The sequence below is a fragment of the Erythrobacter sp. EC-HK427 genome, assembly GCF_902498745.1.
Taxonomy (GTDB): Bacteria; Pseudomonadota; Alphaproteobacteria; order Sphingomonadales; family Sphingomonadaceae; genus Alteraurantiacibacter.
This window is the reverse complement of record NZ_LR701479.1, coordinates 2,760,050-2,817,720: the sequence shown is the minus strand read 5'-3', so window position 1 is coordinate 2,817,720 and position 57,671 is coordinate 2,760,050. Positions and strand designations below refer to the sequence as shown.

Annotated in this window: 27 protein-coding genes, 1 tRNA gene and 1 other RNA gene (2 of these 29 running past the window's edge); 16 read left to right on the top strand and 13 right to left on the bottom strand. The window is 61.5% G+C overall.

Annotation, left to right across the window (positions count from 1 at the left end; all coding sequences use genetic code 11):
* The 5 genes from accB to GC121_RS13710 all read right to left on the bottom strand — a co-directional run.
* On the bottom strand, window positions 1-429 hold the 5' portion of the coding sequence (gene accB, locus GC121_RS13730; protein ID WP_234421272.1) for an acetyl-CoA carboxylase biotin carboxyl carrier protein. Its footprint begins 90 nt before the window's first position; the window shows 429 of its 519 coding nt (coding positions 1-429); it begins with the start codon at window positions 427-429; the stop codon falls past the left edge of the window.
* A gap of 89 nt (window positions 430-518) precedes the next feature.
* Window positions 519-953, bottom strand: coding sequence for a type II 3-dehydroquinate dehydratase (gene aroQ, locus GC121_RS13725; RefSeq protein WP_151975213.1), 435 nt, complete (start codon window positions 951-953; stop codon window positions 519-521).
* A gap of 51 nt (window positions 954-1,004) precedes the next feature.
* On the bottom strand, window positions 1,005-1,478 hold the full coding sequence (locus GC121_RS13720) for a hypothetical protein (RefSeq protein ID WP_151975211.1): 474 nt from the start codon (window positions 1,476-1,478) through the stop codon (window positions 1,005-1,007).
* A gap of 55 nt (window positions 1,479-1,533) precedes the next feature.
* Window positions 1,534-1,947 (bottom strand): holin family protein, encoded by a 414-nt coding sequence (locus GC121_RS13715; protein ID WP_151975209.1) that lies wholly within the window; start codon window positions 1,945-1,947, stop codon window positions 1,534-1,536.
* Window positions 1,948-2,027: 80 nt separating this feature from the next.
* A complete protein-coding gene (locus GC121_RS13710) occupies window positions 2,028-2,738 on the bottom strand; it encodes a DUF6445 family protein (RefSeq protein WP_151975207.1) in 711 nt (236 codons plus the stop codon).
* A gap of 60 nt (window positions 2,739-2,798) precedes the next feature.
* Between GC121_RS13710 and GC121_RS13705 the strand changes: the two genes are divergently transcribed.
* Window positions 2,799-4,340, top strand: coding sequence for a tryptophan halogenase family protein (locus GC121_RS13705; RefSeq protein ID WP_151975205.1), 1,542 nt, complete (start codon window positions 2,799-2,801; stop codon window positions 4,338-4,340).
* Here GC121_RS13705 and GC121_RS13700 read toward each other — a convergent pair.
* Window positions 4,337-4,990 (bottom strand): toxin-activating lysine-acyltransferase, encoded by a 654-nt coding sequence (locus GC121_RS13700; RefSeq protein WP_151975203.1) that lies wholly within the window; start codon window positions 4,988-4,990, stop codon window positions 4,337-4,339. The genes GC121_RS13705 and GC121_RS13700 overlap by 4 nt on opposite strands.
* Before the next feature lie 440 nt (window positions 4,991-5,430).
* Here GC121_RS13700 and GC121_RS15725 point away from each other — a divergent pair, with 440 nt between their 5' ends.
* Entirely contained in the window at window positions 5,431-39,198 is a 33,768-nt protein-coding gene (locus GC121_RS15725) for a tandem-95 repeat protein (protein ID WP_234421270.1), read from the top strand.
* Between the two features lie 90 nt (window positions 39,199-39,288).
* Here GC121_RS15725 and GC121_RS13545 read toward each other — a convergent pair.
* A tRNA-Pro gene (locus GC121_RS13545) sits at window positions 39,289-39,365 on the bottom strand.
* Between the two features lie 216 nt (window positions 39,366-39,581).
* Between GC121_RS13545 and yajC the strand changes: the two genes are divergently transcribed.
* The 3 genes from yajC to secF are packed head-to-tail and all read left to right on the top strand — an operon-like array spanning window position 39,582 to window position 42,528.
* Window positions 39,582-39,902 carry a preprotein translocase subunit YajC gene (gene yajC / locus GC121_RS13540; protein WP_151975201.1) on the top strand — a complete coding sequence of 107 codons (321 nt, stop codon included), beginning with the start codon at window positions 39,582-39,584 and terminating at the stop codon, window positions 39,900-39,902.
* Window positions 39,903-39,935: 33 nt separating this feature from the next.
* Entirely contained in the window at window positions 39,936-41,534 is a 1,599-nt protein-coding gene (gene secD / locus GC121_RS13535) for a protein translocase subunit SecD (RefSeq protein WP_151975199.1), read from the top strand.
* A 16-nt stretch (window positions 41,535-41,550) separates the two neighbouring features.
* A complete protein-coding gene (secF, locus tag GC121_RS13530) occupies window positions 41,551-42,528 on the top strand; it encodes a protein translocase subunit SecF (RefSeq protein WP_151975197.1) in 978 nt (325 codons plus the stop codon).
* Between the two features lie 88 nt (window positions 42,529-42,616).
* Here the strand turns inward: secF and GC121_RS13525 are convergent, their stop codons facing one another.
* Window positions 42,617-43,798 (bottom strand): glycosyltransferase, encoded by a 1,182-nt coding sequence (locus GC121_RS13525; protein WP_151975195.1) that lies wholly within the window; start codon window positions 43,796-43,798, stop codon window positions 42,617-42,619.
* Between the two features lie 17 nt (window positions 43,799-43,815).
* A complete protein-coding gene (locus GC121_RS13520; RefSeq protein ID WP_151975193.1) occupies window positions 43,816-44,388 on the bottom strand; it encodes a helix-turn-helix domain-containing protein in 573 nt (190 codons plus the stop codon).
* A 111-nt stretch (window positions 44,389-44,499) separates the two neighbouring features.
* Here GC121_RS13520 and GC121_RS13515 point away from each other — a divergent pair, with 111 nt between their 5' ends.
* Both GC121_RS13515 and GC121_RS13510 read left to right on the top strand, forming a co-directional pair.
* Window positions 44,500-44,973 (top strand): DUF6456 domain-containing protein, encoded by a 474-nt coding sequence (locus GC121_RS13515; protein ID WP_151975191.1) that lies wholly within the window; start codon window positions 44,500-44,502, stop codon window positions 44,971-44,973.
* 70 nt (window positions 44,974-45,043) lie between these two features.
* Window positions 45,044-45,343: a TM2 domain-containing protein gene (locus tag GC121_RS13510; protein ID WP_234421269.1), complete on the top strand. Its 300-nt coding sequence runs from the start codon at window positions 45,044-45,046 to the stop codon at window positions 45,341-45,343.
* 40 nt (window positions 45,344-45,383) lie between these two features.
* Here the strand turns inward: GC121_RS13510 and GC121_RS13505 are convergent, their stop codons facing one another.
* Together GC121_RS13505 and GC121_RS13500 are read right to left on the bottom strand one after the other, a co-directional pair.
* Entirely contained in the window at window positions 45,384-46,547 is a 1,164-nt protein-coding gene (locus GC121_RS13505) for a hypothetical protein (protein ID WP_151975189.1), read from the bottom strand.
* Between the two features lie 76 nt (window positions 46,548-46,623).
* Window positions 46,624-48,441, bottom strand: a complete 1,818-nt coding sequence (locus tag GC121_RS13500; protein ID WP_151975187.1) for an ABC-F family ATP-binding cassette domain-containing protein — start codon at window positions 48,439-48,441, stop codon at window positions 46,624-46,626.
* A 119-nt stretch (window positions 48,442-48,560) separates the two neighbouring features.
* Between GC121_RS13500 and GC121_RS13495 the strand changes: the two genes are divergently transcribed.
* From GC121_RS13495 to GC121_RS13480, 4 genes are all read left to right on the top strand, one after another.
* Window positions 48,561-48,881 (top strand): hypothetical protein, encoded by a 321-nt coding sequence (locus GC121_RS13495; protein WP_151975185.1) that lies wholly within the window; start codon window positions 48,561-48,563, stop codon window positions 48,879-48,881.
* Window positions 48,882-48,969: 88 nt separating this feature from the next.
* Window positions 48,970-49,647 (top strand): response regulator transcription factor, encoded by a 678-nt coding sequence (locus GC121_RS13490; RefSeq protein ID WP_151975183.1) that lies wholly within the window; start codon window positions 48,970-48,972, stop codon window positions 49,645-49,647.
* Window positions 49,580-51,091 (top strand): HAMP domain-containing sensor histidine kinase, encoded by a 1,512-nt coding sequence (locus GC121_RS13485; RefSeq protein ID WP_151975181.1) that lies wholly within the window; start codon window positions 49,580-49,582, stop codon window positions 51,089-51,091. The genes GC121_RS13490 and GC121_RS13485 overlap by 68 nt, the downstream gene beginning before the upstream one ends.
* A 117-nt stretch (window positions 51,092-51,208) precedes the next feature.
* Window positions 51,209-52,408, top strand: coding sequence for a hypothetical protein (locus GC121_RS13480; RefSeq protein ID WP_151975179.1), 1,200 nt, complete (start codon window positions 51,209-51,211; stop codon window positions 52,406-52,408).
* Between the two features lie 76 nt (window positions 52,409-52,484).
* Here GC121_RS13480 and GC121_RS13475 read toward each other — a convergent pair whose 3' ends face one another.
* Entirely contained in the window at window positions 52,485-52,775 is a 291-nt protein-coding gene (locus GC121_RS13475) for a chorismate mutase (protein WP_234421265.1), read from the bottom strand.
* Between the two features lie 97 nt (window positions 52,776-52,872).
* On the opposite strand from GC121_RS13475, the gene GC121_RS13470 reads away from it, so the two are divergent.
* The 3 genes from GC121_RS13470 to GC121_RS13460 all read left to right on the top strand — a co-directional run bounded on the left by GC121_RS13470 (window position 52,873) and on the right by GC121_RS13460 (window position 56,878).
* Window positions 52,873-53,895: a polyprenyl synthetase family protein gene (locus GC121_RS13470; protein WP_151975175.1), complete on the top strand. Its 1,023-nt coding sequence runs from the start codon at window positions 52,873-52,875 to the stop codon at window positions 53,893-53,895.
* A gap of 118 nt (window positions 53,896-54,013) precedes the next feature.
* Window positions 54,014-56,530 (top strand): ATP-dependent helicase HrpB, encoded by a 2,517-nt coding sequence (gene hrpB / locus GC121_RS13465; RefSeq protein ID WP_151975173.1) that lies wholly within the window; start codon window positions 54,014-54,016, stop codon window positions 56,528-56,530.
* 66 nt (window positions 56,531-56,596) lie between these two features.
* A complete protein-coding gene (locus tag GC121_RS13460; RefSeq protein ID WP_151975171.1) occupies window positions 56,597-56,878 on the top strand; it encodes an ETC complex I subunit in 282 nt (93 codons plus the stop codon).
* 52 nt (window positions 56,879-56,930) lie between these two features.
* Here the strand turns inward: GC121_RS13460 and GC121_RS15395 are convergent, their stop codons facing one another.
* Window positions 56,931-57,410, bottom strand: coding sequence for a hypothetical protein (locus tag GC121_RS15395; protein WP_199857875.1), 480 nt, complete (start codon window positions 57,408-57,410; stop codon window positions 56,931-56,933).
* 81 nt (window positions 57,411-57,491) lie between these two features.
* Here GC121_RS15395 and ffs point away from each other — a divergent pair.
* Both ffs and GC121_RS13445 read left to right on the top strand, forming a co-directional pair.
* Window positions 57,492-57,586: signal recognition particle sRNA small type (ffs, locus tag GC121_RS13450), an RNA gene on the top strand.
* 51 nt (window positions 57,587-57,637) lie between these two features.
* Window positions 57,638-57,671, top strand: partial view of a DNA polymerase III subunit gamma/tau gene (locus GC121_RS13445; protein WP_151975169.1) — the 5' end (the start) only. It continues 1,778 nt past the right edge of the window; 34 of the gene's 1,812 nt are visible here — the first part of the coding sequence; it begins with the start codon at window positions 57,638-57,640; the stop codon falls past the right edge of the window.

Sequence of the window (57,671 nt, the reverse complement as noted above, 5' to 3'; positions counted from 1 at the left end):
AATCGGGTTCATGACCTTCATCGCTTCGACGATCAGCAGGGTAGCGCCCTTCTTAACGCTGTCGCCGACGGATACGAAGTTGGCCGCACCGGGTTCGGGCGTGAGATAGGCGGTGCCCACCATCGGCGATTTGATCGCGCCTTCATGGGCGTCTGCCGCATCCGCCGGAGGTTCGGCAGGGTTAGCGGTTTGTGTGGCCGGAGCGGCGGGAGCAGCCATAGGAGCCGCGCCCATCGCGGCGAACTGCGCAGGCGAGAACGCCATGCCGGCCCCTGCCGGATTGCGCGCCACGCGAATGCGCTTGTCGCCTTCTTCCACTTCAATTTCGGTGAGGCCGGTTTCGCTCAGCATATCTGCCAGCTCGCGAACCAGTTTCGGATCGACCGTCATGCCGCCTGTGTTGGCGGCGGGTGCCTTCTTCTCGGGCATGGGTTCCCCATCAGGATGTCAAAAGAATGCGAGCGGGCTAGACCCGCCAGCGCCGCTTAGCAAGGGTGATGGCGTGCTTTACAGCCAGTTCAAAGCCGCGCGGCAGCTTCCAGCGCCATCTCGTAGCCATAGGTGCCAAAGCCCGCGATGGAGCCAAGCGCCGCCATGCCGACATAGCTTTTGTGGCGATAGGCCTCGCGCGCGGCGGGGTTGGAGATGTGCACTTCGATCACCGGGGTGCGGATTGACTTGATCGCATCATACAGCGCGAGGCTGGTATGCGTGAGCGCGCCTGCATTGAGGATCACCGCCTTGACGCCATCGGCCTGCGCTTCGTGCAGCCAGTCGGTCAAATGGCCTTCATGGTTCGATTGCCGCATATCGACGGTGAGGCCGAGCGCGCTGGCCTTCGCCTCCACCCGTTCTGCCAGATCGTCGAGCGTTTCGGAGCCGTATATCTCCGGCTCGCGCACGCCGAGCAGGTTGAGGTTGGGGCCGTTGAGGATCATTACTGTATCGGTCATGCGTGCGTCATAGAAGACCGGACGCATAGCGCGCAACCGCCGCGCGCTTGGTTAGACGTATTTGCCGATTTTCATCGGGGCACCCTGCTGGATCGCCCATTCGATATCGCTTTTGGCCATGATGAGATAGCAGCCAGGCAAACGCTCGTGGCTCACCGCCACTGTGTCGAACAGGAGATCGGGCCAGCGCGAGGGGGCGGCGGAAATCCTGTCATACGGGATCAGGAAGGGCGGGTTGCGGTAGAGATTCGGGCCGCGCCATTCGATCGAGAGGCCTTCGCGGTGCACGCCCAGCGTCATCGCGCGATAGGTCGTATAATCGGTCGCCATCAGTTCGCGATGGGCCGCGCTGCTGAACACGACGGGGCCGACTGGCCTTGTGGCGATTGCGGCGGGCAGGTTGGCCTTGCCGAAGCGGTCGGAAAACCAGCGCCAACGCTTCTGCTGCAAGGTGGCGATGAACCAGAAGCAGCCCACCAGCATCGCGATGCCGAACAGGCTACTGAAGGCGGAACTGATGGACATGATGGCCCCCTCTTGTGCGCGAGAGGGGGCCTAGCACGGCGTGGTTAATGTCGTCCTAGCGTTCCACGCCCTTCACCTTGCCCCACTGGCGGGCGGCGGTGTAACCGAGATAGCCGGTGCCAAACAGCGCGTAGAGCGGTTCGGGCAGACCGGCGAGATAGGCGTTCATGCCCGCGCCGATATCCTGCGCAATCCCCGGACTGAAGGCGGCAAGCACGCCCATCGGCACGGCGAACAGGATCATCGTATACATGACATAGAGGAAGCTGGGCCGCGCGCGGCTCGTCCAGGGGTCGTGACTGTTTGCCTCTGCCACAATAGCGGAAAGTCGTGCGGTAATCGCTTCCATTTCCTGCGAGCCTTCGAGCCGGATCAGTTCGATCTTGGCGCGTTCGCGGGCTTCGGGGTCAGGAATAATCTTGTCGATCAGCGCGGCGATGGGGCCGATCAGGGATTCGAGTATGGCCATGGGTGGTCTCCGGATAGGTTAATCGGGAGAAATCGTTTGAACCACATTAGCGCGTGTAGGAAAGGGTGCAGAAGGCTCCTCTACGCACGGACATAATCGAGGAAGAAGTTCGCCGTCAGCCGCCCCGTTTGCGGGTCGAAGTTCAGCAGCTCGGGCCGGTCGATTATTCCGCTGTGCAGCGTGTGGCTGCGATAGATCAGCAGGCGGTCAGGTCGGGCATCGAAGGCGGCAATCCGGTGATAGCCCGGCGTGTTTTCGTCGGGGTAGCCCGCGTCCGGTGGCAGCGCCGCCTTCTCCTCCTGCCGTGCGGCCAGCCAGCTTTCGCGCAGTTCCGGCCCGATCTGCTCGGCATCGAGGCTAAGATGGCGGTAGAAGGCGGTACCGCCGAAATGGTCGGCGCAGAGGTAATGCAGCACGGCGACGCGGTTCTCGGCCGCGAAATCGACATGGGGCAGCTTTTGCGCCGGATGCAGCGCAGCCGGCGCGTAGGTGACGAGCGACAAGTTACAGTCGAAGGAACCCAGCTTCACTGCCCGCTCAGCGAAAAATGTAGCGCGGATGATCGGATCGATCTTGCGCAGCAGAACCCGCACATACTCGGCGGGGAGAGGGGCGCGAAGGCCGGGAAAGCCGCCATTCTTGCCGACATCGCGATAATCCTGCGTCGCCGCGAAGCCGCGCATCTGCGTCCAGTCCGCCATCACCCCGTCGATTACGATCACCGGCTCTGCATTGCGCCCGATGGGCACGATTTGCGGCGTCACCGCAGCAGCGAGGGCGAAGCGTTCCATGCGCGTCAGCTTGGCGCAAGCGGGCTTGCCGGTCCAGCACCGTGTGTTAGGTTCGAAGGCATGAGCGGGGCACGACCGATACGCGAAGTGGTGATCGCCGGGGGCGGCACGGCGGGCTGGATGGCGGCTGCCGCGCTGGCATCCTATTTCGAGGACCAGCTCAGCATCACCCTCGTCGAAAGCGAGTCCATCGGCACGGTCGGCGTGGGCGAGGCGACAATCCCGCAGATCCACCTGTTCAACCGGCTGCTGGGGCTGGAGGAGAACGACTTCGTCCGCGCCACCGCTGCCACCTTCAAGCTAGGGATCGAATTCGTCGACTGGGATGTGCCGGGGGAAAGCTATTTCCACGGCTTTGGCGGAGTGGGGCAAAAGATCGGCAAGCTGCCGTTCCACCAATACTGGCTCCGCTATCGCGCCGAGGGGGGTAAGCGTCCGCTCGACGATTTCAGCGGCAATGCGATTGCCGCACGCGAAGGGCGCTTCGGCAAAGTTGCGCTGGGCGGCACGAAGCGCGGACAGCCCGCAATCCGCCGCAGCCTGCCGCACGCTTTCCATTTCGACGCCTCGCTCTATGCCGCGTTCCTGCGCCGCTTTTGCGAGGCGCGCGGCGTGCGGCGGATCGAGGGCAAGATCCTCGCGGTCAAGCAGGATAGCGCCAGCGGGCACATTCGCGAGCTGCATCTGGACGGCGCGCGCAAGCTGGCAGGCGAACTGTTTATCGACTGCACCGGCTTTCGCGGTCTGCTGATCGGGGAGGCGATGGAGAGCCGCTATGACGACTGGTCGCACCTTTTGCCCTGCAACCGCGCGTGGGCGGTGCCGACACGGCGCGACACCCCGCCAGAGCCGCTGACCCGCTCCACCGCGCGCGAAGCGGGATGGCAATGGCACATTCCCTTGCAGCACCGCAGCGGCAACGGGCTGGTGTTTTGCGCCGATTACTGGGCCGAGGAGGATGCGCGCACGGCGCTGCTCGCCAATCTGGGCGGGGAACCTTTGGCAGAGCCCAAGCTGCTGCGTTTCACCACCGGCAAGCGGGAACGCGGCTGGGTTGGCAATTGCGTGGCCATGGGACTGGCGGGCGGGTTTATGGAGCCGCTCGAATCCACGTCTATCCATATGGTGCAATCTGCGGTGTCGCGGTTGATCGACTGCTTCCCGCGCAGCAATTTTTCGCATGCGACAATCGCCGAATACAATGCGCAAACCGATTTCGAGTATGAGAGCATCCGCGATTTTCTGGTGCTGCATTACCGATTGAACCGGCGCGAGGGGCCATTCTGGGCTTATTTGCGCGAAATGGAATTGCCCGACAGCCTGCAACAGAAAATGGCGCTGTTTGTGGAGACCGGCGCGATCAACCGCTTCAACAACGAATTGTTCGATGTGCCAAGCTGGCTACAGGTGATGCTGGGGCAGGGGCTGTATCCCGCAGCGCATCATCCGATGGTGAATGCCGTGCCAGAAGACAGTCTTGCGCGCTATATCGCCACCAACGCCCGCGATGCGGCGGCGGAGGCGGAGGGCCTGCCGCTGCATCAGGACTATATTGCGCAGCATTGCGCGATTGCGGACGCTGCCGCGCCCGTCACCGCCTAATTGATCGTCTCGTTCCCCGCCGGTTTGGCATCGCCCAGCTTGGCCGCGCCCAGCTTCTCCAGCGTTTCGGCGGGCAGCAGGCGACCGATCAGCGGGTGCATCTTGAGCTGGCCTTCGCCCGCCACTTGCCGGAAATTTGTGAGCACGGCGACAGTCGATTCCTGCGTCGGGGCGACAATATCAAACAGCCATTTGACGTCGCCCGAGGTCCACTCGTCGGGCTTCAAGCGGATGGGGAAAGTGCCTGTCTTGATCTGCTCGGTAATTCGCGCATCGACATCTTCGGAGACATTGGCCCACAACGCGAAGCCGATCATCTCGCGCGGCAGTTTCTGCTCGTTATCGTCCTTGTTGCGCGGATAGGCCATCGCCAGCCGGTCACGCATCAGCGGTTCGAGCACCAGATGCTGGAGATCACCGATGGTCTGGTTGCGGTAGCGCGGAAGCATCATCATCGCCATCGCCGCCTTGCCGAAATTCTCGCGCACGCTGGCACGCAATTTCTCTACCTGTTCGACAAATTCCGGCGGGATTTTGAGATCACCTTCGGCCCCTGCTGCATTACCCTTCGCGGCCGGCTTGGCGGCTGCCTTTTCCCCCTTTGCGGCCGCTTTGCGAATCGGTTTCTTGTCGTTTTTCTTGTCGGCCATGAAAATCCCCCAATTTGTATAAAAGCGACACATTTCCGCGAATTAGCAGCCGTGCCTTGCGAGCCTTGTTAGCCGTTTCATACGCAACACAACAAGATTCGCAAAGAATCTGTCCGGATTCGGCGAGTCTTGCTCTTTTTTGCTGCCGGAGTCTTGAACTCGCCAAAAAACTGGTTTCTATTTTCCTACGTGATCCTGCGGGAGAGATCGACGGGGGAAGTGGTTTCAGGCCCCAAGTGCACTCGGCCTGATATCCGCGCTGACATCCTCCACCGTCCGGGCCTGCACCCGGACTGCCACGAAGGCTTCGATACCCGCGCGATCAGCATATGGGGGATCGGTCTTGTGAAGACTGCGAAAAATCCGGATCAGTTCAGCCTTTCGCGCCTGCGGGATTTAGTCTGCCATGGCGCCTTTTCCCGCGAAGGGAGGGCCGTCTGATGGATGACGAAGCCAACCTCGTCACCGAAGTCACCCTGCTGAGCGGCAACCCCGAGCCGTTCGTGGGCGAAATCGTCCGCTTCACGATCCGCATCACCAATGACGGGCCTGATACTGCCACCAATATCCGCCTGACCGGCCTGCTCCCCGAAGGCCTGTTTCTGGTGGCGTATGACGCGGCGACAGGCACCTATAACGTCATTTCCGGCCTGTGGCAGATCGCCGCACTGGCAAGCGGCGCGTCGACCGAGCTGGTGATCACGGCCTTCGTGGAGGCCGGGTATGCCGGACAGACGCTTACCCTCGAAACCAGCATTGCCACGTCCGACCTGACCGATCCCGACGCTACCGGTGACGATCTCACCGAATCGGTGGACGTACAAGTCGGCATCGGCGGAGGCTCCGACGGATCAGGCGGTACGGGCGGCACGGGTGGCACGGGTGGAACCGGCGGAACAGGTGGTACTGGCGGCACTGGCGGCACGGGTGGCACTGGCGGAACAGGCGGCACAGGCGGCACAGGCGGCACAGGCGGCACAGGCGGCACGGGTGGAACCGGTGTGCCGGGCGAAACGCCACCCAACTTGTTCAATCTCAATACCTATGTGACGCTTATCAGCGGGAATGACACGCCTGCCGAAGGCGACGAAGTCACGTTCCGCGTCACCGTGCTGAATACGGGCAATGTCGATGCGACCGGCGTCAGTCTCGATACCTTCCTGCCCGAGGGTCTGGAATTTGTGTCTGCCAGCATTTTTGGTGGCGCATATAATTCGGGGGCGGGCATCTGGTCGATCGGATCGCTCACCGCCGGGCGCGGCGTTACGCTGGAGATCACCGCCAAGGTCGGCGAGGGCACATCCGCCGATACACTGGTTTTCTCGACCTCCGCCGCCACGGCGAATCAGGCGGACGCGTTTGCGAACGATGACTTGTCGGATTCGGTGACCGTCCAGAACGAAACCGATCTTGTCACCACCCTGTCGCTTATCAGCGAACACGATCCGCAGCCCACCGAAGGCCAACAGGTCACATTCGAGATCCGCATCGAGAATGTCGGCCCCGCATTGGCGAGCGCGGTGTCGCTGTCGCAAGTGCTGCCTGAAGGCCTGATGTTTGTTTCGGCTAGTGCCAGCACTGGTGTGTATGACGAAGCGACGGGTGAATGGGTTGTCGAGGAGATTCCCTCGGAAGGCTTTGTCACGCTTGAGATCACAGCAGAGGTCGAGCCCGGCTATGCGGGGGAGACGATTTCCCTCACCATCGATCCGCCCACCGCAGATCAGGACGATCCGGATACCTCTGGCGATGATCTGGAAGAGGAATTCACCGTCAGCAATGATGCCAATCTGGTCACCAAGCTGACGCTGGTGAGTGACAACGCGTCGCCCAAAATCCTCGATACCGTCACATTCAAGATCGAAGTCACCAATCAGAATTTCAGCCCCACTTCGGACGGCAATGGAGGCGAGGTTCCCGGCAAGAAGACCGCGAGGGTCGAAAACTTCACGCTCAACACCACGCTGCCCTTTGGTCTGGAGCTCTTGTCGTTCAGCACCAGCGACGGCTCGTTCAACGAATTTGCCGAGCAATGGACGATCGACCAGATCGACCCGGGGCAGACAATCACGCTGGAAATCACCGCGCAGGTGCAGGAAGGTTATGACGGGCAAGAGATCACCTACGATCTGCCATTGCCGACCAGCGATCAGGACGATCCCGAACCTGCCGATGATGATCTGGAAGAGACGATCAATGTGGAGCCGCTGCCGGATCGTGATCCGCCAGCACCGGAGATCGAGAAGGGCTCTCTGGATGAGGTGCTTCTCGCGCTGCTGGCGCTGGATGCGTATAATCGCGGTTATGACGCGAAAATCCAGGTAGATGGCGAAGCGCTTGGCGATACCATCACGGTTGAAGACGATAGCCTGAGCCTTGGCAGCGCGCTCAACCAAGATATCGGCTTTTTCGCGCAAAGTTATCTGCTGGATGGGAAAAAGGTCATTTCCTATCGCGGCACCGACGGTGCGATCGATATCCTTACCGGCTGGTTTGTCGGCGCTGGAGGCTATGCCGAGAAGCTGGCGGGCCTGATTGCCGGAGCGAGCCAGGCCGAGGCTGCGGCTCTGTTTTTGCAGCAGATTTCCGGCAACGAGAACTTCTACGATCTTGGCGGCGACAAGGTTATCACCACCGGGCATAGCCTTGGCGGCGGATTGGCGGGCTTTGCGTCCTATCTCAGCGGCGGCACGGGCGTTGGTTTTGACCATATGCCGTTCGGTTCTGCGGCGCTGGCGGTATTCCTTGGCGCGGTGCGGCAGGAAATCCTTGAATACAATGCAAGGCCGGAAAACGCTGAGAACCAGATTCCCGAAGATGTCGAGATTACCGAGGATCTGCTCCTCCGGCTGGAAATCCACCAGCCGAGCTTCGAGGATTTCCGCGGCGTGTCGCTGGCGCTCGAAATCAATGCGGGCCTGCGCAATGGCGGCTATGCCATCGGGCTTGGGGCGCTGGCCAATGCTGTCATTGGCGGCCCGCTGGGTCTGCTGATCGGCACTGTCGGCGCGGTCATTGGTGGCGAGCAGATCGCGGCAGAGAACCAGATCGATCAGGAAGTGCTGACCGCCCAGGGCTGGACGAACGTCAACCCGGTCACGCGGCATTCGATGGCGATCCTCACCATGCTGCTGTGGGCGGAGCGCGAAGCGACCATCAACACCGATATTGCCACATGGAAAAGCGGCGGGATCGCCAATGCCGGGCTGTGGGCGCTGATCGATGACACCATTGCCGAGGCCGCGCGGATCGACGAAACTGTCATCAGCGAAACCGATGCCGCCAATAACGAACGCATGACCAATGCGATCGCCTATTCACTCCTTGAAGGCGGGACGCTGCCGTTTGGCGATTCCGCGATCCGCGCCATGTTTGATGACTGGGCCCAACTGGGCAAAGTCGTCAGCGCGTCCAACGCCAATCCGTTCTTTAACAATTTTGTTCAGTGGGACATTCTGTCGCCGCTGCAGGGCTTCCAGCAGGATGTGAAGACCACGCTGACCCGTATTGCCACGCAATATGCGGCGGCGCTGGCGGGGTATAAAATTACCAACCCGAACGCGCGCGATGGCGTGCTCGCGCTCAGCGGCGACGGCAAAACGCTGATTTTCGATGCCTCGGATGAGCTGTGGGTTGACCGGTTGGGCGGCAATGATGTCGATCCCATTGACCTGAAGAATTTCCGCAATGCCGTCTTCGGTGAAGGCGATGACGGGCTGCTGCAAAAGCTCGCGCGCTTCCTCGGGCTGACCGATGCCGATGACGTGGCCAATCTGGGTTGGGCGAACCCCGATCAGGAAATCTTCAACCGCTTCCACATGGCAACGACCACCGACGATGCCACATTCATCCTCGATACGCGCGATTATGGCACCACGGGCGATGAAGTGGACGTTTTCCTGGGCGGCGACGGGGACGAGGATATTACCGGCACCGATGGGGATGATCTGATCATCGGTGCGAGCGGAAAGGATACGATCCGCGGCGGCGATGGCGACGATCTGCTGTTCGGCGGCGACGATGATGATGAGCTGGACGGCGGTGGTGGCAAAAACCGCTTGGTCGGCGGCGAGGGTGACGACACCGTCAAATATTCAGACACCGAAGGCGACAACGGCGTCAAATTCCACCTGGTAATCGCTCCGGAAGACGAGCCCGGTATCGAAGGCGTCGACAAGCTGAAAGTGCAGCTCAAAATCACCGGCACCGACGGGGTTGGTGACGAGGTCGACGATATCCTGTTCGGCATCGAGGACGTGATCCTCACCGACAAGCGTGACGAAGTGACCGTGAGCGCGGATCAGGTGTTCGATTTCTTCCGCGACAGTCTGGTGATCGATCTGGGCGATCCGAGCGGGTCGGGCAGCGACGGAGACTTGCTCACCTTCGAAACGCGTGACGGGATTTTCACCGAAGCGGGGGTCTATTTCCGCAACGGCTATGCGCAGCAGGCGACCTTCCTGTCGGCACAGTATGACGCGACCAATTTCCTGTTCGCGGCGCAGCCCATCGCACTGTACAATTTGCTGTTGTTGGAAGACCTGACGTTTCCAAGCGATAACGTCCGCTTCAAAGGCATCGACAATGTCACGCTGACCGAGTTGGATGACCGCTTTGTTATCGACAGCTTCAACAACATCGGAGGCAGTGCCTTCTCCGGTAGCGGCGAAATCAAGGGCCTTGGCGGCGACGACGTTTTCTTTATTTCCATCTTCAACGGAGTGGAGGAGAACGACTTCACCATTGATGGCGGAGATGGTGATGACATCATCGTTGCAGGTGGCCTCAACCGGATCGACACGATCGGAGGATTGGGCCGCGACCTGATCATTAACCTGTCGGTTGGCGGAAGGCTTTACGGGGACTCCAATACCAATCAGGTTGAAGGTGGAGGCACAATTGATGACGTGCCCGACACCGGCGATAACGCCGACCATTTCTGGTTTTCACCGAACACCACCATCTGGGATCCGCAAAACAACGATATTTTGAGCTTCTACGGCGTCCCGCTGACCGGCGGTGACGCTGGGGCTACCTCTGTCGCGTGGGCGGTGGGGGCCAAAACCGGGAGTCTCGACGTATTGAGCGCGGTGGCCGACGGGTTCGCGATTGCCGCCTTCACGACCAATGAATTCCTCGGCTTCGGGCGCGTGTTCTACGACACCTTCCTGCCCTTCATGGTCTATATCGCGCCGAACGATCCGCAATTGTATGGTGCGGAAATCGGCTTTGCGTCGAATGCCAATGTCGTCATCGCCAATATGACGGACATCCTGTTCCAGATTGCCACCGGCGTCATCGTTAATGACGTTTTGCAGATCGGGGACGGTGACGCCGATTTCACCGGCTATCAGGGCGTCCGCAACATGGAGATCGGCTTTGCGACCAGTCCGTTCGGCAGCGGCTTTGTATCGACCTTTTTCGGTTTCAATGCTGGCGCCGACTCCTTGCGGGATTCGCTCCTGAATGAAACCGGCGATTTCGGAATGCTGTTTAGCTTCCCGAGCGCATTTTCGGTTATTATGGGTGCCATTGGAGCCGTTGCCGGGAAAACCATCGAAGCGACACCTGTAATTGGGCCCATCTTCAGAGCACTGAGTGCATATAGCCTCGCCGATCAGGCGCTTTGGATCGCCAGTGCGGCTGTCCGTCACGGCAAGAACCTCTCGTGGGCTTATGGCGGCGATCCGCTGGTTATCGATCTTGACGGCGATGGGCTGGAATCGATCTCCTCTTACGATGGTTTCCGCTTCTTCGACTGGGACGGAGACCAGTTTGCCGAGCGCACCGGCTGGATCGGCCGCGATGACGGTATTCTTGTCCGCGACCTCAACAATAACGGCCAGATCGACAATATCGGCGAAATGTTCGGCAGCGTGGATACGCGCGGCTTTGCCGACCTCGCCATGTGGGATCTCATCGCCAATGGCGGCAATGAAGATGGCAAGATCACCGCTGCCGATGCCATCTGGGCCGAGCTCGCCGTTTGGCGTGATCGCAACAGCGATATGGTGGTCGATGCAGGGGAAATGCTCTCGCTCGATGCGCTAGGCATCATCTCTATCGATGTCGTCGGCACGGATATCGATATCGAAACGCCGCAGGGAACCGATTTGCAGGCTTTTGGCAAAGTCGAGTTCGGCAACGGTGACACCCGCAACATCTTCGAAGCGATCTTCGAGTATTTCGACAGCCTGACGATTTATGCCGGCGAAGCAGGGCGGGCCGACTGGCAGGGCGACCCGCAAATCGAAAGCCAGGGCTATGGCTCGTTGACCTCGCTCGGCGTGGCGATGGCCAATGATATCAATCTGTTCCAGATCGTGCAGGACACAGCTGCCGGGATGACCAATCCCGATCTGCTCGACCTGCGGCTGCAGGTGGGCGATATCCTGTCCTATTGGGGGCAGACGCAGGTTCTCACATCCGAACTGATGCCTGTGTTGTTGCAGAGCGATGGCGCTGGCGGGTTCGAACTCGCCGATCGCGGCATTTACCGCGAGGATGCGACGGGCGGATATTGGGTGCTCGCCAGCGGAAATCCGGTGCTGGACGGCGATGGTCTGGTCATTGATCGTCCCACGCTGGAAGATGTCACCGCGATGGCGGTTGCCGCCGGGCAGCATTGGCAGATCGAGCAGGGCTGGACACCTGCCGACCGCGCAGAGCTGCCGCAGTTCCGCACCGAGGCACCGTATCTGGGTGAAGTGATCGAGGGCCGCTTCGTTATTTCCGATTACGGGATCGAAAACCCCGATGGCAGCTGGCGGCTGGCAAGCGGCAATCCGGTGCGCGATGCGCAGGGGCAAATTATCGCCGCGCCCACGCTGGACGATGTGCTCGCATCCACCAAAACGCCAACGCAGGAATGGCGCGTCGAGCAGATCGGCTTCAACGAGAACGCGGATATCGATGTCGAACATATCGGCGTGCGCTTCACCGACGGGATCGTGGTCGATTACACGGTGCGCGTCACCGATCAGGACGGCGATTTCTATGTCTGGGCGCGCAATCTCGACCGCGCGCTTGAGCTGCAATTCAAGACTGGGGATTCGCGCGAATTCAACCTGCGCAATTTCGAAGTCGATTTCGATACGCTGGACGAGGTCAATTCGCGTGAAGGCAGCACCTATCGCGTCGAGCTGCTAACTCCCGGCCAGTTCCAGTTTGCCACCGCTTTGTCCGGGTTCGATTTCCAGAAGGAAATGCTCACCGCGACGCTCGACGAAAATACCGGGCTGATTGACTACAAGGTTTCCGAAGGCGGCAGCTACACGCTGTCGGCCACCGAATACGTATCGGTGATTGACGAGATGATCCAGCTCGTCAGCGCCTCGGTCGCGCAATATGTCCTCACCGCCATGCGGATGGGCGTGCGCATTGCGATGCAGGGCGGGCTGAAGGACTTCTTCGCGGGCATCGAATACAATTTCGAGGATGACCGTTATCGCCCGACCACCGAGCGTGAACTGGCGCCGATGTTTGAGGCCATCTTCGCAGGCGCTCCGGCCTCGAACGCTGATGATGCGGTGTATGATTACCTGATCAATTGGCAGGATATCCTCGCCACCTTCTATCCCGATTACGAGACGGGCGAGCGGCAGTATTTCTTCGATCCGGGCGTTGCGGTGGACGAATCCTTCGTCTTCCAGATGATCCTCGCCGCGTTCGAGACGACACCCATCGATCTCGATATCTATGCCGTCGCCAATGCGCTGGGCGTGACCGAGGAGCGGATTGTCGAGCAGGACGCGCTTTCCACCGAAACGGTTGGGCCCGCCGGAGTCAATTTCTTCATCCTTGGCGAAGGCGACCAGCGGGTTGTCGGCGGGTTTACCAAGGATCAGACCGCGTTTGATCCGACCGCGGAAGACACCGACGTCTATTTTGTCAGCCTGACGCCGGGCAACGACACGATTTACGATTCCGATCTTGGCGGGGAAGACCAGTTGCGGTTCGCGCATCTGACGCCCGATGATATCAAGGCGGTGCGCGACGGGGAGGACATGATCCTCTTCTACAACAACGGGGCCAACTGGATCCGGCTGGAAGACCAATTCCTGGGCGAGCGTAATCAGATTCTCGGCAACGGGCAGCAATTGCAGTCGGGCGTGGATGCCATCGTCTTTGCCGATGGCACGGTGTGGGACCGCTACCGGATGTCCTTCGCCGTGGTCGATTTCGAGCGCGCGGCGCTCGACGAAGCTGATCCGCTGATTGGTTCGGGCTCTGACGACATCATGTTTGGCGGCCTGGGCAATGACTTCCTGAGCGGCGGCGCGGGCGGCGATACCTACATCTACCGCATCGGCGACGGCCATGATGTGATCGACGATCTCGGCAATTTCTCCTTCGGGCCAGTGAAGGCCGGGCTCGATTTCCTCATGTTCCGCGGGGACATTACCGAAGATCGCCTGAAGCTGATCCGCGATGGCGAGAGCGAAGATCTCATCATCAAGATCCTCGACGAAAACGGCAACGAAACCGAAGACAGCGTTACGCTGGTCGGCCAATTCGGCGGTGTCCGGCTCAATCTTGGCCTGTTCAGCGAATTGTTGGGTGCCGATGACGGACTCGATTTCATCGCGCCCAACCTGATCGAAAAGATCATTTTCGAAAAGGGCGCGACGCTCGATTTCGAAACGATCGCGCAGCGCGTGATCGATAATGCCAAGACCGAATTTGACGATGCAATCTACGGTTTGCTGAACGACAATTCGCTGGATGGTGGAGCGGGCGATGATTTCCTGACCGGCAAGGAAGGCTACGATACCTATATTTACGGCCGCAATTACGGCCAGGATGTCATCTGGGATAACGACTTTTCCGCCGCCATTTTCGCGCCGCCGAAGGACGATTACCTCGTCTTCCAGGACGATCTGCGCTGGACCGATTTCGACTTCCTGCGCGTAGGGCGCGAGGACACGTTGCGCCTGCAGGTGAAGGGCACGACCGATCAGGTGATCCTGACCGATTACCTCGAATACGTCTTCCTCATCGGCTACACCAACCTCATCGAATTCATTACCTATGGCGATGGAACCGAGTGGTCATGGCTTGATCTGCTCGAACATTATGTCGCGATTGCCAAGACCCATGGCGATGATCTGATCTACGGTTTCGAGCTGGTGTCCGACCGCATGGATGGCGGGCTGGGCAATGACCGGCTGGAAGGTCTTTCCGGCAATGACGTGTATGTGCTGGGCGCCAATTACGGCACCGACACGGCGTTCGACGAGGGCGGTGATGACCGCATCGAATTCCTCGCTTTCGCCTCCACCGATGTCGAATTCAGCCGCACGGCGCTCGATCTGATTATTACCGTCACCGCGACGGGCGAACAGATTATTCTGGAAAACCAGTATGTCCGCGCCGGGGTGCAGCAATACGCCATCGAAACCTTCGTCTTCAGCGATCGGACGCTCGACTTCCGCGATTTCAATCCAGAAGATATCGACCTGGTCGGCACCAATGGTGACGAGACGATAACCGGCTCCAACTTCGCCGAAACCTTCGATAGCCGCGCCGGTAACGACACGATGATCGGCGGCGATGGCGGCGATATTTATATGTTCGATGTCGGTTACGGCAACGACACCATCACCGATGTGCGCGAGCGGGCGCACTGGCTGGATCGCCGCGGTGTCATCGTTCCGAAGGACGATATCGTCAAATTCGGTGACGATATCACCATCGACAATGTCGTTTTCACGAAGGACGGCAATGATCTGGTGATCTCCGTGCAGGGCCATGCGGATACGCTGCGCATCCGCAACCAGTTCCTCAATATCGATAACGGAATCGAGCGGTTCGAATTTGTCGGCGGGGATTTCCTGACCATCGCCGATGTCGAGGAATTGTTGCAGATTGCCGGCGGCAACCGGGGCGATAACATCATTACCGGTGTGATCGATGCGGAAAACACGCTCGACGGGCGGCAGGGCAATGATCTGCTGATCGGCGGCAATCGCGCGGACGATTACGCCTTCACCGCCGATTACGATTTCGACACGGTGCAGGAACGCCCCGACCAGGCTGGCGTGATCGACCGGATTATATTCGGTGCCTCGGTGACCCGCGATACGCTGATAATCACCCGTAACGGGAATGATCTGCTGATCGATCTCGGCAATGGGAGCGATGTGCTGACCATTCTGGGCGCTTTCAGCGGCACCAGCGTGGAGGAGTTCAACTTCGCCGACGGCACAGTGCTGACCTTTGACGACATTATCGACTTGATGCTCGCGGGCACTGCTGGCGATGACAATCTCGTCGGGCTGGACATTCGCAACGACACCTTCCTGTCGTCCGCAGGCTCGGATGCGATGATCGGCGGGCTGGGCAATGACACGTACCATTTCGGCATCGGCGATGGTGACGATCTGATCGATGACCGGGGCGGGGTGGATACCATCGTCTTCGGAACGGCCGTCACCCCTGAGAATGTGACCTTCCTCAATGTTGCCGGTGATCTGCTTATCCGCATCGACGGAACGGGCGACCGGCTGGTCGTCAAAGGCGGATACCGCACCACGCCGGCGGAGAGTTTCCAGTTTGCCGACGGCACCGTGCTCGACATCGAACAGGTGCGCACGATTATCCGGTCGGAACTCTCCAATGCCGGGCAGGATCTGCTCGACACGCGCGATTTCGAAGAAGGCGTCGCGCTGGAACCGGGCACGGGTTACGACCGCGTCATCATGGGGCAGGATCGCATCATCCTGCTGCGCGCCGGAGACGGGCTCGACATCGTCGAAATGGGCAGCGGGGTATCGCAGGCGCAGGTGATCTTCGCCGATGTCTTCGCCTCGGGCGTGCGGGTGCGCCAGTCCGCCATCGACACCAATGATCTGATCATGTTCTTCGCCAATGGTGACCAGTTGCTCATTCGCGGAGCGGCGGGCACCGGCGCCTTGCCGACATTTCAGTTCGGCGATGGCACGGTGTGGAGCCAGGCCGATCTGGTGCAGGCTTCGATTGCCAGCCAGGTCAGTACCAGTGACGACAATGTGCGCGGCAGCGACCTTGCCGATAACATTGCCGGCGGGCGCGGTGATGACCTGTTGCGCGGCGCGGGCGGCAATGATTCGTATTTCTTCACCGCTGGTGACGGCAATGACGTGATCGAGGATACGAGCGGCACCGATCGCCTCGTCATTACCGGTTACCGTGCGCCCGATCTGCTGGTGGAATTGCTGGCCGAGGGCAGCACCGATCTGCGGATCACTTTCGTCGATGCCGATGACAGCATAATCATTCTGAACAATTCGGTCGAAACCATTGAATTTGGTGATGGCAGCGTCATCACCAAGGCCGAGCTGCTGGCCCGCGCAACGCGTGTCACTACAGATGGTGACGATCTGGTGATCGGCGATACGGGCGCTTCGGTGATCGATGGCGGGCCGGGCGACGATCTGATCCTCGATGGCGAGGGCGCGGACAGCTATCTCTTTGCACTTGGTGACGGGCATGACCGGATCGGGCTGCGCGCAAGCGCGGACGGCCTCGGCACGATCACTTTTGCTGCGGGCATTCTCCCCGGTGATGTGACAGCCCAGCGCGATATCGATGGCAATATCGTGCTGCTGGTGGGCAGCAATGGCGACCGGATCACGATTCTGCTCGATTCCGCAATCGATCCTGAATCTCCCGTCGGCACGCTGGCCTTCGCCGACGGCACGACACTGGCACTCGATGTGCTAGCGGCCGGGATTCTGCCCAGCGATGGTGACGACACGATCAAGGTGCCCACTCCGCAGGTCAATTCCAGCGGCGGTTCGGGCCAGAACCTGTTCGGCGCGGGTGGGGATGACCGGCTCGAAGGCGGGCGCGGCGATGACGTGTTCGATGGCGGCACGGGCAATGACACGCTGCTCGGCTTTGACGGTGCGGACACCTACTTCTTCGCACGCGGCGATGGTCAGGACACGATCATCGATATCGATACCGATAGCGGTGCGGATATCGATACGCTCCGCTTTGAAGCGGGGATTGCGCCTGCCGAGCTGGTCTTCCTCGAAACCGGCCCCGCCGATCTCGTGGTTGGGATCGCAGGCACGCAAGATCGTGTGCGGATCGTCGATTTCTTCGTCACCGGCTCGCTTGACCGCGGGGTAGAGCAATTCGTCTTCGCCGACGGCACGGTTTGGGACATGGCCGCCATTCTCGGCGCGATTGCTGCGGGCACTACAGGCGACGATGCCATCGACTTCGGCACCTCGGTTGATGTTGGCGCCACCTTTGCGTCAACCGCCGGTGACGATGTTCTGGCGGGCGGCCGTGGTGATACGGTCTACAATTTCGGCACCACCAGCGGGCGCGATACGATTATCGAAGGCAATTGGTCAGGCTCGGTTGACCGGCTGGAGATTGCAGCAGGGATCGCTCCCACCGATCTGGTGGTGACGCGCCAGGGCAACGACATGATCCTCCGCCTGATCGGCAGCGACGCGCAGTTGCGCATCGTCGACCAGCTGGCGAGCGGCAGCCCGCGCATGGATTCCGTGCTGTTCGACGGCGGCAGCAGCTGGAGCGCGGCCTTCCTCGCTACGCAGGTGGTGAGCGAGGAGGCGGCGCAGGCATTGCTCGATCCGTCGGGCAGCGAGGCCAATCCCTTTGCCGACCCGATCTTCACCGGCGGCGGTACCCCGACGCCAACCCCGACGCCCACGCCCTCCGGCCCGGCGGATTTGGGAGCGGAGAGAGTTACCGGCACCACGGGCACCAGCGACATTTACCGTCTCTTTGTGCCGGTAATCGATGATGCGGCGGGCATTCCGCTGATTACCGATTTCGAGGCGGGCGATCTGGGCGATGTGCTCGATATCCGCATCGGCACGGGCCTTTCCGGCCAGCTGATCGCGCTGGCCGATGGTGCTGACACGATTATCTATTTCGCGGCGAACGATCCGGTTGGCTTGCCCGGCGCGCGGGCGATTGTGAAGCTGCAAGGCGTTGCCCCGGCGGCGCTCACCGCGCTCAATCTTAACGGCGATCCGTTCACGGTTCCGGGCGCAGTCACCATCGCCGGCATGACCGGCGCGGACACGCTGACCGGCGACTGGGATAACGAGACGATCACCGGGAATAACGGCAACGATATTCTCAATGGCGGGCCGGGCAATGATTTGCTGAACGGCCAGAGCGATGCCGACACCTACATTTTCGGGCGCGGTTTCGGGCAGGATATTATCGAGGACAATGCCGGTTGGCGCGGCGAGGCTGTGGACATCGTGCAGATGGAGCCCGGCGTCTTGCCGGGCGATGTGCGGGTCACGCTCAGCGGTTCCTCCACGCTCATCCTCACCATTGTCGATACGGGTGACACGCTGACCCTGCGCAACACCTTGAACGGTTCCAGCGACCTGATCGAGGAAGTGCATTTCGCCGATGGCACCGTGTGGACCAGCGCGCAGATGCAGCAAATGGCGATTGCTAATCTGTTCACCAGCAATTTCGGCGACAATGATTTTGACGGCACGAGTGCTGGCGAAACCATCGATGGCGGGCCCGGCAATGACGATATCGACGCCAATAATGGCGATGACGTGGTTATCGGCGGTGTTGGTGATGATTCCCTGTCCGGCGGCAATGGCGGCGACCGCTACGAATTTAGCGCGGGCTTCGGCGTTGATCTGCTGGGCGATCAGGGTTGGAGCGGCACTGCCGATACGGTCTATTTCGATGCGACGCTGAACCGGGCAGACCTGCGGGTGCGGATCGAGGGATCGGACATCATCCTCTCCTTCGCCGGTTCGAGCGACCGGTTGACCATCGACGATACGATCACCGCCGATTACCAACGGATCGAATTCTACGAATTCGCTGACGGAACAATTCTCTCCCACGCCGATATCATGGCCTTGGGACAGCTGCCGACCGATGGCGACGATTCCCTCCAAGGGGGCTTCGATGCCGAAACGCTTGCGGGCGGGGGCGGGAACGACTTCCTCCAGGCCAATGGCGGCAATGACAGGCTGATCGGCGGCACCGGCAATGACGAGTTGCGCGGTGGCGACGGCGACGATGTCTATGTTTTCGAAGCGGGTTTTGGCCGAGATGTCATCTGGGATATCGGCACCGGCACCGATGCTATCGAATTTGGCGAGGGCATCACGTCGGGCGATCTGGTGTTTGAATTGTCAGGCACCGATGATCTGGTCATCCGCATTGCTGGCACCGAAGACGCAATCACCGTCCGCGACCAGCGCCTCGGCGCGAGCTACCAGATCGAAACGATCCGGCTGTTCGACGGGACGGTCATCGATCTGCCCGCGCTCGTCTCCACGCTCGGCTCCGCCACCGCTGGCGACGATCTGCTGTACGGGACGCTCACCACCGACACGCTGAGCGGGCTTGCCGGCAATGACCGGATTTTCGGACGCGAAGGGAATGATATCCTCATCGGCGGCGCGGATAATGATTTCCTGCGAGGCGATGCGGGTGACGACACCTATTTCTTCGCCCCCGGCTTCGGGCAAGACGAAATATCCGACGCTTCCAGCACCAACACGCTCGGCGATACAATAGAGTTTGGCGCGGGCATCACCCAGGCTGACCTGATTATCGAGCGACTGCCCGATGATACGCTGGTCATCCGCATCAACGGCACCGAAGACCGGATTCTGCTGCGCAACCAGGACAGCACGAGCTATCACATCGAGAATATCCTGTTCTCCGATGGCTCCACGCTCAACCGTTTGGGCTATCTCTCGCTGATCGACAATAGCGGGGACGATATTCTGATCGGTGGCTTCCAGGTCGACTTCCTCGATGGCGGGCCGGGCGATGATATCATCGATTCGGTCGGCACTGACGGCAACATCATTATTGGCGGGGCGGGGAATGATTTCCTCGAAGGCAATAATGAGATCGACATTTATCGGTTCGCTCCGGGTTTCGGACAGGATATCATCAGCGACAATGGCTGGTCGAATGCCGGCAATGCCGACCGCATCGAATTCGACGCCGCGTTCCGCTCGACCGATCTGGTCGTCTATCTTGCGGCCAATGGCACCGATCTGATCCTGAGCATTGCGGGCACGAATGACGAGATCCGCGTGCTCAACTGGCGCACCAGTGTCAGCTGGCAGATCGAACAGGTCGTCTTCAACGAATCCGGCCTTATCCTGACTCCCGCCAATTTGCTGGCCATGGCAATTCCCGAGCCGACCGGAGTGACGCTGTCGGGCGGGGCGGGGGCATCGAATGTCCTCTCCGGTTCGGACGGGGACGATACGATCACCGGCCTTGCCACCGCCTCCGAAATCGACGGCCTCGAAGGCAATGATACGCTGATCGGTCAGGACGGGGACGACATTCTGACGGGCGGCACCGGCAATGACGATCTGCAGGGCGGCGCGGGCAACGATATCTATCGTTTCGGTGCCGGTTTCGGGCAGGACGTGATCACCGATGATGTGGGCGCGATCACGGTCGAATTCGACGTAACTATTCTCGCCACGGATTTGCAGGTCGAAATCGACGGCACGGATTTCATTATTGAGTTCGCCGGGTCGGATGATCGCTTGCGGATCATCAACGGTGCGGAGACCGGCGCGGAGCTGGGCGTTCCGGTGGCGCTGCATTTCAGCGACGGGACAATTGTCGAGAAGGCGGCGCTGATCGCGCAGGCGACTCCCTTCAATGCCGATGGCCTCGAAATCACCGCACCAACCAATAGCGGCTTCGTGCTGACAGGCACGCTGGGGCCGAACGAGTTGTATGGCGATGACTTCGATAACGAGCTCTACGGGCTGCGCGGTGAAGACTATCTCTACGGCTACGAAGGGAACGATATCCTCAGTGGCGGTCCAGGCTTTGATTATCTGTATGGCTATGGCGGCCTCGATACGATCCTGTTCAACCTTGGTGACGGGCTCGATTATTTCGACGAAGCCTATGATTTCGGCGATGGCTCGGCCTCGGAATACATCATCCACATGGGCGCCGGCATCGCGCCGGGTGATATCGTGTTCGAGTGGAAGCAGGATGGCAGCTATCCGAACTACCTGTTCATCAAGGTGGCCGATAACGACGCTCTCCTGACCCGTTTCTTCGCCACTGTCGATCCGGTCACCGGAGAGATCACTCCGGATGCTGTGCCCTCGTTCACCCGCATCACGTTCGAGGACGGCCATGCGCCGATCGAGTGGGCCGATGCACTGGCGGCGATTACGCAGACATTCAGCACCGAAATCACCGGCGCAGAGGTCACTTCGGGCGAAACGCTCACCGGCACCGAAGGCGATGACCGGATCACCGCCATCACCGGCAACAACACGTTGATCGGCGGCGCGGGTATCGACTACCTGATTGGCGGCGACGGGTTCGATATCATCATCGGCGGTGCCGGTTCGGACGAGTTGGAGGATTACGATGGCGGCGCGGAATTCCATTTCTCCGCCGGCTTTGGCACCGATTGGCTCTATTCCTCGCGCGGCGGCACGGCGATCAATGCGATTGTTTTCGACGCCACCATTACGCCTGCCGATGTGCTCGTGGAGAAGGATGGCTACGATTATGTCACGCTGACCGTCACGACCACTGGCGACACGATCGTCATCTGGAACATGGCGGACGAATTCAGCAATACTGATGGCGTGGACGAAGTCCGCTTCAGTGACGGCACGGTGTGGACGGCAGCCGATATTCTGAACGCGGCAACCTTCTACGATTACAGCGACATCTATCCCGACTATACCTATGAAGGCGGCGCGGGCGACGATGTAATTACCGTTCCCGACGGCGGCAACAACACGCTGCTCGGCAATGCCGGGAACGACATCATCACCGGCGGCTGGGATGCCGATACGATCACCGGTGGAACGGGTGATGATCTGCTTGTCGGCAATGATAATGATGACACCTACCGCTTCAGCATCGGCTTCGGCCAGGATGTGATCGACGATTCCGGCTGGGCGATTGCGGGCAATATCATCGAATTTGACGCGACGATTCTGCCCGCCGATGTGCGGATCGAATATGATCCGGCGGTTTCCAGCGATATCGTTATCCGCGTTATCGGTACCGGAGACCGGATCACCTATCTGAACGGTGCGGATTTCGAAGCTTTGGGCTTCATCCGCTTCGCTGACGGCACCGAATGGACGCAGGCGGAGATCATTGCCCGCTCGGTGCTCCCTTATTCCGAAACTGTCTCCGGGCCCGCCAGCGACGATGTGCTGACCGGAACGGTCAATGACGACATCTTGCGCGGTGAACAGGGCAATGACGAGCTCATCGGCCTTGCAGGCGACGACACGCTAGACGGCGGCAGCGGGAACGACATCATCAATGCCGGCCCCGGCACCGATACGGTAATCGACCAGCGCGGTGACGAGACCTATCTGTTCGCTGCAGGCGATGGCCGCCTGACGATCACAGACAGCGACGGAACCGATGCCATCGTGTTTGCAGCAGGGATTGCGCCTGCCGATGTGACGGTCCGCCAGAGCGCGGACGGGCTCAGCATTGTCCTGCGCATTGGTAGCGATGGTGACCGGATCACCATTATCAACGCCTTCGCGCAGACGGCCTACGCCATCGAGGAAGTGCGCTTTGATGATGGCACCGTCTGGAGCGCGGGCGATCTGGTCATCGCGGCGCTGGCGGGCACGGCGAAGAGCGAGACGCTGATCGGTACCGGCAATGCCGACACGATCAATGCCGCTGGCGGTGATGACCTTGTCGATGGGGGCGCGGGTGATGACGATATCAGCGGCGGCAGCGGCAGTGACACGCTGCGCGGCGGCGCGGGCGCGGATACGCTGCGCGGCGGCACGGGTGCTGACCTGCTCCAAGGCGGCGACGGGATCGATATCTATGTGTTCAATCCCGGCGACGGGCAGGACATTATCGTCGACAGCACTTTCACCAACAATATCCTGCAATTCGGCGCGGGCATCGCCACGGGCGATATTGGCGTGCGGCGCAGCGGCACCGATCTGATCATCACAACCGGCGTTGCAGGCGACCGGATCACCATTCAGGGCGCTATCCGCAGCGATGCCTTCCTGCGCGATCAGGGCGTGATCGGCGAAGTACGCTTCGATGATGGCACAGCATGGACGATGGCCGACCTATTCGCGCTTGTCTCGCAAACACCCACCAGCGGCGATGATGTGATCTTCGGCACCGACGCGGCGGAAACGATTGACGGGCTCGCCGGGAATGACCGCATCGATGTGCGCGGCGGTGGCGATACCGTTTACGGCGGCGCGGGTAACGACATCATCGAGGATCGCACCTTCGGCTCCGATGGCAACACCATGTTCGGCGGCGACGGTGATGACGAGATATATGGTGGCAACGGCGCCGATATCATCAGCGGCGACAAGGGCGATGATGTCCTCAATGGCTATGGCGGCGACGATGTCTACCGTATCGCGCTGGGCGATGGCGATGACGAGATTGCCGACACCACGGGCGCGAATATCATCGAATTCGGCCCCGGCATCGATCCTGCCAATCTGACTGTCTACACCGATGCGAACAATGATCTGGTGATCCGGATCGGCGGAGGAACCGCGGAGCAGCGCGTCACGATCACATCATGGTTCAACGGATTGCCTGGCCCGATTGCCGAAATCCGCTTCGAAGATGGCACGGTCTGGACCGATGCCGACTTGCTCATGATGGCGACCACCGGAACGCCGGGCGATGACTACCTGTGGGGATCGACCGATTCCACTGTCAGCGACAATCTTGACGGCGGCGACGGCAATGACCGGATCGACGGCGACAATGGCGATGATATCCTCAGCGGCGGAGCCGGAGATGACTTTGTCGACGGTGAAGATGGCAATGACGATCTGTCGGGCGGCACCGGCAATGACCGGCTCGAAGGCTATCGCGGCGACGATACCTATCGCTTCAACCCGGGCGATGGCCGTGACACCATTTACGATACCGCAGGCATAGACCGCATCCTGATCGGCCCCGGACTGTCGGTAAGCGATATCAGTTCGGTCAGCTACGCCAATTTCGGCAATGACTTCGTGATCCTGTTCGGTGACGGGCAGGACGGTATCCGGATCGAGCGCGGTGCTGGCACGTCCTCCACCTATTGGATCGAAGAAATCGTCTTCGATGACGGGACGACTCTCACCCGCAACGACCTGATCGATATCAGCCGCTCGGGCACGCCGGGCGATGATGTTTTCACCGGCACTGCGGCGGACGAAGTCTTCGGCGGCAAGGCGGGCAAGGATTCGATTACGGCAGGCGGCGGCACCGACGAGCTGACCGGCGGCGTCGATGCGGACTATCTGAGCGGCGGCACGGGCGGCGATATCTATCACTACGCCAAGGGCGATGGCCGCGATCTGATCGATGACAAGGGCGATGCAGGCGCTGCGCCGCCCGATACGTTGCGCATCTCCGGCTATGCGGCAGGCGAAGTGCGCTTCAGCCGCACCGGCGTGGGCGGCGCGGATATTACCATCCGCTTCGCCAATAGCGACGACGTCATCGTCCTGCGTGGCGGATTTGATGCTGCGGGCACGGGCGCGATAGAGCAGATCGTAATCGTCGATGACGGCGTGACACTGACCCATGCCGATGTGCTGGCCGCTCTGGTGCAAGACGCGCCGCTGACGGGCGATTTCCTCGTCGGCGATGATGGCGACAACACGCTAACTGGCACCGACGAGGGAGATTTCCTCTTCGGCGGCAGCGGTGTCGATACGCTCGACGGCGGGCTGGGTGATGATATCTTCGGCGATGTGTCGAACGACGATGCGGTGGATACCTATACCGGCGGGGCGGGTCAGGACACCTTCCGCTATCTCCCTGCCGCGCCGACTGCGGCCGCAATTGCGACCGATATCATCACCGATTTCACCCCCGGCGATGGCGGCGATATCATCCGCCTCGCCAGCAACAACCCCAACCCCTTCGATGCGGCGGCGCTCAAGGTGGTGCAGGCGGGCGATGATGCCATCGTTCTGCTCTCCGACCCGAGCGGCTTTGACCGTGCGATCCTGCGCTTGCAGAATGTCGACGCCAGCCTGCTGACGCCGTTCAACTTCGGCGGCCAGCCCTTCGGTCTCGATAATGCAATCAACATTTCCGACACGGATGATGGCAATGCGCTGTCGGGCAGTTCGCTCGATGACAGCATCCTCGGCAATGGCGGTGCAGACACCATCAGCGGCCTTGGCGGGAATGACCGGCTGGCGGGTGGCAGCGGCGGCGATATCATCGACGGCGGTGCGGGTAGCGACCAGATTTCCGGCGGGCAGGGCAATGATGCGCTGATCGGCGGCCTCGGCGACGACGTGCTGGGCGGCGGCAGCGGCGATGACGATTTGCTGGGCGGCGGTGATGGCATCACCCTGTCGGGCAACGACGTGTTCAAGGGCGGCGCCGGTGATGATCGCCTGCGCGGCGGCATCCAGAATGACACCTATCATTTCGGCGCGAATGATGACCGCGATACGCTGATCGATCCCGACGGGCTCGATGCGATCATTTTCGATGCCAGCGTCGATCCGGCGGATATCGAAGTACTCCAAAGCGGGCGCGATCTGGAATTGCGCGTTATCGGCGGCACCACCCGCATTACTCTGGTGAACGCGCTGGAGGCCGATCCGCGCGGCGTGATCGAAGCGATCAGCTTTACTGACGGCACGACTTGGGATTTCTCGACGCTGCTGCTGGCCTCGCAAAGCGCGACCGATGGTGACGACGATCTTCGCGTGGTGATGGCGCAGACGCTGCTGGGCGACAATCTGATCATCAATGGCAGCTTTGAGGAATGGGATGCTGCAGGACAGCGCTTTGCCGATTCCTCGGTCTATGCGGACACGATTCCGGGCTGGATCGAAGCCTCCGGGCGGGAACTGCAGCTGGCCGATACCGGCGTCGAAGGCGTGGTTGCCGATGAGGGCGTCCGTTGGCTCGATATGGAAGGCACGGCGGGCAATGCGGATATTTCGCAGACCGTTTCCGGCCTGACTGCGGGCGACGCATTCAAGCTCAGCTTCGCGCTTGCCAACCGTGCCAATCAGGATGGCGACGGGCCGATCGAAGTCTATTGGAACGGCGCGCTGATCTTCACCTCGGACGAGCGCACGACGGTGATGCGCGACATCGAGCTTGTCGTCACCGCGCAGGATGGGGACAACACCATCCGCTTTGTTTCGACCGGAGTTGTCCGGACGGGCAGCGACGGCCCCTCGCTTGACGATGTGCGGTTGCAGGCGATCCTGCCGCAGCCGGCCGGAACTGATTTCACTCTCACGGGCGGGAACGGCAACGATACCCTCACCGGCGGCTTCACTGCTGACACGCTGATCGGCGGCGCGGGCGATGATCTGCTGCGCGGCGGCGCGGGTGACGATGTTTACGTGATAGCAGGCGCGGGCTCGGGCCAGGACCGGATCGAGGATAGCCAAGGCCTCAACGATATTCTTATCGGTGCAGGCCAAGCCCCGGCCAATGTTCGCATCATCCGTGGGGAGGAAACCCTCTCGCTGCGCTTCGATGACTTCGCAAGCCGCGTCGATCTGGTGGTCGGCGCGAGTGCGACCTCGGCGTTCCGTATCGTCTTTGATGACGGCACGATCTGGGACGGCGCGATGCTGGAAAGCATGGCGCGCACCGCCACCGCAGGCGACGATCTGATCTGGGGCACCGACGATCAGGCCGAGACGGTTGACGGCCTTGCCGGCGATGACCGGATTATCACGCGCGGCGGCGATGATGATCTGGCGGGCGGTGCGGGTGCCGACCTGCTTGAAGGCGGGCTGGGCGACGATACCTATCGCTTCAACCTTGGCGACGGGCATGACCGGATTTCGGACGAGGGCGGCACGGCTGACATGCTCGTTTTCGGCGCGGGCATTGCGCCTGCAAATGTTACGGTCGAACAATCGGGTGATGGCAGCGCGCTGATCCTGAAAGTGGGCGGCACGGACGACCGCGTGCGGATCGAGAACGCGCTCACCACTGGCCGGATCGAGACTGTGCGGTTCGACGACGGCACCGAATGGAGCGTCGCCGATATGCTGGCGATGCTGCCGACGGTGCTTGATGATCGCATCTTCGGCGATGCCAATGCCAATGTGATCGAAGCCGGGCTGGGCGATGACCGCGCCTTCGGCGGCGGTGGTGACGATACCTACATCTTCACCCGCGGCGACGGGCGTGATCTGATCAACGATCAGGCGCAATCGACCGGCGACCGGCTGGAGATCAATGGCTACTCCGCCGATGAACTGCGCTTTGTGCGGCTCGGCAGTGCCAGCGAGAATGTGGCGATCCGCTTCACCACAACGGATGACGAGATCATCATCGTCGACCTGCTCGATCCGGCCAATCGCGGCATCGAGACGATCGTGCTGGATGACGGGACGAGTTTCAATCTGGCTGCGATCACGCAGAAAATCCTCGAAATCCAGTCGTCCGACCGCAGCGAGACGATTGTCGGCACCAATGGCAGCGAGATCATCGAAGCCAGCAAGGGCGATGATCTGATCGACGGGCTCGGCGGCAATGACCGCTTCATCTATCGCGCGGGCGACGGGGATGACCGGATCGATGCCTTCGGGACGGGCAACAAGGTGCTCGAACTCGCGGATTACAATCCGGACGATATCGATTTCGCCATTCGCGGCGGGCCGGGCAATAATGATTTCGTCATCACCTTCCTTGCGACAGGTGACCGCATCGTGCTCACCGATGCGCTGGGGTCGCTCAACAGCGGCGGCAATACGGTGACGATCCGCTTTGCCGATGGCACAATCTGGACGCGCACCGATATGCGTGCTCGTGCGCTGCAGGATATCGACACCGCGCTCGACGAGAATATCGAAGGCTTTGACGGCAACGATTTGTTCGAATTGCAGGCAGGCGACGACTTCGTTTTCGGCAAGACCGGTTCGGATACCTACCGCTACGAAATCGGTGACGGGCACGATACGATCGAGGATTCGGGCACGTCCACCAGCGAAACCGACACGATCTATCTGCTCGGCATCAATTCGGGCGATGTCGCGCTCGCGCGGCTGTTCCGTGGTAGCGATAGCGTGCAAATGAGCTTTGTCGGGGATGCCGACAACAGTCTCACCTTCATCGATGCGCTGGCCGATGACGGGCGCGGGATCGAAAGCTACGTCTTTGCCGATGGCGTGGTGTGGGATCGCGAGATCATCCGCACGCTGCTTGCCAACAATACGCCAGTGGCGACCGAGGACGGGTATTACACGGTCATCACAGGCGATGTGCTGACAATCTCCATCGCCACGCTGCTGGGCAATGATTTCGACGCCGATGAAGACCCGCTAACGCTGGTGAGCGTGGATGGCGGCGCCAATGGCACGGCCAGCCTCGACGGGCTGGGCAATGTGCTTTTCACGCCCACCAATGGCTTCACCGGCCCGACCACGATCACTTACCGCATTGGCGACGGCAACAATGCCTTTGCCGAGGCGGAAGTGAACATCAATGTCCGGCCCATTGCGCAGGCATTGGACGATACCGGCTTCAGCGTGGTAGAAGACCAGTTCCTCACCATCGCGGCCAACCGCCTGCTGTCGAACGATATCGACGGCGACCGGATGATTATCGGCCAAGTGCTGGGCGCGGTGGGTGGCACGGTGTCGCTCGCCAGTGATGGCACGATCAGCTTCACGCCCACTGCCAATTACAACGGCCCGGCGCGCTTCAACTATGTCGCCAACACGCCTGAAGGCGGGCGCGCAGAGGCGACGGTGTTCATTACCGTCACCCCCGCCAATGATGCGCCGGTCGCCCGCACCGATAGCGGATACCGCACGCTGGAAGGCCAGTCGTTCGAGATCGCGCCAGCATCCCTGCTGGCGAACGATACCGATATCGACGGCGACAGCCTGACCCTCGTTTCCGTTGCATCCTCGGCCAATTTGCAGGTCAGCATCGGTGCCAATGGCAATGTACTGGTGCGCCCGGTTGACCCGTATTTCTGGGGCAATGCCTTCTTCGATTACACGATCCAGGATCCCAGCGGCGAACAATCGACCGCGCGCGCCAATGTCTATGTCGAACCGGTCAACCAGGCGCCGGACACGGTCGATGACCGTTTTGACGAGACGCAGGCAGGCGAGCCGATCCGCGAGGACAATCCGATTGTCATCAATGCCGATCAGCTGTTCGCCAATGACAGCGATATCGACGGCGATGCGCTGACGATTGCCGGTGTGCGCAATTCGGTAGGCGGCACGGCGCGCTTGCTCGACAACCAGACGGTGCTGTTCACGCCGCGAGCGAATTTCAACGGCGATGCCAGCTTCGAATATCTCGCCAGCGATGGGCAGGGCGGCTTCACCTGGGCCAAGGCCACCGTTGTCTATCAGGCGGTGAACGACAATCCGGTGGCGCGCAATGACTCCTACCGCGATGACGACTTCGCCTTCCTGCTGCGCGGGCCGGAAGACGTGCCGATCGAAATTCCGATCATCGAACTGCTCAAGAACGATTTCGATATCGAAGGCTTTGCCGTTACGTTCGAAAATGCCGGGCAAGCGGTGGAAGGCGATATCGTCGTCACGGCCACTTCGATCATCTTCACGCCCGATGAGAATTTCTGGGGCGAGGCGAGCTTCGCCTACACCATCACCGATCCCGAAGGCCTTGTCGCCGGCGGGGTGGTGACGCTCTATTTCGACAATGTCAGCGATGCTCCGCCCGAAGCGGTGGCGGATGAAGTGTATGTCTTTGAGGACATTCCCACCACGATTCCGATTTCCGCGCTGCTGGGCAATGATGTGGATGTGGACCGCGATCCGCTGGTCTTCCTCGGCTGGCGACCGCTCAACGGCCTTGGCGACTTGTTCAAATTCGGTGGGAAGGCCGGGGGGCCGCTCAACGGCAGGCTCGAATATGATGTGAACGGCGATCTGCTGTTTACCCCCGATCAGGATGCGACGTTCAGCTCGGGCTTCGTCTATGGTGTAACCGACAATATCGAAGGGTCTTCCGAAGGCTTTGTCGATATCATTATCGTCCCCTCGAACGACGATCCGACGGTTGTGCAGGATACCGGCTTTGTCACGCCGTTCGACATTCCGCTGGCGATCAATGTTGCCGATCTGCTGTTCAACGATTTCGATATCGAGCAGGCGGATACCGATGGTGATGGCAAGATCGATGCCGATCTCGACGATCCTGACCGCCCGCGTCCGGAATTTGTGGCGGTCAACGCCATTCTCGATCCAGTGGCGCTGGCACAGGGCCAGCGGGTGCAGGTTGGCACGTTCGAAATCGTCAGCTTCCGGGGCGAGCAGTTCATGGTTGCGCGCTTCGATCCGGGATTCACTGGCGAGGTCGTGATCGAATATATCATCCGCGACGTGGAAGGCCTGCTCGATGTCGGCTTTGCCCGCGCGAACGTTGCGGAAGTCTATACCGGCGAGCTGACCGGCACGCCGTTTATCGACTATCTCGAAGGCAATGATCTTGACGAGACGATCTGGGGCTATCGCCGCGATGACCTGATCCTGGGGAAGGGCGGGAATGACATCATCTACGCAGACGATGGCGATGACGATATCGATGCGGGCGATGGTGACGACTGGATCGATGGCGGCGATGGCGGCGACGAGATCGACGGCGGCGCGGGTTTCGATACCGTTTCTTTCGAAGGTTCGAATATTGGCGTGCGCGCCGATCTGGAATCGCGCGTGGGCCAGGGTGGCTTTGCGCAGGGTGACGTTTACACCCGCGTGGAAGCGCTTTCGGGCACGCGCTTTGCCGATACTCTCGGCGGAGACGGCAATGCCAACACGCTGACCGGGCTTGGCGGCAATGATTTGCTCGAAGGGCGCGGCGGGGTTGACCTGCTGATCGGCGGTTTGGGCGACGATACGCTCGACGGCGGCACGGGCGGAGACGATCTTCAAGGCGGCGATGGTTCCGATACCGCCACCTATTTCTTCTCCGACGGCGCGGTCATCATCTCGCTGATCGACGGCACGGCCAGCGGCGGTTGGGCCGAAGGCGATGTGCTGACCAGCATCGAAAACCTGATCGGCAGCATCTTTGCCGACCAGCTAACCGGCGATGAAGGTAACAACGTGCTCAATGGCGGGCGCGGGGATGATATCCTGATCGGCCTTGACGGCGATGACATCCTGATCGGTGAACGCGGGGCTGACCAGCTGATCGGCGGCGCGGGTGTAGACACTGCCGACTATTCGATCAGCGCGACCGGCATCGTCATCGACATGGTCGATGGCACAGCCAGCAGCGGCGATGCCGAGGGCGATACGTTCAGCAGCATCGAAATCGTGATCGGCTCAAACCATGACGATGAAATCCGTGGCGACGCGAATGACAACATCATTCGCGGCAATCTGGGCGCGGATGTGATCGACGGGCGCGAAGGCTTTGACGCCGCCGATTATTCGGGTGCGGACAATGGCGTTGTCGTCGATTTGAAGGCGGGCACCGGCTCGGCTGGCGAAGCGCTGGGCGATACGTTGTTCGGCATCGAAATGCTCATCGGTTCGGACTGGATCGATACCTTCGTCGGCAGCGATAATGCCGATACGTTTGAAGGGATGTTCGGCGACGATCTGCTGATGGGCGGACTGGGCGGGGACACCTACCTGTTCGGTTACGACAGCAGCGAAGACACGATCACTGAGCTGGGCGGCGCAGGCGATATCGATCGCATCGTGCTGGATGCCGATGTTGAAACGCGCCATGTTTCGCTCATCCGCTTTGGTGATGATCTGTTTATCGAGCTGGAGCGCGACGACGGCTTCCTGATCGATAGCGTCACGGTCACCAACCACTTCCTCGGGATGGCCAACGGGATCGAGGAAATCGTCTTTGCAGATGGCACCGTTTGGGATGTGGACTTCATCGCGGCGAACCTGCGCCCGGGCCGCTTCAACGCGCAGAACGATATCGTGCGCTTTGCAGTGGAAGACGAGCCGATTGTCATCGATCCGGCGGATCTGATCGAAAATGATGCGGACGATCTGACCGGCATTTTCTTTGTCGGCGTCAGCTCGCCCATCGATGGCAGCGTGTTCGTCGATGAGAACGGCATGATCGTTTTCCAAGGATCGCAGGATCACAATGGCGATGCCTTCTTCAACTACACGGTAGAGGACGAATTCGGCCGCCAGTCCTCGGCGCGGGTCGAGGTCAATATCTCGCCGGTCAATGATGCGCCGGTCGCGGTGGACGATCCGCTGCAATATGGCGTCGAAGACGAATTGCTGCGCATCCGCATCGAGAACCTGCTGGCCAATGATTACGACGTGGATGGCGATGCCGAGCAAGAAGGGCTGCGCATTGTCAGCATTCTCCCGCTCACCAATCTCGCTGGCGAGCCGATTGATCCCTACAGCGACAAGAAAACCCACGATCTTGAAGGCACCCATGTCGGTGCGAAGCTGGACGGCCAGTATATCGAGTTCAAGCCGCGTCCCGATTATTTCGGCTTTGCCGGATTCCGCTATGTGCTGGAAGACAGCTCGGGCGCGCAATCGACCGCCGATGTCGAAATCTACTTCGCACCGGTCAACGATGCGCCGCGTATCGGGCGGCATCTGAAGAAGGTGCGGCTGGAGCAGACGACCGAGATTTCGATCACCGATCTGATGCGCCATGTCTATGACGTGGAAGACGATGCGGTAACGTTTGTCGGCCTCGTTGGCGGGGCGGACGAGAACCCGACCAGCAACGGCACGCTGACTTTCGATCCCGACACCGGGCTGATCGACTACACTCCGGCGCGGCTGGGCGCTTCGGTGATCGAATTCGAAGTGATCGATGCGCGCGGCCTGTCCTCGGTGCTGCAATACCAGATCGAAGTGCGCCCGCTGAACGATCCGCCCAAGGCGAAGGACGATTACGGTTACCGCACGCTGGAAGACACGATCCTGCTGATCGATCCGGCAGACCTGCTGCTCAACGACACGGATGAAAACGGTGACTTGCTGACGTTCGAAGGCGTTTATCGCTTCGCCGAGAACGGCAAGATCCGCGTCAATGAAGATGGCATGATCGAATTTGTCCCGCGCGACAATTTCAACGGCTCGGCCAGCTTCGAATACACGATCTCGGACGCTTTCGGTGCGACCGACACGGCGACCGTGCACATCACCATCCTGCCCGACAATGCCGGGCCGATCATCCGCGACGATGTGGTGGCGGGCATTGAAGACCTGACGCTGTATGTCATTCCGGGCGAGACCTTCGGTAATGATCTGGATCAGGATGGCGATGTCATCTTCTACAGCTTCACCGAAATTCTCGGCGATCTGGGCACGCGCTTCCTTGCGCCGGACTTCACGGTAGAGGCGCTGAGCGACAACAACACCGCATTGCCGGATTGGCTGACGTTTGACGAAGCGACGCTGACCTTCATCGGCGTGGTGCCGGATGGGGCGACGGGCAGTGCCGATGTGGCGGTGTTCGTGCGCGATCCCTCCAATGGCGGCACCTATCCCTTCCGCTTCAGCTTCGATCTCGGCGATGCGACCACCATCGCCGATCTCGCTGCCGGAATCTCGGTGGAAGCGGATGTGATGGACGGGTTCACCATCCGTGAGCCATTCGCCAAGAGCTTCGAATTCTCCGCCGAGACGGTGGACGATGCGGTTACCGCCACCGCCACTTTGGCCGATGGTTCGGAATTGCCCGCTTGGCTCACTTTCGACGCCGCAACGCTGACCTTCACCGGCACCCCGCCTGCTGAAGTGACCAATGCCTTCGATGTGACGATCACTTTCAGCGTCGACAATGAAGGCGTGCCGGTTACGCTGGAAGAGACGCTGAGCATCGATCCAGCGACGGTCGCGGCGGGTATCACTTACAACAGCGATATCGCGCTGTTCGAAATGGGCGCAGGCGAATGGAGCGTCTCGCGCGCCAGCAGCCGTCCGCTGCCGGACTGGCTGACGTTCAATTTCGACACGTTCAGCTTCGAACTGTCGGGCTTCGAACCCGATGCCGATGCGCCGGTCGCGCGCGTCCATGTCACATGGGTGCCCGATATCGACCAGCAAGTGGACGAGGACACCTGGCTTTCGACCAATCGCGGCTTCACGCTCGAATTCGTGATCGATCCGGCGGTCGGCATTGATCCGGCGATCAACGCGCTGCTCGCCAATATCGACTTCTTCGCCGCCCAAGGCCTGTTCGCCATCGACATGGGCGATGCCGCCAATGTGGAATCGACGCGCGAGAGCCGTGCGCCGCTCAACAACTGGCTCACCTTCGATGCGGAGGATATGAGCTACACTGGCATTCCGGCGAGCGAATATGTCGGCGCGGTGCCGATCCGGATCGATTTTGACGGCAACGGTTCGACCTTGCCGACGATGTCGATCATCACCGAAGTGGTGGTCGACCCGACATTCGATATTGTCGAGAATGATGCACTGCGCATCCGCGACGATGGCGAGCGTATCGATCTGACTCTGCCGGAGGATTACAACGGCCCGCTCGTCATCCGCTACGGTGCGGAAGACGAGAAGGGCGGCGTGTCCACCGACGATGCCTTCATCATCTTCAACGTGCGCCCCGATGGCGAAACGCCCGATCCGCGCGGCGATCGTGTCGATCTGTTCGAGGATGGCGACGTCACCTTTGCCGTCACCGATCTGCTCGCCAATGACCGCGACGATGATGGCGACGCGCTGCGCGTCGTGGCGCTGGGCGTGCCGAGCAATGGCGCGGTTGTGCTCAACCTTGCCGAAGTGACGCTTGAAGGCAGTGATGCGGTGGCGCTGGTGCCTGCGGGCGCGACATGGAGCGCGACGCTCGCCGACGGCTCGGCCTTGCCCGCATGGATGAGCCTCGACGCCACCACCGGCACGCTCACCGCGCTTGTTCCGCTGAATGTGCTGGCCACCTACGGGATCGTTTTCACCGCCAGCAATGGCAGCGAGACCGCGCAAGGTTCGGCCACGCAGGAATTCGACGGCAATCTGGCGACCGTAACCTACACGCCGGACAACGCCTTCTCCGGCCTGGACAGCCTCGTCTACACCGTCACCGACGATGCCGAGGGCACGGCAAACGGCGTGGTCACGCTCAACGTGCAGCCGCTGTTCGATCCGCCGGTCGCGGTCACCGACAACATCGCGGGTGTCGAAGATACGCCGCTGGTGATCGACCCGGCGGTGCTGCTGGGCAATGATTTCGACTATGACGGCGACCCGATCAGCTTCCTCGGTGTGCGCAACGCGACCGGCGGCACGGTGTCATTCGACGGCACGAACATCCTGTTCACGCCCACGCCGAACACCAATGGCATAGCGACCTTCGAATATCTCATCACCGACAGCACCCATGGCGACAGCGTGGGGCTGGTGCGGGTCAATGTCGCCAGCACCAATCAGGCGCCGGTGGCGACGCTCGACCATTTTGAAACGGTGGAGGATACGCCTTTCGAATTCACCATCGCCGATTTGTTGGGCAATGATTTCGATCCCGATGGCGACACCTTCACCTTCGTTTCGCTGAGCAAGGATGGTGCGCAGGGCCGGATTCAGGAGCTACCCGATGGCCGCTACCAATTCGTGCCGGAAGAAAACGTCTTCGGCGTGCAGACCTTCCGCTACACGATCAGCGATGGCCGGGCGACCCGCAACGGCGTGATCGAATTTGATGTCGCGCCGGTCAATGATGGGCCGATTGCCAATACTGATGGCACTTTCTTCGTCGATCAGGACACCGAAATTGTTATCAATTTCGCCGATCTGATCGCCAATGACCGTGATGTGGAAGGCCATTCCTTCTCCATCGTGGAAGTGTTCGACGGCGACAACGGCACCGTCCGCCGCGAGGGCGACACCGCCGTGTTTATCGGCCGCGAAGGCTATTTCGGCGATGCGCAGTTCCATTACCGCGTCACCGACGAATTCGGCGCCACCAGCGTCGGCGTTGTCGAATTGATCGTGCTGCCCGAATTCGAGCTGCCGATTGCAGTTTCGGATGCCGGTTTCGAAGTCCTCGAAGACAGCTTCATCGATATCGATCCCGAATTCCTGATGGCGAATGATTTCATTCCAGAGGAAACGATACCGACCTTCCTCGGGCTGGTCGGGCCAGGCGTCCAGCTGCTCGACAACGGGCTCTACCGCGTCACTCCGCAGGCGGATTTCTTCGGCACGCTGACGCTGACCTATGCGATCACCAATGAAAGCGGCTTTGCGGTGCCGACCACGGTCACCATCGAAGTGCTGCCCGCGCCGGACAATCCGGTGGCGACCGATGACACCTTCACCCTGACCGAAGACCAGCCACTGACGATCTTCGTGACGCAGGTGCTGGCCAACGACTTTGACGTGGATCGTCAGGCGGTGGTTATCAGCCGCCTGCTCGGCAGCCAGGGTGTTACCGTCGAAGACAATGGCATCGGCCAGCTGGTCATCACCCCCAATGCCAATTTCAACGGCAATGCATGGTTCGATTATGAGCTGGTCGACAGCACCGGCCGCACCGATACGGCGCGCGTTAATCTCACCATTGCTGCGGTTAACGATACGCCCGCAATCGGGGTTATCCCGGTATTCGCGGGCACGGAGGATACGCCGTTCACCTTCATCCTGCCGCGCAGCCTTGCCACCGATGCCGATGGCGATGCGCTGGTGGTGGAGCTGCGCAGCCCCGATGGCGAGCCGCTGCCCGACTGGATCAGCTACGACGCGCTTACGGGTCGCATTACCGGCACCCCGCCGCTGAACTTCAACGGCGATGTCGTGCTCGAATTCGCAGGGTTTGATGGCGAGGTCGAGACCATCAAGCAGGTCACGCTCGGCTTTGCCGCGGTCAACGATGCGCCGGTGCTCGACAATGCGATTGCCGATGCTGCGGCTGACGGGACAAGCGTAGTCAATATCGTATTGCCCGATGGCACGTTCAGCGATGTCGAGAGCGATACGCTGACGCTCACCGCAACGCTCGCCAATGGCGATGCGCTGCCCGATTGGCTGAGCTTTGACGGCACGCGCTTCACCGGCACCGTGCCCAATGTGGACGATGCGCTGTCGATCACCGTTACTGCCAGCGATGGCGAACTCAGCATCAGTGACACGTTTGATCTGGTGACGAATTTCATCGTGCTCAACGATCCGCCGCAGGTGGATATTCCGCTGGCCGATCTTACGCCGGTGGAAGGCGAGCACGTCTCGATCGCCTTGCCCGCCGGAATGTTCAGCGATCCCGATGGCGATGATCTGGTGATCCGGGTCGAGCGCGCGGGCGGCCGTCCGCTGCCCAGCTTCATGTCGTTTGACGGCACAACGATCTCGGCTGCTCCGGCACCCAATTTCGATGGCGTGATAGAGCTCTATGTCATCGCCAGCGATGGCGATCTGGAAGTCGCTGAGGTCTTCACTATCGATTGGCAGTCGGAAGAGGACGCGCCCATTGTCGCGGTGCCGGTTGCATCAGTGGAAGTTTACGAGGATGTGCCGCTGACCTTCGCCGTGCCTGCTGCGACTTTCCGCGATTATGATCGCGATCAGCTCACCTTGCGCGCCGAAATGGCCGATGGCTCGCCATTGCCTGCAACCTTGAACTTCGACGGCAGAACTTTCACCGGCACTTTCGCGCCCGATTTCAACGGCAATATCGATGTCCGCGTGTTTGCGAGTGATGGCAAAGCAGAGACGAGCACAATCGTCACCTTCACCGTATTGCCCACCAATGACGCGCCGACCGCTGTCGATGACACGCTATTCGGGCAAGCATCGGGCTTTGTTGTCCAAGCCGCCAATATCCTGCTCAACGACAGCGATATGGACGGAGACGCGGTGGCGCTGCTTTCGGTTGGCAATGCCAGCGTGGGCACGGTGTCGATTGATGCGGATGGCAATGTGCGGGTGGACGATCTCGGCACTTTTGCTGGCGAGATGACGTTCGACTATACCATCACCGACGGCGTTCTGACTGATACCGCCAGAGTGCGGGTGACCGTGCAGTCGGTCGATGCGCCCGATGCAATCAATGACGAATTGACCGCGCGCGGTTCACGCTTCGTGATCCTCGCCGCCGATCTGCTGGCGAACGATACGGACGTGAACGATGATGTGCTGACGGTCACAGCAGTGGGTTCCACCAGCCACGGTGAAATCGCACTGGATGATGATGGCAATATCGTCATCAACTATCTTGGAGAATGGAGCGGAACGTTGACCTTCGACTACACCGTTTCTGACGGCACCTATATCGATGTGGCATGGGCGCAGGTTACGGTCGGTTCGGCCTTTGCCGATTATGTCCAGGGCAGCGCGCTGGGTGACACGATGCTTGGCGAACTGGACTCGGAAAATGCGCTGTTCGGAGCGGCGGGGGACGATGTGATTTCCGGCGGCTATCGGGCAGACGCGATTGCGGGCGGCCTTGGTGCGGACAAGCTGCGTGGATTTGGCGGGGACGACCAGTTCTGGGGCGGTGCGGGCGATGACCGGATCGGCGGCAATTGGGGCACGGATACCGCGTATTACTACGGCCGCTACGCCGATTTCCGGATCACCGTGCTTGCCAATGGCAGCATCGAGGTGCGCGATCTCGATCCTGAACACGCCGGGGACGAAGGCACCGATCTGTTGTTCCACATGGAATATATCGTCTTCGGCGATGGCACGACTGTCGACATCGCCACTCTGATTGTGCCGCCTTCCAGCGCGGTTATCCAGCCGTCCTCTGCCGCTTTGTTCGCCAGCGCGGCGGCGGCGCAGACTGGCTTGGAATTCTACAACGAAGTGCCGGGATTTGCGCTTGGGGCAGCAGGGCCAGCCTTCAGCGTGGGCACACAGGATCTGCCCTTTGCGCGGATGCGGGCCGGGGAAGTGCTGGAAATGCAGGAGCTTGCGCCCGTACATTGGCGCAGCGCAGGCGTGATCGAAACACAGGACTTGCCGCTGCAGGCGGTCTTTGTCGATGTCGTGCTCGGCACGCAGGACTTGCCGCTCGATCGTGTGCCTGCCGATAGCGCGGTGTGGACGCAGGACCTGCCGCTGGAGGCGCTCGCTGCTGCACTCGTGCAACCATCTGCTACTGGTGAGAACGGGCTCCAGGAAGCAGACCCGGCGCTGCTGTCAGCCGAGGCCGATCTTGCAGCGTTCATGGCCGAGGTGGAGCGGCATGGCCTCACCATGTGGGAGGACCCGCGCGGACCGCGTCCATACGAGGTTCTGCCCGACTATGAGGACGTCAACGCGCTGTTGCCGCCGTGGCTCGATCCGTATCTGATCGGCTAGGGCGCGCAGACCGGTTTGCGCAGGCGGGCCGCACCACACGGTGCGCGCCTTGCCTGCCAAAGCCGTTGCGAAAGCGGGGAGGAAATCCACTGGTCGGGACGACAGGATTCGAACCTGCGACCCCTACACCCCCAGTATAGTGCGCTACCAGACTGCGCCACGTCCCGATGCCAGTGGAACCGCGCCTATATAAAGCGCGGCCCGCGATGGCAAGCGCCGCGATTCTCCAGCGACGCACTTGATCGCGCGCAGTCCAATTGCCACCTGTCGGCAATGCTGCTAGGCGCGGCATCCACACCTCGGGAGGGGACGTGGCGATAGTGTTTCGCCCCGACCGGTTCCCGGCATTTTGGTTTTGAACATGATCGGGATGGGCCGACACGATGCTTGATTTTCTTTCCGCCGCAGCCGGTGCCGAAGCGCCTCCGGGCTGGGTGCAGTTTCTGCCGATTGTCGGCATGATCCTGATTTTCTGGTTCCTGCTGTTCCGTCCGCAGATGAAGCGGCACAAGGAACACCAGGCCAAGATCGCCAGCGTCAAGAAGAACGACAAGGTCGTGACTGCGGGCGGCATTATCGGCAAGGTCATCAAGGTTGATGATGATTACGCCGAAATCGAAATCGCGCAGGGCACCCGCGTCAAGGTGGTGAAGGCCACCATCGGCGACATCATCCCGCCCGGCGGCACGCCCGCAAACGACTGATTGACAGACTGACAGAAGGCTAGGGCCGCGGCCATGCTCGATTTTCCGCTTTGGCGACGTGTATTTCTTTGGGGGATAACGCTGGTGCTCGCCGCGCTGGCGATCCCCTCCATCATGGGCCTGTCGGGAGACACGTGGCACGAGCAGTTCGACTTGCCCGAGATCAATCTCGGCCTCGACCTTGCCGGGGGCAGCCACATTCTGCTCGAAGCCGATCCCGCGCAAGTGGCGGAGCAGCGGCTGGTATCGACCGAGGAATCGGTCATCCAGATCCTCACCGATGCCGATCCGGACATCCGCTTCAGCGACGTTTCGACGCTGAACGGGCAACTCTCCTTCATGCTGGAAAATCCGGGCGATATTGACCGGGTGCGCGATGCGCTTTCCAACATCATCAACGGCACCGGCGTCGTTGCCGAATGGCGGCTGGAGGTTGAAGACGGCAACCGCGTGATCCTGATCCAGACCGAGCAAGGGCTGAACGAAGCCATCGACAATGCGATGAACAGCGCCACCGAAGTGGTGCGCCGCCGCATCGACTCGCTCGGCACGCGCGAGCCGACGATCATTCGCCAAGGCGACAACCGCATCGTGGTGCAGGTGCCGGGTCTGGAAGATCCCGAGGCGCTTAAGGCCTTGCTCGGCCAGACGGCGGAGCTGGAATTCAAGCTGGTCGACGTAAACGCGCTGCCCACCGATGTCCAGCAAGGTGTCGCCAATCCGGGTAGCGAGATTTTCCCCTTCGCGGATACTTCCGAGCAGGTCGGCCAATCCATCGCTGTGCGCCGCCTTGGCGGCATTCGCGGTGACCGGCTGGAAGGTGCGCAGCAGAGCTTCGATCCGCAAACGAACGAGCCGGTCGTCTCGATCCAGTTCGATGCACAGGGCGGCTCGCGCTTCTGTTCGCTGACAACGGAGAACGTCAACCGCCCCTTCGCCATCATTCTGGACGGCCAGGTGCTGTCCGCGCCGAATATCAATGAGCCGATTTGTGGCGGGCAGGCGCAGATTTCGGGCGGCTTTACCGTTGATACCGCGAACAACCTCGCCATCAGCCTCAATTCGGGTGCGCTGCCGGTCGATCTGACGGTTGTCGAGGAACGCACGGTCGGGCCTGATCTGGGCCGCGATTCGATTGTCAAAGGCGGCATCGCCATGGCCGTCGGCACGCTGCTGGTGATCGCGCTGATGATCGCCACCTACGGGCGGTTCGGCGTTTATTCGACCGTGGCGCTGGTGCTCAACGTGCTGATGATCCTCGGCATCATGGCGTTTATGAACACCACGCTGACGCTGCCGGGCATTGCCGGTTTCGTGCTGACCATCGGCGCGGCGGTGGATGCCAACGTGCTGATTAACGAGCGTATCCGTGAGGAGCGGCGGCGCGGGAGGCGGGTCATTGCGGCGGTGGAAACCGGCTACAAGGAAGCGAGCCGCGCGATTTATGATGCGAATATGACCAATTTCATCGCCGGTGTGCTGCTGTTCCTGTTCGGATCGGGGCCGGTGCGCGGCTTTGCCGTCGTGCTGATTATCGGCCTGTTCACCAGCGTGTTCACCGCCGTCACGCTCACGCGGATGTGGGTGGCCGGATGGCTGCGCGACAAGCGCCCGTCCGATCTCGTGATTTAAGGGGGAGGGAACCACTATGCGACTGCTCAAACTCGTCCCCGAAAATACCAATATCGGCTTCCTCAAATGGCGGATGCCGTTCTACGTCGTCAGCCTGCTGCTGATCGCGGCGAGCTGGGGTCTGGTGTGGTTCAACGGCCTCAATCTGGGTGTGGACTTTGCCGGCGGCCAGGAAGTCCGCGTCACCTTTGAAGATCGCGCCGAAGCGCCGATTGCCGAATTGCGCGAGAATCTGGGCACACTGGGGTATGGCGAGCCGACCATCCAACGGTTTGGCGATGCCAACTCGGTGAGCATCCGTGTGCGCTTGCCCGAAGGTGCAGAAGACCAGCCGGGTGCGGCAACCGCCATCGGTGACGAGGTGATCGCGAAGATCCAGGCCGACTTCGAAAATGTCCGCCGCGACGCGAACGAAACGGTATCGGGCAAGGTCGCCGAAGAATTCCAGCGCACCGCGCTGCTGGCGCTGCTGTTCGCCATGATCGCTATCTCGATCTACATCTGGGTGCGCTTCGAATGGCAGTTCGGCGTCGGCGCACTGTTTGCGTTGTTCCATGACGTGTCGCTGACCTTGGGGATGTTCGCGCTGTTCCAGCTCGAATTCGGACTGCAAATCATCGCCGCCATTCTGGCGATCATCGGCTACTCGCTGAACGATACCATCGTGATTTATGACCGCATCCGTGAGAATCTGAAGAAATTCCGCAAGATGCCGGTGCCCGAATTGCTTGATCTATCGGTGAACGAAACGCTGGCCCGCACGGTGATGACCAGTCTGACGCTGCTTATCGCGCTGCTGCCGCTGCTGCTGTTCGGCCCGGACAGCCTGTTCGGTCTGGTGGCGGCGATCACGCTGGGCATTTTCGTCGGAACTTACAGCTCGGTCTATATGGCGGCGCCGATCCTGATTTGGCTGGGCGTTTCCTCGGACAGTTTCGTGCCCGAAGAAACGGTGGCGGATCGGCAGGAAAAGCGCGCCCGCGGCGAGGTTTAATCAGCAAACGTCATTGCGAGGAGCCGCAGACGACGCGGCAATCCAGTCCCAGCTTCACGGGTTTGCCGCGCCGCGCTCGCAATGACGATTACTTTGCGATCAGCCCCTCGTAAAACGCCGCCAAATTCGCCGCATTGGCTTCCCAGCTGAACTGCGCGACATTTGTGGCGACGTCGTCGGGGGCGTAGCGGGCTTCCAGCACGTCGTGAATGCCCAGCGCGATGGCTTCGGCGCTGCGTTCAACAATGCGACCGGCGGATGGCTGCTTGACCAGCTCGCGCGCGCCGCCAGCATTGGTGATGACCAGCGGTGTCCCGCAAGCCAAAGCCTCAACCCATGCATTCGCCAGTCCCTCGCTTTCCGAAGGCAGCACCATCGCTTCCGCCGCGCAGAGCAGCTTGGGCAGCGCGCCATGGTCGAGACTGCCGAGGAAATGCGCCCGGTGCGGCAGATCGAGCTCGTAAGCGAGCTGTTTGAGCGCCGCGGAATCGGGCCCGGTGCCGACAAACACACAATGCACTTCGGGCAGGCCGGTCATCGCGCGCAGCACATATTCCTGCCCCTTGCGCGGGATCAGCGCGCCGACGCAGGCGAGCAGGCGCTCGTCCTCGCGCAAGGTGATGCCGTGGTGCTCCGCCAGCTTGCGCCGTTGCTTGGCGCGGTTGCGCACGCGGAACAGTTCGCGGTCGAGACCGGTGTAATGGATCGTGATCTTGTCACGTGGCAGGCCGATGGCGGCCATGTCCTCCGCTAGTGCCTGACTGACCGAGAGCAGCCCTGCCGCCTGTCGCGCGGCGGCGGCCATTTTTCGCTGGGCATAGCGCTTGTGCCCCCAATGCGAGATGTCTGCTCCGCGCGCCTTGATGCTGAAGGGCAGGCCAAGCTCCGCCCCAATGCGCGCGGCAACAGGCCCGTCGGGATAGAAAAACTGCGCATCGACCAGATCGAAGGGCTCTTCGGCGTGCAACCGGTGGGCGAGGGGCAGGGCGGCGCGCACGATCATCGCTGGGTTAAACGGCCCGCCCACCGCGGGGATCAGCGTGAAGCGCGGGCGGTGGACGTGCACACCCGCCTCCTCGCCGCTCACCGCTGCATCGGCCAAGGCCTTGTACCGGCCCATCGGCACGGGCGGCACGCCGATGGGATTGATGACGGTGACGTCCCACCCGTCCATTGCCGCCAACGCCTCTAGCTGCCGCGCCACAAACGTGCCGAAACGCGGCACATGACGGTTGGGATAGAGCGTGGCTATCGAGAGGAGGCGGGGCATGGGGCTGTGTTCCGGCGTTAGAGCTTGCGCACCAGCATTTCGGCCACGGCGAGCCAGGCCGGACTGTCGATCACGATCTGCCGCTGGCCGATGCCCGGTGGCAGCAATCCGACCAGCGCCCCCTGCCGGTCTATTAGCCTGCCAAAGGCAAACCGCCCGCCTGATCGCGGGGCCAGCACATCGCGATTGATGAGTTGCGCGGCATCATCGGGCGAGACTTGGCGCATCCACAACTGGTCGCCTGCGCGGTATTCGCCCTGACCTGCCTCGATCTCCAGACAGACGAGCTTACCGCTATCGACCAGTTCGGTGGGCAGGATGGCATCGCGCGGGCTGGAGAGGCTCTCCGCCCCGCCGCTCGTGAGCCGCGCCACGACTTGCGGCTGCGCCTCGTCCTCGGCCTTGACCAGCGCTTCCGGATCAACGCCGAGCGCGGCCCCGATGCGGTTCATCCACGTGAGCGAGAGATTGCGCATTCCGGTTTCCAGCCGCCCGATCGTTTGCGCGGTGGTGGGCGGGGTGCAGGCGGCGGCGACTTCGGCAAGGGTCATCCCCTTGCGCTTGCGGATATCCCGGATGCGATTGATCATCTGCGGCTCCCTGTTGCAAGCCCGATTAACCCAATTGGCAACTTTTTCTCTTTCCTACAACCGATTTGCAAATGCAAGGGTTTTGCCATCGTCACGATGAAGGAGGCCCGGATGCAGCGCCAGTATGTGCAACGTGAACTAACCCCCGAAGGCCCGCGCCGTCAGGGCGGGGTGGGGCGGCGCAAGCGGAGCGTGACGGTGAACCTTGCCGAAAGCCCGCTCGGCTGGCTCCATGCGCACGGCCATCTCGATGCGCGATTGTTCGATGCGGGCGAGTGGCTGCGGGCAGATTACGAGCGCGCGCAACTTGGCCCGGCGGTGACGATGCGCTGGGATCCGGTGCGGATCAGAAGCACCGGAGATGCTGGCCTTTCCCCCACCGAACGCCAGATCGCCGCGCGCCAGCGGTTCGACGGCGCCTTGCGGCAGGCGGGCAGGGGGCTGGAGGATATCCTGTGGCGCGTCGTCTGCGCGGGCGAGACCTTGCCTGTCGCGGAAAAGGCGCTGAGCTGGCCCGCGCGCAGCGGCAAGCTGGTGCTGCGGATCGCGCTCGACCGGGTGGCGGATTTCTACCGGATCGGGTGATCCACTTGCTGCTTGCAATTTTTCCAAACTCTGCTGATAAAACTTGGTCTACAACAAAGGGAGGGCAGATATGGATGAGCGATCAATGCTGACAGGAGCTCGTGCACAGATGATGTACGACGCGAACAAGAAATCAGCAGGCGTCAGCTATCTTCTGTGCCTTTTTCTTGGAGGTGTCGGCGCTCACAGATTCTACCTTGGCCGAACCGGGACAGCAGTTGGTCAGTTGGCGCTTTGGTTGCTTGGCTGGGTAACATTTTTTGTGGCGTGGATTCCTCTCGGAATTTGGATCATCGTTGACCTCTTCCTTATCGCGGGGATTGTCCGCGAGGAAAACATGAAGATTGCGGACAAGTTCGCGTTCGATTGAACAGGGAGTAGACGACCTATCTTGACTTGAATGCGCGCAGTTAACGGCGGCGCAGGAAAGCGAGTAGGCGGTTCCACAAGCGAACAAGCACTGATCCCGATGCGGCAGCTTCCGCCTCGCGCGCTGCCTCGGCTTCGCGGAGCAGCTTGGCCCGCAGGGCGCTTTGCTGGCCCGGTTGTGCAGCATGGACGATTTTGCGCCGCTCGGCCTGTTCGCGCATGAAGGCGTAGCCATCGATGCTGTCATCACCGGTAACGGTGATGTCTTCGCTGACAGGTTCGGATGCGGCAGGCACTGCAACGACAGGGTGAGGGGTCTCTGCCTGGTCATTGGTTTGAGGCGCAACCTCCTCGGGTTCGCTCTCGTCGCTGAGCCAGCGGTCGAGATCGTAGATATCTTCCGGCACATCGTAATCCTTGGCCGGATTGAGTTCGTCGAACCGAACGGGAGCGGGTGATACGACCGCGGGGCGGACGGGCTCTGCGACCGGCTCCGGCTCCGGCGCTTGCACCACTGTCGGCGCAGGCTCGACCAAGCGCGGCCTGTTTTCGATCCGACGTGCAACCGCTTCCAGCGCGGTCGCTTTCGGCTCGACCGGCGGGGAAGGCGAAAGTTCCGGCTGCTCCGGTTCGGCACGCTGCACGGGAGGAGGAGGAACGTTTACCGGTTCGTGATAAACGCCGCTTCTGATTGCCAGTGTGGGGAAGATGCGGTTCGCGATATCGAGCCCGTCTTCGATCGTGCCGAGCCGTTCGATCGGGCCCATCCCGATGTCGTCCTCGTCGAGCGCCTCATCGTCGCCTGCAAAATCAATTCCGTCATCGAACGCCAGCGCGTCGTCCTCATCTAGGAGCGGCGCGCTCTTGCGGCGGGTGAGCGAGAGCACGGCCTCTGCCGAGGGCTGGCCGGTATCGGCATCCTCGCCCCCATCGTCGGCCTCGCCCATTTCCTCCAGATCGTCATCATCCATCGGCGCGAGGCCGAGGATCATCGCCGGCTTGGGTGCGCGTTCAACCGTCTCGCCAAGTTGTTCCGCCGATGCTTCGTGGAAGGCGGCATGGGCCTGCGCCAGTTCCTCGGGGTCGAGTACCAGCACCGGCTGCTTCTTGAATTTGCGCACGCCGCCGAGGCCTGAACCCAGACCTTCAAGACTGCCATAAGCGGTTTCGTCGACGCGAAGCGCGGAAGATGCGGCACTGCCCATATCCCGCCTTTTGCGGTGGTTTGGTGCAATCGCTGTAACCAAAACTGGTTAACGCGGATTAGCCATGTTTGCAGATCTAGCCTTCGACCTGCTCCGCCAGCATGAGCCAGCGTTCCTCAGATTCGTCCTTCTCGGCGCGCGCGAGTTCGAGCGATTTGGAAATCCGTTCAAACCGGGCGGGATCGGCGCTGTAGAGCCCCGGGTCAGCCAGCGCGGTCTCGCCTTTGGCGATCAGCGCTTCGAGTTCTGCGATACGGTCGGGCAGCAGTTCGTAATCGCGCTGGTCTTTGTAGGAGAGCTTGGTGCTGCTCTCCGGCTTGCGGGCGACAGGCTCTTCTGCGGATTCAACCGCATCGGGGAGGGAAGATTTCGGGCGTTGTGCGGCACCCTTCTTCCGCTTCGCTTCCCAATCCTCGTAACCGCCCGCGACGATATCCACCGTGCCGCTGCCATCAAGGCCGAGCGTCACCGTAACTGTCCTATCGAGAAAGTCGCGGTCGTGGCTGACGATCAGCACCGTGCCTTCATAATCGGCGATCACTTCCTGCAACAGGTCGAGCGTTTCGAGATCGAGATCATTGGTCGGCTCATCCAGCACCAGCAGGTTGGAGGTGCGGGCAAATTCGCGGGCGAGCAGCAGGCGGCTGCGTTCGCCGCCGCTGAAGGTGCCGATCTTGGCATCGATCAGGCTCGCATCGAACAGGAAGTCTTTGAGATAGGCCTGCACGTGCTTGCGCACCCCGCGCACATCCAGCCAGTCGCCGCCTTCGGCCAGCACTTGCCGCACGGTGAGTTCGGGCCGGAGCAGCGCGCGCTGCTGATCGATCATTACGCCGCTTAAGGTTTTGGCATGGGTAACGCTGCCGGTATCGGGTTCAATCTCGCGGGTGAGCATTTTCAGCAGTGTGGTTTTGCCCGCGCCGTTCGATCCGACAATGCCGATCCGGTCACCGCGCTGGATGCGCAGCGAAAAGGGCTTGATGATCGGGCGGTCGCCGTAGGTTTTGGAAATATCCTCCGCCACGATCACCGCTTTGCTTTTGAACTCGGCATCACTGCTGAGCTTGAGCTTGGCGGTGCCAGCGGGGGAGATCATTGCGGCGCGGGCGGCGCGCATATCCCACAGCTTTTCCAGCCGCCCCATATTGCGCTTGCGCCGTGCGGTGACGCCGCGTTCAAGCCAGTGCGCCTCGATCTTCAGCTTGGCGTCCATCTTCTCCGCCGCGCGCGCCTCTTCGGCGTAGACCTGTTCTTCCCAAGCCTCGTAGCCGCCAAAGCCGACTTCCTTGCGCCGCAAATTGCCCCGGTCGAGCCACAGCGTCGCGCGGGTCAGGCGTTTGAGAAACGTCCGGTCGTGGCTGATGGTGATGAACGCGCCATTGAAACGGGTGAGCCAGGTCTCCAGCCAGTCAATCGCGGCGAGATCGAGGTGGTTGGTCGGCTCGTCCAGCAGAATGAGATCGGGCTCCTGCGCCAGCGCGCGGGCGATGGCAGCGCGGCGGCGCTCGCCCCCGCTGGCTGTCGCGGCCTCGCGGCTCATATCGATGCCGAGTTGCCCGGCGATGGATTCCACCGCGTGTTCTGGCGGAGCGCGCGTGCCGCTGGTGGCAAAATCCATCAGCGTGGAGTGCGCGGCAAAATCGGGCTCCTGCTCGAGCCAGACGATATTGGCGTGCGGCTTAACCTTGCGGGTGCCGCGATCAGCTTCCAGTTCACCGGTGATCAGCCGCAGCAGCGTGGTTTTGCCTGCACCGTTGCGACCGATCAGTGCGATCCGGTCGCGCGCGCCGACATGGAGATCCAGCCCGTCGCTGGTCGCAGGATCGCCAAACAGCCAGCGCCCGCCCTGATGCAAGCCGACGCCTTCGAGACTGAGGAGTGGGGGTTCTGCCATCGCTCGCGCGCCACTACGGCGGCCAGCAGGATGTGACAAGCGGCGAAACAAGTCTGAACGCCGCCGCCGCGCGCAATTCACACCTTGTTCAACGCGCCGCCTTTAGGCACAGAGCCATCATGAGAACGCCGAATGCCCTTTTCTCCGCCATTGCCTTGGCCGCCGCGTGTGCCAGCGCGCCTGCCGCCGCGCAGGCATTTGACCGTGATCGGGGCGGTGAGCAATCCTCCGCGCGGGCACAGATGGAAGCGGGGCGGATCATGCCGATCCGCGATATCGAGCGGCGGATTATCCCGCAGATGCGCGAGAGCGACGAATATATCGGCTTCGAGTACGATCCCGAAGTGCAGGCCTATCGCCTCAAATTCATTCGCAACGGGCGGATGATCTGGGTCGATGTCGATGCCCGCAGCGCGCGCATTCTGCGCTATTCGCGCTAAACCTCTCCCCACAGGAAACTCCTTGCTTGCTTGACGCGTTTCAGCGAGTGCGCAACAGATTGCGCCGTGGTTTGACAGGGATTTTTCGATGCGCCTTCTGATTGTTGAAGATGAGCCGACGCTTGGCCAGCAGCTGAAAACGACGCTGGAGCAAAACGGCTATGCGGTGGACCTCTCCACCGATGGCGAGGACGGGCATTTCATGGGTTCGACCGAGGAGTATGACGCGGTTGTGCTCGATCTAGGCCTGCCGGAGATTGACGGGCTGACCGTGCTGGGGATGTGGCGCAAGGAAGGCCGCAAGTTCCCCGTGCTGGTGCTGACCGCGCGCGATAGCTGGAGCGACAAGGTGGCCGGGCTGGATGCGGGCGCGGACGATTATCTCGCCAAGCCGTTCCAGACCGAGGAACTGATTGCCCGCCTGCGTGCGCTGATCCGCCGCGCTTCGGGCAATGCGTCGAGCGAGCTGACTGCGGGCGATGTGCGGCTCGACACTCGCTCGGGCCGCGTAACGCTGGCGGGACAGCCGGTGAAGCTGACCGCGCAGGAATACAAGCTGCTCAGCTATCTGATGCACCACAAGGGCAAGGTGGTGAGTCGGACGGAGTTAATCGAACATATCTACGATCAGGATTTCGACCGCGATTCGAACACGATCGAAGTGTTCGTAACGCGCATCCGCAAGAAACTTGGCGCAGATGTCATTACAACGATCCGTGGCCTCGGTTACAGCCTCGACGACCCCGACGAAGCGCCGCGCGAATAGCGCGGACGACACCGGCGACGTCTCTCTGCCAGAGGTTGTTGCGGCTTCGGAAGAAGACGCAGCTCCCGAAGACGCGCCCGAAGAAGAGGCGTTTTTCGAAGTCCCGCACACCGGCAGCCTCGCACGCCGGATGATGATGATCGCAGCGGGGTGGATCATCGTGCTGCTTTCGGTGGGCGGCGTGGCGCTGGACCGCGTTCTGGCCAACCAGATTGAGGCTGAGTTCGACAATCGCCTGCTAATTCCACTCAATTCGATGCTACGCTCTGCCGAAGTTGATCCGGTCTGGGGCGTTGAGTTCAATTCGATCCTAGGCGACCAAAATTATCTCGAACCGGGGAGCGGTTCGTACTGGCAGATTAGCGGGGAGGGGCATGAGCCGTTTCCATCGCGCAGCCTGTGGGATGACCGGCTGGTTGTGCGCGATGTTGTCGCTTTGGAGCCAATTTTTTATGATTCAGAGCAGTTCGATGACGAGACGCTGCGCATCGTCCAGCGCACGGTGCAATTGCCGGGCAGCGATGTGCAGTGGCAATTCGTCGTCGCGCAAGATCGCAGCTTCATAGATGCGCAGATCAATCAGGTGCGCCTGACCCTAATCTGGTCTTTTGCAGTGCTGGGCATCGGCCTGTTCCTCATGGCGATGGCGCAGACCTGGTACGGCCTCGGGCCTCTGCGCCGTGTTCGCCAAGCGATTGCCCGCATCCGCACCACCGGCTTCAACCGCGTCACCGAGCCGCTGCCGCTCGAAGTGCAACCGATGGTGGAGGAGCTGAACGCGCTGCTCGAACATTCGGAACGGCAGGCGGAAGAGGCGCGCACCCATGCGGGCAATCTGGCGCATGCGCTCAAAACCCCGCTCACCGTGCTCAACAATGCCGCGCACGCCAAATCGCCTGACCTGCCCGAAGCGGTGCTGCGCGAGGCGGATGTGATGCAGCGCCATGTCGACCACCATCTGGCGCGGGCACGCGCCGTGGGGCGGCGGGCGACAGGCCTTTCGCGGGCATCGGCAAGGGAGAGTGCAGAAGGCGTCGAACGTGCCGTATCGCGCCTGTACCAGCACGTCCGCTTCGATATTGCAGGGCCGGACGCCGATGTGGCGATGGAGCGACAGGATCTCGACGAGTTGCTCGGCAATCTTATCGAGAACGCCGCCAAATATGGCGGGGGCAGCGTGTTCATCACCATCGATGCGGAGCCTGACGCGAAAGAATGCGTGATCTGGATTGAGGATGACGGCATGGGCATCCCTGAAAAGGCGCGGGACGATATATTCGGGCGCGGGGCGCGGCTGGATACGGGTAAGCCGGGCACCGGCCTCGGCCTCGCGATTGTGCGCGATGTGGCGCAGATTTACGGCGGCACCGTCAGCCTGCACGAAAGCGAGGATCTGGGCGGATTGCTGGTCAAGCTGATCCTGCCGCGCGCGCCTTCGGAGTGATGCGATGCATTCAGTTTCGCACCCGCAAACCTTTCTGAATGCTGTCACAGCCGGTCAGAATTTATGCACGACACAGCCGATAGAAAATGAGACAGTGAAATGTCGGGGGTAGTGACCATGAACAACCGAGTTCTGAAAATCGCCTTTGCCGGAGCCGCCGCGCTCGGCCTGTCTGCCTGTGTGAGCTATGGCGGATATGGCTACAGCGATTACGGCTATTATGACGATGCCTATGCCGATTACGGATATTACGATTATGATGACGGAGCAGGCTATTACGGTTGGTATGATGACTACTACTACCCCGGCGTGGGCGAGTATGTCTACGACCGCTATGGCACCGAATATTTCTGGTCGCGCCGGCACCGCGATTACTGGTATTCGCGGCGCAACAGCTACAATGATTTCTACTTCAATTTCAGCCGCTTCGGATATTCGGTTCCCTACCGCTATCGCGACTGGAACCGTTACGGTCAGGAGCACCGCTACCGCGACCAGCGTTGGGGACGGTATGACCGCGACTGGCGCTACGACCGCCGCAGCCACCTGCGCGAAGGCGACACCGTGCAGCGCATTGCCGAGAATGCGGCAGACCGCCGATCCGGGCGTGACCGGGGTGATCGCCGCGATGACCGGTATAGCGACCGGCGCGGGCGGGGCGATAGTGCTGGCACGACGGGCACCGACCGTCCGCTGATTGCCCGTCCGCCGCGCGAACTCGACACGGCATCTGGCCCGCCCGAACGCGGCGATGGTCGCGGTATCGAGACGCCGCGCCCCATGCCGCAGCCTGTTGGCGAGCGTTGGGTGCAGCCGCAGCCGCCGGTGGCAGCGCCGCCGCGCACGCAGTCGCCGCGTCCGCCGCGCGAACCTGGGGCGGAACGGCCCCAGCGCCCGAACCGCACTGCGACGCCGTCTGTTGCGCCGCGCGAGCCTTCTCTCGAGCGCCGCCCGCGGCCCGAACGCCCGAACGGCGAAGCTCCGCGCCCGACGCGTGGTGATGACGGTAACCGTGGCAATCGCACCGAGCGGATGGAGCGTCCGGCTCCGCCGCCCGCCGGTGTGTCACCGCGCAATCCCACGGCGCCGGTCGACATAGCTCCGCCGCCAAGGCCGGAGCGCGTCGCACCGGCCCCTGCTCCCGCGCCGCGTCCCCAGGCTGCCCCGCCGCCGTCGCGTCCGCAGGCTGCCCCACCGCCGCCGCGCCCAGCACCGGCGCCGGCAGCAAGCGCACCGGCCCCTGCACCCGCTCCCGCACGCACGGCTCCGCAAAGGCCGTCGCGCGCTGAACGTGTGGCAGAAACTCAGCCGCAATAGCCTGAACTGACCCTCAAGACGGGGGGGAGACGACGGCCCGGGAGGTTCTCCTTCCGGGCCGTTTTCTTTTGCGCAATCAGTCGCCGCGCGCCTTGCGGTGGTGGCGGATCACTTCATCGATGATGAAGCGCAGCAACGCCTCGCTGAACTCTGGATCGAGATCTGCCTCCACCGCCAGTGCCCGCAGCCGGGCGATTTGCTTGGTCTCGCGCGCGGGATCGGCGGGGGGCAGACGGTTCTTTGCCTTATACTCCCCCACCGCCTGTGTGATGCGGAACCGCTCCGCCAGAATGTGGATCAGCGCGGCATCGATATTGTCGATGCTTTTGCGAAATGCGGCGAGTTGCTGGTCGGTCGTTTCGTTCATTGCGCCTGCCATACAAGCGCCGCAACAATATTGCACCTGTGAATGCGACGAAAAAGCCAGCTTGCCAAGCTGCGCGCTTGTCCCCAATGAGCAGGGCATGAGCGACAACGTCGTCCCCTTGAAACGCAAAAATGGTGAGGAGCGTCCGACGCTCGCGCCGATCCTCTCGCTGACCGCGACACCCATGAATGCGGTGAACGCGATCATCCTCGACCGGATGCAGAGCGAAATTCCGCTGATTCCGGCGCTGGCCGGGCATTTGATTGCGGGCGGGGGCAAGCGGATGCGCCCGATGCTGACGCTCGCCGGGGCGGAAGTCGTGGGTTATCAGGGCACCCGCCACCACAAGCTCGCCGCCGCTGTGGAATTCATCCACACTGCCACGCTGCTGCATGATGACGTAGTCGATGGCAGCGAAATGCGGCGCGGCAAGGAAGCGGCGAATATCGTCTTCGGTAATCCCGCCACCGTGCTGGTCGGCGATTTCCTGTTCAGCCGGGCGTTTGAACTGATGGTGGAGGATGGCAGCCTGAAAGTGCTGAAAATCCTCTCCAGCGCCAGCGCGATCATCGCGCAGGGCGAAGTTGACCAGCTGACTGCGCAGCGCAAGATCGAAACCTCCGAAGAGCGCTATCTGCACATTATCGGCGCGAAAACCGCAGCATTGTTTGCGGCGGCCAGCCGTATTGCCGCAGTCGTCGGCGAATGCAGCGAGGACGAGGAACTGGCATTGGATGCCTATGGCCGCAATCTCGGCATCGCCTTCCAGTTGGTAGACGATGCGATCGACTACGATTCCGATGCCGCCGAAATGGGCAAGGATCGCGGCGACGATTTCCGCGAAGGCAAGATGACGCTGCCGGTGATCCTCGCCTATGCGCGCGGTGACGAGACGGAGCGGCGCTTCTGGCAGGATGCGATTGCGGGCTTCACCACCGAGGATGAAGACTTGGCCCATGCGGTGGCGTTAATACACAAGCATGATTGCGTCTCCGCCACGCGGGAGCGCGCGCGCCATTATGCGCAGCGGGCTTGCGACGCGCTCGATATCTTCCCCGATTCCGCCGCCCGCCGCGCGATGGTTCAGGCGGCGCAGTTTGCCGTGGCGCGGGGGTATTAGGCGAAGCAGTTTCTTTTCCCGCTCACCCTGAGCTTGTCGAAGGGTCGTCCTTTCTTCTAGCGCAGGATGAGAAAGGAAAAGCGATGCTTCGACAAGCTCAGCATGAGCGGATTTAGTTTTGGAAACGTCGCTCCCCATAAACGCCGTCCTGCCGGACTTGCTCCGCGCGATGGAGCAGCACAGATCAACCGTGCTTATCGCGCCGCCGGGGGCCGGCAAAACCACCGCAGTTGCCCCCGCGCTGCTCGATCAGCCGTGGTGCACTGGGCAAATCATCCTCACCAGCCCCCGCCGTGTCGCCGCACGCGCGGCGGCGGAGCGGATAGCGGAATTGCTGGGCGAGCCAGTGGGCGAGTGCGTGGGCTATCTCACCCGTCTCGACAGCAAAACCAGCAAAGCGACGCGCATCCTCGTCGTGACCGAGGCGATTCTGGTCAATCGCTTGATGGAAGATCAGGAGCTTACCGGCGTCTCCGCGCTGTTGTTTGACGAGGCGCATGAGCGGCATCTCGATAGCGATCTGGGCCTTGCGCTGGCGCTGGAAACGCAGGGCGTGCTGCGCGATGATCTGCGCATTTGCGTCATGTCCGCCACCATCGACGGCGCGCGCTTTGCGCGGCTGATGGGTGAGGGGACTCCGCTGATCGAAAGCGAGGGAAAGGCGCATTCGCTGCGTATCGAATGGCTGGGCGCTTCCCCCGAGAAGCGGCTGGAGGAGAGCATGGTGTCAGCCATCCTTGCCGCGTGGCGGGCGGAGGAGGGCGACGTGCTCGCCTTTCTGCCCGGCGTTGGCGAGATTGAGCGGGTGCGCGAGCGGCTTGCCGAAAAGCTCTCTAACACCCCGATCCTGCCGCTGCACGGGCAGGTGCAGCCGCAAGACCAGCGCGCCGCGATCCGCCGCGACGCGCAGGGCCGCCGCCGTATCGTCCTCGCCACCAGCATCGCCGAAACCTCGCTGACGCTGGATGGCGTATCGGTGGTGGTTGATAGCGGGCTTGCGCGCCGCGCCGAATTCGACCGTGCAGCAGGGACGACGCATCTGGTGACTGGCCGCGCCAGTCAGGCCGCAGCAGCGCAAAGGGCAGGGCGCGCGGCGCGGCAAGGGCCGGGTGTCGCCTATCGCTTGTGGGAAGAGGGCGGTCATGCGGGTCGTCCCGAATTTGACACGCCGGAAATGCTCAGCGCTGATCTCGCGCCGCTGGTGCTGGCGCTGGCACAATGGGGCGTCGCCGATCCCGCCAGCCTGCAATGGCTCGACGCCCCGCCCGAGGCTTCGCTGGCGAGCGCGCGCGAACGCTTGCGGGCGCTCGGCGCGTTGGATGATGCAGGCGTGCTCACCCCGCGCGGCAAGCAGATTGCGGCGCTGCCGATGGAGCCATGGCAGGCCGCCATGCTGCTGGCGGGAGTCGAGGCGGGCGATGTTCTGACAGCGGCGCGGCTCGCCGTGTTGTTGCAAGAGCGCGGACTGGGCGGGCGTTCCGAGGATTTGGAGGCGCGGCTGGCGCGCTGGGCGGGGGATCGCTCGGCGCGCGCCAAGGGGGCGGAGCGGTTGGCGGAAGGCTGGGCGCGGAGGGCCACCCAGATTTCCGACTGCCCTGAGCCTGTCGAAGGGCTGCCCTCTTCTTCTAGTCCGGCACATCGCCAACAAAAATGCAGTCCTTCGACAAGCTCAGGACACACGGCATCTGTTGGATTTGGACTGTCTCCCGCCATCCTCCTTGCCGCTGGTCGGCCTGACATGATCGCGCGCCGCCGCGATGCTTCGGGCGAGAACTGGCTCAGCGCAGGTGGGCGGGGGTTCCAGCTCGATCCGGCGTCCCCGCTGGCCCGCGCCGAATGGCTGGTCATCGGCGACGCGCAGGGCAAGGCGAAAGCCGCGCGCATTACGGCAGCGGCGCGGCTCACCGCGGCGGAGGTCGAGCAGAACCTTGCCCATCTGAGCGAGACCGGCACCGTGGCACGCTGGAATGATGCGGAGGGCCGGGTCGAGGCTCGGCGCGAGCGGCGGCTCGGCGCGATCACGCTGGCGAACGGGCCTGATCCCTATCCCGACCAACAAGCGATTGTGGATATCCTTGTGCAAAAGGCCGGGGAGAAGCTGGGGGAATTGCTGCCCGCCAGCCTCCTCGCCCGCGCCCGCTTTGCCGGAGTGGAGACGCTTTCGGAAAGCCAGCTCCGCCAGCGGGCCGACGAATGGCTTGCGCCGATGCTCGCTAGTCGCCGTGATCTCGGCCTGCCGCAAGCGCGCTTTGCCGAGGCAGCGCTGGGACTGCTGGGCTGGGACGAGCGCCAGCAACTCGACCAGCGCGCGCCCCGGCACTTCACCAGTCCGGCGGGTACTACTCACGCCATCGATTATGCGGGTGACCATGCGCCCAGTGTGGAAGTGCGGGTGCAGGCCCTGTTCGGGCTCGACGCGCATCCGATGATCGGAGAGACACCGCTGCTGATCCACCTCACCAGCCCTGCTGCCAGGCCGATCCAGGCGACCCGCGATCTGCCCGGCTTCTGGCGCGGGAGCTGGGTGGATATGTGCAAGGATATGAAGGGGCGCTACCCCAAGCACCGCTGGCCGGATGAGCCTTGGTTGGAAAAGCCGAGTCTCAAGACCAAAAATGTTTTCAACCGCACATAGCCCCGCTTGTCCTGAGCGGAGTTTGGGGATTGAGCGCAACAGCAAAGCGAATTAGGGAGCGCAGCCATGGCAGACGCACGTATCTACAAGCGCCCGAAAAGCGCGATGCAATCCGGCAAGGCGCGCACCGATGAGTGGGTGCTCGATTTCATTCCGGCAGAGGCCAAGCGCCCCGATCCGCTGATGGGCTGGGCGGGCAGCGGTGATACGCGCCAGCAGCTGCAGCTGAAATTCCCGAGCTGCGAGGCCGCGCAAGCCTATGCCGAAAAGCACGGCATTACCGCCCGTGTGCATACGGTGCCGGCGAAGGCGCTGAAGATTCAGGCCTACGCCGACAATTTCCGGTAAAGCGAATACTCGCCTGCCCGCTTTGTGGCAGGCAGGCGAGCAATTTGCGGAGTTATCCGCGCAGTCCGATCAGACCTTGTTCGAAAGCGGCACGGCAATCGGTCGCATCCTTGCCGGTGTCTTCATCGAGCAGCACTTCGGCCATGTTGGAGCCGACGAAGCGCGGATCGTCGCACTCGCCGTCATTGGCCCATTCGCTGCTGTCATCCCCGAAATCGATAGCAGAGGCTGACGTACGCGCGCCTCCGCGAGGAGCAGCACCGCCAGCGCCAGCGGCAGGTGCCGCCGCAGGAGCGGCAGCAGCGCCATCGCCTCCACCTTTGCCACCGGATTCACCGCCAGCGGCAGCGGGTGCAGCCTCGCCACCTTCGGTCGGGGCTGCGGCTTCTGCCGGAGCTGCTGCAGTTTCTTCGCTAGTCGTTGCCTCGGCCGCATCGGCAGCGTCATCTGCTGCACGATCGGTTTCCCCGCCGCAAGCCGCCAAAGCAAGCGCGAGCCCTGCTGTCCCCAAAACCCATTTCACATTACGCATTCGTCCCTCCCTTGGTGAAAGCAGCTTCATGACGCAAATGTCATCTCTTGCAAAGCGAAAGCGTCCTCCCCATAAAGAGGGTCGGGAGTCGGGTGGACGTTCGCGTCTGCTCACCGGGTCAGGACCGGAAGGTAGCAGCCCAGGTAGATGGCAGCGGGTCGCTCGGCTCCTTTTTTCCACATCATTGTTGCGATGACATTCGTGCAGCGAGCGCCTAGCGTGTCTGCATGAGTGATTCCCCGGAAACACCGGACGACTTGC

Bases quoted from the DNA above. Each gene is read 5' to 3' on its own strand.
- GC121_RS15725 (WP_234421270.1), top strand. From the start codon at position 5,431: ATGGATGACGAAGCCAACCTCGTCACCGAAGTCACCCTGCTGAGCGGC.
- GC121_RS13470 (WP_151975175.1), top strand. From the start codon at position 52,873: ATGAGCGACAACGTCGTCCCCTTGAAACGCAAAAATGGTGAGGAGCGT.
- GC121_RS15395 (WP_199857875.1), bottom strand. From the start codon at position 57,410: ATGCGTAATGTGAAATGGGTTTTGGGGACAGCAGGGCTCGCGCTTGCT.
- GC121_RS13460 (WP_151975171.1), top strand. From the start codon at position 56,597: ATGGCAGACGCACGTATCTACAAGCGCCCGAAAAGCGCGATGCAATCC.
- GC121_RS13710 (WP_151975207.1), bottom strand. From the start codon at position 2,738: ATGGAACGCTTCGCCCTCGCTGCTGCGGTGACGCCGCAAATCGTGCCC.
- secD (WP_151975199.1), top strand. From the start codon at position 39,936: ATGCTCGATTTTCCGCTTTGGCGACGTGTATTTCTTTGGGGGATAACG.
- GC121_RS13515 (WP_151975191.1), top strand. From the start codon at position 44,500: ATGCAGCGCCAGTATGTGCAACGTGAACTAACCCCCGAAGGCCCGCGC.
- GC121_RS13525 (WP_151975195.1), bottom strand. From the start codon at position 43,798: ATGCCCCGCCTCCTCTCGATAGCCACGCTCTATCCCAACCGTCATGTG.
- secF (WP_151975197.1), top strand. From the start codon at position 41,551: ATGCGACTGCTCAAACTCGTCCCCGAAAATACCAATATCGGCTTCCTC.
- GC121_RS13480 (WP_151975179.1), top strand. From the start codon at position 51,209: ATGAACAACCGAGTTCTGAAAATCGCCTTTGCCGGAGCCGCCGCGCTC.
- GC121_RS13485 (WP_151975181.1), top strand. From the start codon at position 49,580: ATGTCATTACAACGATCCGTGGCCTCGGTTACAGCCTCGACGACCCCG.
- GC121_RS13720 (WP_151975211.1), bottom strand. From the start codon at position 1,478: ATGTCCATCAGTTCCGCCTTCAGTAGCCTGTTCGGCATCGCGATGCTG.
- GC121_RS13500 (WP_151975187.1), bottom strand. From the start codon at position 48,441: ATGGCAGAACCCCCACTCCTCAGTCTCGAAGGCGTCGGCTTGCATCAG.
- aroQ (WP_151975213.1), bottom strand. From the start codon at position 953: ATGACCGATACAGTAATGATCCTCAACGGCCCCAACCTCAACCTGCTC.
- GC121_RS13475 (WP_234421265.1), bottom strand. From the start codon at position 52,775: ATGAACGAAACGACCGACCAGCAACTCGCCGCATTTCGCAAAAGCATC.
- yajC (WP_151975201.1), top strand. From the start codon at position 39,582: ATGCTTGATTTTCTTTCCGCCGCAGCCGGTGCCGAAGCGCCTCCGGGC.
- GC121_RS13505 (WP_151975189.1), bottom strand. From the start codon at position 46,547: ATGGGCAGTGCCGCATCTTCCGCGCTTCGCGTCGACGAAACCGCTTAT.
- GC121_RS13700 (WP_151975203.1), bottom strand. From the start codon at position 4,990: ATGGCCGACAAGAAAAACGACAAGAAACCGATTCGCAAAGCGGCCGCA.
- GC121_RS13495 (WP_151975185.1), top strand. From the start codon at position 48,561: ATGAGAACGCCGAATGCCCTTTTCTCCGCCATTGCCTTGGCCGCCGCG.
- GC121_RS13520 (WP_151975193.1), bottom strand. From the start codon at position 44,388: ATGATCAATCGCATCCGGGATATCCGCAAGCGCAAGGGGATGACCCTT.
- GC121_RS13705 (WP_151975205.1), top strand. From the start codon at position 2,799: ATGAGCGGGGCACGACCGATACGCGAAGTGGTGATCGCCGGGGGCGGC.
- GC121_RS13715 (WP_151975209.1), bottom strand. From the start codon at position 1,947: ATGGCCATACTCGAATCCCTGATCGGCCCCATCGCCGCGCTGATCGAC.
- GC121_RS13510 (WP_234421269.1), top strand. From the start codon at position 45,044: ATGGATGAGCGATCAATGCTGACAGGAGCTCGTGCACAGATGATGTAC.
- GC121_RS13490 (WP_151975183.1), top strand. From the start codon at position 48,970: ATGCGCCTTCTGATTGTTGAAGATGAGCCGACGCTTGGCCAGCAGCTG.